The sequence below is a fragment of the Bradyrhizobium sp. CCBAU 65884 genome, assembly GCF_028128835.1.
GTDB classification, from domain to species: Bacteria; Pseudomonadota; Alphaproteobacteria; order Rhizobiales; family Xanthobacteraceae; genus Bradyrhizobium; species Bradyrhizobium ottawaense.
Map to the genome: position 1 here is coordinate 229,603 of NZ_LBJU01000133.1, position 57,671 is coordinate 287,273.

47 protein-coding genes (2 of these 47 only partly in view) are annotated in these 57,671 nt (G+C 65.5%); 19 read left to right on the forward strand and 28 right to left on the reverse strand.

What is annotated here, in order from left to right:
• Both XI03_RS37430 and XI03_RS37435 read left to right on the forward strand, forming a co-directional pair.
• Positions 1 to 624: the end of a DUF6056 family protein gene (locus tag XI03_RS37430; RefSeq protein WP_271594929.1), read on the forward strand. It extends 855 nt beyond the left edge of the window; 624 of the gene's 1,479 nt are visible here — the last part of the coding sequence; its start codon lies off the left edge, out of view; its stop codon occupies positions 622 to 624.
• 28 nt (positions 625 to 652) lie between these two features.
• Positions 653 to 1,615 carry a glycosyltransferase family 2 protein gene (locus XI03_RS37435; RefSeq protein ID WP_095425651.1) on the forward strand — a complete coding sequence of 321 codons (963 nt, stop codon included), beginning with the start codon at positions 653 to 655 and terminating at the stop codon, positions 1,613 to 1,615.
• Between the two features lie 13 nt (positions 1,616 to 1,628).
• Here the strand turns inward: XI03_RS37435 and XI03_RS37440 are convergent, their stop codons facing one another.
• Genes XI03_RS37440 through XI03_RS37450 form a run of 3 tightly spaced genes read right to left on the reverse strand, consistent with a single transcriptional unit; the run spans position 1,629 to position 4,262 of the window.
• The gene (locus XI03_RS37440; protein ID WP_271594930.1) at positions 1,629 to 2,552 is read right to left on the reverse strand and encodes a transketolase family protein; all 924 of its coding nucleotides are present in this window, start codon (positions 2,550 to 2,552) and stop codon (positions 1,629 to 1,631) included.
• Complete coding sequence (locus tag XI03_RS37445) at positions 2,549 to 3,367, reverse strand: transketolase (RefSeq protein ID WP_271594931.1); 819 nt, start codon at positions 3,365 to 3,367, stop codon at positions 2,549 to 2,551. Before XI03_RS37445 ends, XI03_RS37440 begins: the two co-directional genes overlap by 4 nt.
• Positions 3,345 to 4,262: an NAD-dependent epimerase/dehydratase family protein gene (locus XI03_RS37450; RefSeq protein ID WP_271594932.1), complete on the reverse strand. Its 918-nt coding sequence runs from the start codon at positions 4,260 to 4,262 to the stop codon at positions 3,345 to 3,347. Before XI03_RS37450 ends, XI03_RS37445 begins: the two co-directional genes overlap by 23 nt.
• Before the next feature lie 170 nt (positions 4,263 to 4,432).
• Between XI03_RS37450 and XI03_RS37455 the strand changes: the two genes are divergently transcribed.
• Positions 4,433 to 5,386, forward strand: a complete 954-nt coding sequence (locus tag XI03_RS37455) for a sulfotransferase family protein (protein WP_271594933.1) — start codon at positions 4,433 to 4,435, stop codon at positions 5,384 to 5,386.
• The gene (locus tag XI03_RS37460) at positions 5,376 to 6,266 is read left to right on the forward strand and encodes a phosphotransferase (RefSeq protein WP_271594934.1); all 891 of its coding nucleotides are present in this window, start codon (positions 5,376 to 5,378) and stop codon (positions 6,264 to 6,266) included. Before XI03_RS37455 ends, XI03_RS37460 begins: the two co-directional genes overlap by 11 nt.
• Here XI03_RS37460 and rfbG read toward each other — a convergent pair whose 3' ends face one another.
• Both rfbG and rfbF read right to left on the reverse strand, forming a co-directional pair.
• On the reverse strand, positions 6,267 to 7,331 hold the full coding sequence (gene rfbG, locus XI03_RS37465) for a CDP-glucose 4,6-dehydratase (protein ID WP_271594935.1): 1,065 nt from the start codon (positions 7,329 to 7,331) through the stop codon (positions 6,267 to 6,269). It lies immediately after the preceding gene.
• Positions 7,328 to 8,098 carry a glucose-1-phosphate cytidylyltransferase gene (rfbF, locus tag XI03_RS37470; protein WP_095425656.1) on the reverse strand — a complete coding sequence of 257 codons (771 nt, stop codon included), beginning with the start codon at positions 8,096 to 8,098 and terminating at the stop codon, positions 7,328 to 7,330. Before rfbF ends, rfbG begins: the two co-directional genes overlap by 4 nt.
• A 216-nt stretch (positions 8,099 to 8,314) precedes the next feature.
• Here rfbF and XI03_RS37475 point away from each other — a divergent pair, with 216 nt between their 5' ends.
• From XI03_RS37475 to XI03_RS37505, 7 genes are all read left to right on the forward strand, one after another.
• Positions 8,315 to 9,277 carry a UDP-glucuronic acid decarboxylase family protein gene (locus tag XI03_RS37475; RefSeq protein ID WP_095425657.1) on the forward strand — a complete coding sequence of 321 codons (963 nt, stop codon included), beginning with the start codon at positions 8,315 to 8,317 and terminating at the stop codon, positions 9,275 to 9,277.
• A 39-nt stretch (positions 9,278 to 9,316) separates the two neighbouring features.
• Entirely contained in the window at positions 9,317 to 10,621 is a 1,305-nt protein-coding gene (locus XI03_RS37480; RefSeq protein ID WP_271594936.1) for a hypothetical protein, read from the forward strand.
• Positions 10,622 to 10,625: 4 nt separating this feature from the next.
• The gene (locus XI03_RS37485) at positions 10,626 to 11,804 is read left to right on the forward strand and encodes a CgeB family protein (RefSeq protein WP_095425659.1); all 1,179 of its coding nucleotides are present in this window, start codon (positions 10,626 to 10,628) and stop codon (positions 11,802 to 11,804) included.
• Positions 11,805 to 11,931: 127 nt separating this feature from the next.
• Complete coding sequence (locus XI03_RS37490) at positions 11,932 to 12,378, forward strand: hypothetical protein (protein WP_095425660.1); 447 nt, start codon at positions 11,932 to 11,934, stop codon at positions 12,376 to 12,378.
• Entirely contained in the window at positions 12,375 to 13,496 is a 1,122-nt protein-coding gene (locus XI03_RS37495; protein WP_095425661.1) for a DegT/DnrJ/EryC1/StrS family aminotransferase, read from the forward strand. The genes XI03_RS37490 and XI03_RS37495 overlap by 4 nt, the downstream gene beginning before the upstream one ends.
• Positions 13,493 to 14,260 carry a class I SAM-dependent DNA methyltransferase gene (locus XI03_RS37500; protein WP_271594937.1) on the forward strand — a complete coding sequence of 256 codons (768 nt, stop codon included), beginning with the start codon at positions 13,493 to 13,495 and terminating at the stop codon, positions 14,258 to 14,260. The genes XI03_RS37495 and XI03_RS37500 overlap by 4 nt, the downstream gene beginning before the upstream one ends.
• Complete coding sequence (locus tag XI03_RS37505; protein WP_095425663.1) at positions 14,257 to 15,465, forward strand: glycosyltransferase family 4 protein; 1,209 nt, start codon at positions 14,257 to 14,259, stop codon at positions 15,463 to 15,465. Before XI03_RS37500 ends, XI03_RS37505 begins: the two co-directional genes overlap by 4 nt.
• A 10-nt stretch (positions 15,466 to 15,475) precedes the next feature.
• On the opposite strand, the gene XI03_RS37510 is transcribed toward XI03_RS37505, so the two are convergent.
• Together XI03_RS37510 and XI03_RS37515 are read right to left on the reverse strand one after the other, a co-directional pair.
• The gene (locus tag XI03_RS37510; RefSeq protein WP_271594938.1) at positions 15,476 to 17,056 is read right to left on the reverse strand and encodes a hypothetical protein; all 1,581 of its coding nucleotides are present in this window, start codon (positions 17,054 to 17,056) and stop codon (positions 15,476 to 15,478) included.
• 45 nt (positions 17,057 to 17,101) lie between these two features.
• Positions 17,102 to 17,782 carry a hypothetical protein gene (locus XI03_RS37515; RefSeq protein WP_097668475.1) on the reverse strand — a complete coding sequence of 227 codons (681 nt, stop codon included), beginning with the start codon at positions 17,780 to 17,782 and terminating at the stop codon, positions 17,102 to 17,104.
• 334 nt (positions 17,783 to 18,116) lie between these two features.
• On the opposite strand from XI03_RS37515, the gene XI03_RS37520 reads away from it, so the two are divergent.
• On the forward strand, positions 18,117 to 21,728 hold the full coding sequence (locus XI03_RS37520; protein ID WP_271594939.1) for an autotransporter domain-containing protein: 3,612 nt from the start codon (positions 18,117 to 18,119) through the stop codon (positions 21,726 to 21,728).
• Between the two features lie 35 nt (positions 21,729 to 21,763).
• Here the strand turns inward: XI03_RS37520 and gspM are convergent, their stop codons facing one another.
• From gspM to XI03_RS37565, 9 genes are read right to left on the reverse strand one after another with little or no spacing between them, the layout of a single operon-like run.
• Positions 21,764 to 22,345 (reverse strand): type II secretion system protein GspM, encoded by a 582-nt coding sequence (gene gspM, locus XI03_RS37525; protein ID WP_271594940.1) that lies wholly within the window; start codon positions 22,343 to 22,345, stop codon positions 21,764 to 21,766.
• A complete protein-coding gene (locus XI03_RS37530; protein WP_271594941.1) occupies positions 22,342 to 23,379 on the reverse strand; it encodes a PilN domain-containing protein in 1,038 nt (345 codons plus the stop codon). Before XI03_RS37530 ends, gspM begins: the two co-directional genes overlap by 4 nt.
• Position 23,380: 1 nt before the next feature.
• Positions 23,381 to 24,295, reverse strand: a complete 915-nt coding sequence (locus XI03_RS37535) for a general secretion pathway protein GspK (protein ID WP_271594942.1) — start codon at positions 24,293 to 24,295, stop codon at positions 23,381 to 23,383.
• Positions 24,292 to 25,011 carry a general secretion pathway protein GspJ gene (locus tag XI03_RS37540; RefSeq protein ID WP_095425669.1) on the reverse strand — a complete coding sequence of 240 codons (720 nt, stop codon included), beginning with the start codon at positions 25,009 to 25,011 and terminating at the stop codon, positions 24,292 to 24,294. Before XI03_RS37540 ends, XI03_RS37535 begins: the two co-directional genes overlap by 4 nt.
• Positions 25,008 to 25,403: a type IV pilus modification PilV family protein gene (locus XI03_RS37545; protein WP_095425670.1), complete on the reverse strand. Its 396-nt coding sequence runs from the start codon at positions 25,401 to 25,403 to the stop codon at positions 25,008 to 25,010. Before XI03_RS37545 ends, XI03_RS37540 begins: the two co-directional genes overlap by 4 nt.
• On the reverse strand, positions 25,381 to 25,875 hold the full coding sequence (locus XI03_RS37550; RefSeq protein WP_095425671.1) for a prepilin-type N-terminal cleavage/methylation domain-containing protein: 495 nt from the start codon (positions 25,873 to 25,875) through the stop codon (positions 25,381 to 25,383). Before XI03_RS37550 ends, XI03_RS37545 begins: the two co-directional genes overlap by 23 nt.
• Entirely contained in the window at positions 25,838 to 26,293 is a 456-nt protein-coding gene (gspG, locus tag XI03_RS37555; protein ID WP_095425741.1) for a type II secretion system major pseudopilin GspG, read from the reverse strand. Before gspG ends, XI03_RS37550 begins: the two co-directional genes overlap by 38 nt.
• Before the next feature lie 23 nt (positions 26,294 to 26,316).
• A complete protein-coding gene (locus XI03_RS37560; RefSeq protein WP_095425672.1) occupies positions 26,317 to 27,528 on the reverse strand; it encodes a type II secretion system F family protein in 1,212 nt (403 codons plus the stop codon).
• A 3-nt stretch (positions 27,529 to 27,531) separates the two neighbouring features.
• Positions 27,532 to 29,220: a GspE/PulE family protein gene (locus tag XI03_RS37565; RefSeq protein ID WP_370157221.1), complete on the reverse strand. Its 1,689-nt coding sequence runs from the start codon at positions 29,218 to 29,220 to the stop codon at positions 27,532 to 27,534.
• 138 nt (positions 29,221 to 29,358) lie between these two features.
• Between XI03_RS37565 and gspD the strand changes: the two genes are divergently transcribed.
• Both gspD and XI03_RS37575 read left to right on the forward strand, forming a co-directional pair.
• Complete coding sequence (gene gspD, locus XI03_RS37570) at positions 29,359 to 31,743, forward strand: type II secretion system secretin GspD (RefSeq protein ID WP_097668470.1); 2,385 nt, start codon at positions 29,359 to 29,361, stop codon at positions 31,741 to 31,743.
• A gap of 3 nt (positions 31,744 to 31,746) precedes the next feature.
• Entirely contained in the window at positions 31,747 to 32,337 is a 591-nt protein-coding gene (locus XI03_RS37575) for a prepilin peptidase (RefSeq protein WP_271594943.1), read from the forward strand.
• A 129-nt stretch (positions 32,338 to 32,466) separates the two neighbouring features.
• Here XI03_RS37575 and XI03_RS37580 read toward each other — a convergent pair whose 3' ends face one another.
• The 4 genes from XI03_RS37580 to XI03_RS37600 all read right to left on the reverse strand — a co-directional run bounded on the left by XI03_RS37580 (position 32,467) and on the right by XI03_RS37600 (position 38,923).
• On the reverse strand, positions 32,467 to 33,024 hold the full coding sequence (locus XI03_RS37580; protein WP_271594944.1) for a tetratricopeptide repeat protein: 558 nt from the start codon (positions 33,022 to 33,024) through the stop codon (positions 32,467 to 32,469).
• 212 nt (positions 33,025 to 33,236) lie between these two features.
• Positions 33,237 to 34,085: a right-handed parallel beta-helix repeat-containing protein gene (locus XI03_RS37585; protein ID WP_095425677.1), complete on the reverse strand. Its 849-nt coding sequence runs from the start codon at positions 34,083 to 34,085 to the stop codon at positions 33,237 to 33,239.
• A gap of 64 nt (positions 34,086 to 34,149) precedes the next feature.
• Positions 34,150 to 35,214, reverse strand: a complete 1,065-nt coding sequence (locus XI03_RS37590) for a right-handed parallel beta-helix repeat-containing protein (protein WP_271594945.1) — start codon at positions 35,212 to 35,214, stop codon at positions 34,150 to 34,152.
• A 274-nt stretch (positions 35,215 to 35,488) separates the two neighbouring features.
• The gene (locus tag XI03_RS37600; RefSeq protein ID WP_333936853.1) at positions 35,489 to 38,923 is read right to left on the reverse strand and encodes a M10 family metallopeptidase C-terminal domain-containing protein; all 3,435 of its coding nucleotides are present in this window, start codon (positions 38,921 to 38,923) and stop codon (positions 35,489 to 35,491) included.
• 198 nt (positions 38,924 to 39,121) lie between these two features.
• On the opposite strand from XI03_RS37600, the gene XI03_RS37605 reads away from it, so the two are divergent.
• Both XI03_RS37605 and XI03_RS37610 read left to right on the forward strand, forming a co-directional pair.
• Positions 39,122 to 39,424, forward strand: coding sequence for a hypothetical protein (locus XI03_RS37605; protein ID WP_095425680.1), 303 nt, complete (start codon positions 39,122 to 39,124; stop codon positions 39,422 to 39,424).
• 118 nt (positions 39,425 to 39,542) lie between these two features.
• Positions 39,543 to 40,736 (forward strand): CaiB/BaiF CoA transferase family protein, encoded by a 1,194-nt coding sequence (locus tag XI03_RS37610; RefSeq protein ID WP_179879895.1) that lies wholly within the window; start codon positions 39,543 to 39,545, stop codon positions 40,734 to 40,736.
• A gap of 78 nt (positions 40,737 to 40,814) precedes the next feature.
• Here the strand turns inward: XI03_RS37610 and XI03_RS37615 are convergent, their stop codons facing one another.
• From XI03_RS37615 to XI03_RS37645, 7 genes are all read right to left on the reverse strand, one after another.
• The gene (locus XI03_RS37615; protein WP_095425682.1) at positions 40,815 to 41,693 is read right to left on the reverse strand and encodes an outer membrane protein; all 879 of its coding nucleotides are present in this window, start codon (positions 41,691 to 41,693) and stop codon (positions 40,815 to 40,817) included.
• A 154-nt stretch (positions 41,694 to 41,847) separates the two neighbouring features.
• Positions 41,848 to 43,371: a tripartite tricarboxylate transporter permease gene (locus XI03_RS37620; RefSeq protein WP_271594946.1), complete on the reverse strand. Its 1,524-nt coding sequence runs from the start codon at positions 43,369 to 43,371 to the stop codon at positions 41,848 to 41,850.
• An 11-nt stretch (positions 43,372 to 43,382) separates the two neighbouring features.
• Positions 43,383 to 43,925: a tripartite tricarboxylate transporter TctB family protein gene (locus tag XI03_RS37625; protein WP_271594947.1), complete on the reverse strand. Its 543-nt coding sequence runs from the start codon at positions 43,923 to 43,925 to the stop codon at positions 43,383 to 43,385.
• 182 nt (positions 43,926 to 44,107) lie between these two features.
• Complete coding sequence (locus XI03_RS37630; protein WP_179879894.1) at positions 44,108 to 45,082, reverse strand: Bug family tripartite tricarboxylate transporter substrate binding protein; 975 nt, start codon at positions 45,080 to 45,082, stop codon at positions 44,108 to 44,110.
• 207 nt (positions 45,083 to 45,289) lie between these two features.
• Positions 45,290 to 49,195: a beta strand repeat-containing protein gene (locus tag XI03_RS37635; RefSeq protein ID WP_271594948.1), complete on the reverse strand. Its 3,906-nt coding sequence runs from the start codon at positions 49,193 to 49,195 to the stop codon at positions 45,290 to 45,292.
• A 585-nt stretch (positions 49,196 to 49,780) separates the two neighbouring features.
• Positions 49,781 to 50,578 carry an enoyl-CoA hydratase/isomerase family protein gene (locus XI03_RS37640; protein WP_271594949.1) on the reverse strand — a complete coding sequence of 266 codons (798 nt, stop codon included), beginning with the start codon at positions 50,576 to 50,578 and terminating at the stop codon, positions 49,781 to 49,783.
• Between the two features lie 47 nt (positions 50,579 to 50,625).
• Positions 50,626 to 51,825: a pyridoxal-phosphate-dependent aminotransferase family protein gene (locus XI03_RS37645; RefSeq protein ID WP_271594950.1), complete on the reverse strand. Its 1,200-nt coding sequence runs from the start codon at positions 51,823 to 51,825 to the stop codon at positions 50,626 to 50,628.
• A gap of 206 nt (positions 51,826 to 52,031) precedes the next feature.
• On the opposite strand from XI03_RS37645, the gene XI03_RS37650 reads away from it, so the two are divergent.
• Both XI03_RS37650 and XI03_RS37655 read left to right on the forward strand, forming a co-directional pair.
• Complete coding sequence (locus XI03_RS37650; RefSeq protein WP_271594951.1) at positions 52,032 to 55,040, forward strand: FAD-binding and (Fe-S)-binding domain-containing protein; 3,009 nt, start codon at positions 52,032 to 52,034, stop codon at positions 55,038 to 55,040.
• Positions 55,033 to 55,461 (forward strand): GlcG/HbpS family heme-binding protein, encoded by a 429-nt coding sequence (locus tag XI03_RS37655; protein ID WP_018319272.1) that lies wholly within the window; start codon positions 55,033 to 55,035, stop codon positions 55,459 to 55,461. The genes XI03_RS37650 and XI03_RS37655 overlap by 8 nt, the downstream gene beginning before the upstream one ends.
• A gap of 980 nt (positions 55,462 to 56,441) precedes the next feature.
• On the opposite strand, the gene XI03_RS37660 is transcribed toward XI03_RS37655, so the two are convergent.
• Positions 56,442 to 57,224 carry an enoyl-CoA hydratase/isomerase family protein gene (locus XI03_RS37660; RefSeq protein WP_095425689.1) on the reverse strand — a complete coding sequence of 261 codons (783 nt, stop codon included), beginning with the start codon at positions 57,222 to 57,224 and terminating at the stop codon, positions 56,442 to 56,444.
• 168 nt (positions 57,225 to 57,392) lie between these two features.
• On the opposite strand from XI03_RS37660, the gene XI03_RS37665 reads away from it, so the two are divergent.
• Positions 57,393 to 57,671, forward strand: partial view of a caspase family protein gene (locus XI03_RS37665; RefSeq protein WP_271594952.1) — the 5' end (the start) only. 1,113 nt of this gene lie beyond the right edge of the window; the window shows 279 of its 1,392 coding nt (coding positions 1-279); it begins with the start codon at positions 57,393 to 57,395; its stop codon lies off the right edge, out of view.

Here is a 57,671-nt window from a genome sequence, read left to right on the forward strand (position 1 = left end):
CGCTTCCTTCGAGAACCCGCCGTGGTGGTCTGGCTCGCCGCTGTCGGCCTCATTGCGTTGGCCGAGCCGCAAGCCACGCAACCAGCGCCGCGAAAGGGCAAGATGCTGGCTCTCGGCACGATCGCGATCTGCCTGGCATGCTGTTACTTCGAATATTTCGCTCATCGATATGCGACGGGGATGCGACTCATCGAGCGGGCGCAGAATCAGGCGCTCATCCTGCTGCTGTTCGGATCGACGCTGGGCGTCAGGCTGCTCGTCGGCGCCTACAGCCAGCAATTGCGCGAACGGCTTGCGGCGGGCGCGTTTCGTGGCCTGCTCGGTCCGGTCGGGTTGCCTGCGAGCCTGGCGTTGCTCACGATCGTCTCGCTCAGCCTGAGCTCGACGGCGTTTCAGCTGCGCGCCCAATGGCAGGGCCTGTATCCGTACTGGCAGGAGAGCGCCGATCGGCATGCCCTGTTGACCACGAGGCCCGAGCCGGTTGTCGTGGTTCCTCGGCACAAATGGACGCCATCCCTGCTGATGACCGCCGATGTGACGGCGGACGCCGACAGATTGCCGAACGACTGCATCGCCAGATACTACCACAAATCCGCCGTCTACGGCGCCGACACGCCGCGATGACCATTTGCCCTGCTTCAGAGATGCGAACGTGAAAACAATCAGCGTCATCACGCCCTGTTACAATGAAGAGCTCAACGTCAGGGATTGCTACGAGGCAATCCGGAAAATCTTCGACGGCGAGCTCCACGGCTACCAGCGCGAGCACATCTTCTGCGACAACGCCTCCGACGATCGCACCATGGAGATCCTCCGCGAGATCGCGGCACAGGACCCCGCGGTAAAGATCATCGTCAACGCACGCAACTTCGGACCGCTGCGCAACACGTTCAACGGCGTGATGGCCTCGCGCGGCGACGCTGTCCTGCTGTTCATGCCGGCGGACCTTCAGGATCCCCCGGAATTGCTTCCCGAGTTCGTCAAGCTGTGGGAAGCCGGCTACGAGATCGTCTATGGGATCCGCGCGGTGCGCGAGGAAAGCCGTCTGATGCGCGGGCTCCGCAACGCCTACTACCGCGTGCTGACCAGATTCTCCGAGCTCAAGGTGCCTCCGGGAGTCGGTGATTTCCAACTTGTCGACAGGCGCGTTGTCGAAGCCATGCGTCACGTCCGTGACGCCTATCCATTCATGCGAATGATGACGTTCGAATGCGGCGGCCGCATGGTCGGGGTGCCCTACACCTGGCGCGAGCGCAAGAAGGGGTTTTCGAAGAACCGCGCCGGCGCGCTGATCGACCAGGGCCTCAATGGGCTGGTGTCCTTCACCACGGCGCCGGTCCGGTTCGGGCTTCTCGCGGGCTTTCTGATCTCGGCCGTGAGCATCGCCTACGCGATCGTCAACTTCATCATCGGCCTGGTGCTTTATCAGAAGCTCGCCGAACCCGGCATCCTCACCCTGATCGTCGCCATGTTCTTCTTCGGCGGCGTACAGCTGTTCTTCATGGGCATGATTGGCGAGTACGTTCTCGCGATCTACGGACAGGTGCGCGAGAAGCCGGTGGTGTTCGAGCGCGAGCGCGTCAATTTCGATCCCTCGCCCCCGCCCGGCGCGTGAGGCGCAGGCGGCGTCAGCGCTTCGCCAGCGATTGCTCGACCCGCGCGACGATCGCCTGAGCCGAGAGGCCCGCTGCATCGAGCAGCGCCTCGCGCGATCCCGCCTGCGAGGTCTTGCCACCCTGCTCGGGAATACCCATGCCCGTAATCGGCGGCCGGACCGCGTCTCCGGCAAACGCGCCCGCCACCAGGCTGAACAGGCCGCCGCGCAGGATGTGCTCTTCCAGCGTCACGATGAGTGAGGCGTCGCGCACGGCGTCGCGGATCGCGGCCTCGTCGAGCGGCTTCAGGCAGGAGACGCTGACCACGCCGACGTCCCTGCCGCGCCCGGCGAGTTCGCCGGCGGCCTCCAGCGCACGGGAGGCGATCGGCCCGGACGCGAGGATGAGGACCTCCCGTCCCTCACGCAAAACCCTGGGCTTGCGCAGATCGGTTACGGCGGCGCCGAGATTCGGCTCCCCCTGACGGCTGAGCCGCAGATAAGAGGGCTTGCCGCTTCCTGCGATCAGACGCGTCGCAGCCCGCACCTCCATGGGATCGCAGGGCACGAACACCTCGATGCCCGGCAGCATCGACATGATCCCCGCATCCTCGAGCGCGTGGTGGGTGTAGCCCTGGCTGCCATAGGCATAGCCGGCACCCACCGCCACGACCTTGACGTCGGCACCGTGATAGCAGACGTCGTTGCGGAGCTGCTCGAGGCAGCGCAGCGTCGGGAAATTGCCGATCGAGTAGATGAAGACGGTCTTGCCCGATAGCGCGATTCCGGCGGCGATCCCCGCCATGTTCTGCTCGGCCACACCGACATTGAGATAACGATCGGGAAACTGCGCCGCGAACGGCTCCAGCACGGAGTAGCCGAGATCGCCGCAGAGCAGCCAGATATCGGGGTTTTCGCTTGCCGCCTGCGACAGGCTCTCGATGAACGTCGTTCTCATGCGCCGACCTCGGCCAGCGCTTGCGCGAGCAGCTCATCCGAAGGCGAGCGGTAGTGCCATTCGAGCTTGTTCTCCATGAAGCTCACGCCTTTGCCCTTCACGGTGTGGGCGATCACGACGGTCGGCCGGCCCGATGCCGCCGGCACGCCGCTCAGCGCACGCTCGAGCGCGGTGAGGTCGTGGCCGTCGATCTCCTCGACCTGCCAGCCGAACGCCTTCCATTTCTCGGCAAACGGATCCAGGTTCAACACCTCGGCGACCGAGCCGAAACTCTGGATCTTGTTGAAGTCGACGATGACGCAGAGATTCTCGAGCTTGTGATGGGGCGCGAACAGGATGCCCTCCCAGTTCGAGCCCTCGTCGCATTCGCCGTCGCTGAGCAAGCAGAACACGCGGCTGCCGGCGCCTGCATTTCTTGCGGCCAGCGCCATGCCGATCGCAATCGGCAGGCCATGGCCGAGCGAGCCGGTCGAAACCTCGACGCCGGGCACGGCGTGGCTGACATGCCCGGTGAAGATCGAACCGTCGCGGCAATAGGTGTCGAGCTCGGCCAGAGAAAAGAAACCGCATTCGGCAAGCGTTGCGTACATGATCGCCGTGGCGTGGCCCTTGCTGAGCACGAAGCGATCGCGGTTCGGGCTTTGCGGCTCGGCGGGATCGACGCGCAGGATCCGCGTGTAGAGCACCGCCAGGATATCCGCCATCGAGAGGCAGCCGCCGATATGGGAGGCCTTCGCGGCATGCACCATGCGCAACGCGTGCGCACGAATCCGTCGCGCGAATTCTTTCGGCTCAGGAAGATTTGGTCGCGTCATGCCACTCTACCGTCTCGCGTAGTCCCTGATCCAACGGCACTTCGGGCTTCCAGCCCAAGGCAAGCATGCGCGAAACGTCCGCAGCCAGGACCATAACCTGATCGGACCGATACGCCAACTCGCCGAAGCCGAGATCGGCGCCGGGGGCGACGAGATCGCGCAGCCGCGTCACCGTTTCGCGCAGCGGCGGCGCGTCCGCACTGCCGACGTTGAAGACGCCGCTCCCCGCTTCATGCGTAATCGCCAGCCGGAAAGCGCTCGCGGCGTCGCGCGCGTGCAGAAATCCCCAGCGCTGCTCGCAGGCCGTCAGCGCCATACGATGTCCCGAGCGCAAGTTCCGAATCATGCTCGGAATCAGCCAGTGATCGGCGTCCTTCGGGCCGTAGGTCGAGAAAATCCTGAGCCAGGCGGCACGCAGCCCGCGCTCCTCGCACAGGCGCATCGCCATCGATCCGGCCGCGAGCTTGGCCATGCCGTACAATGTCGTCGGCCGTGGCGCGTCGTCCTCCCGGATCGGACGATCATAGGGTCCGTACTCCGCCTGCGATCCGGCTCCGACGAAGATCCTGGCGCCGGCCTCGGCCGCGAGCTCGGCGAGGCCCACCGTGTCGGCCACGTTGACGGCCTGAACCGGGCTGTTGCGATCGCTGCCTGCGACGCCGCGCCAGGCCATGTGCACGACCGCGTCCGGCGCGAACGCCCCCAGCGCTCCGCGCAGCCCGTCCGGATGCTCCAGACTGCCCGGGATCACGTGCAGCCGGTCATGAAGCGGCCCGAGGCGCCAACAGGAACTTGCCGGCCGCAACAGGACGGCCACCTCGTGCCCCCGCGCCATGAGGTCCGCAACGAGATAGGAGCCCAGAAAACCGCTCGCACCGGTGGCAAAAACACGCATAAGCCCCGGGTAGATCAGCTACCCCGGCCCCGTCAATGTCCCGCTTCGGCAAGCCCCCTGCCCGGGCCACGTTCCCGGCACGGCCGAAAGGGCGATCCGAACTTGATTATCCGGCCCATGCGGCTAAACGGATGGCCAGATCGAGGTTCGACGACGTTAGGGATAGACGCATGAATGATTTCAGGCTGGCCATGGTTTCCGCAGGCTTCGAGCACGGCGGAAACGTCACCCACCGCCACTTCGACGGTCATCCCGACCTGCTCGTCTATCCCTTCGAATCCCAGCTCGGCAACCGCAACTTCAACGACTTCCTGGCCTCGGTCGAGCGCGTCCAGTACCGCTATCCCGAATTCCCGGAGGGGCTGACGGCCACCGAGCTCTATGAGCAGATGATCGACGAGGAGCTGAAGACCTTCCTGCGCAAGCGCAACGGCTCCAAGTTCCGCGATGCGGACTGCGTGATGGACGAGAAGAAGCGGGTCGCCGAGTTCGCCCGCATCGTCGGCGAGCCGCCGATCTTCCGCCGGCAAGTGGTCGAGGCCTACTTCCGGTCGACTTTCGCGGCGTGGGAGAACTATTACGTCAAGCCGCGGCCGGGCATGGTCCATGTCGGCTACTCGCCCGCCATCGGGATCGATGCCGATCGCATGGTGCGCGACTTTCCCAACGTCCGCATCCTGCACATCGTGCGCAATCCGTTCTCGGCCTACCGCGACACCAAGCGCCGCCCGTTCCCGCAGCCGCTGACCAAATACCTGATCACCTGGAACATCTATCACTCGACGGTCGAGATGTTCGCCAAAATGTATCCGGAGAACGTGCGGATCTTCCGTTACGAGGACCTCGTCGACGACAAGCGCAAGTTCATGACCGAGGCAGCCGGCTTCATCGGCGTGCCCTTCGCCGACTCCATGCTCTATCCGAGCTGGAACGGCGTCGAGATCAAGGACTCCATCGCACCCTGGGGAACCGTGCTCAAGAGCACGAAGGACTACAACCAGGCCGTGATCCAGGAGCTCTCGGACGAGGAGCGCAAACAGATCGCACAGGGCACCGCGGCACTCGCCCGTCATTTCGGCTACGACCGGATCGACTATCTGAGCCCGCTCTATCGTGCTGAGTAAGATCGCGTTCTTCGAAACCGACGACCGCCCCGACATCGCCGCCGATCGCGCGCGCCTCCTGCCCGCGCTGCTACAGCATCTGCAATCCTTCAGCCGCAACGTCACCGTTGCGGCGGCACCCGGCGGCACGCTCGGCGCCTGCTACGATGCGGATATCTCCGGCGAAAAGCGGTTTCTGAAGACGCATCTGCCGGGGGCGCGCGCACGCGCCAGCCTCGCCAAGGAAGCCGACATCCTCGAGCAGCTCTACGGCAACGCGATCGTGCTCGACCGTTTCGAGATTCCCCTCGCGGATGGAGCGGCGCGACTCTGCCTCATGATGCCCGCGCTGGTGCCGCAGGCCGCCCCGATGCCGCCCGCTGATGCCGCCGCAATGGCCTGCGCGTGCAGTGAGCGGCTCAAGGACTGGCAGCCGGACGGACTTGCCTCTTTCGATCACTATCTGGCGTCCGCCGCAGAGGCATTGAAGACGCTTTCGAGCCGCGGCCTGCTGGAGCGGGCCGGCGCGACCGAGGTGGGCAGGCTGATCGCGCTGCTCGGGGATCGTCTGGCGGATTTGCCCGAGGCGCTCTGTCACGGCGATTTCGGGCCGAAGAACATCATGCTCCAGGGCACCGCGCGGCGCGTCATCGACTGGGAAGATGCATTCCGCGGCATCGCCGGCTACGACTACCTGTATTGGCTGACCTTCATGGAGAACCGGCCGTTCCTGCAAGAGGCCGCCTTCGGCCGAACCGGCCTTTCGCCCGAGGTCGAGCGCGCCATCCTCGTGCTCGTCGTCCTGCTCAAATCCTATCTGGCGGTCTTGTCGGGCGAGTACCTGAAGCACGCGGTGTCGGCAGAGGACCGCATTACCGAGATCCTCGATCTGCCGGGCTGATCAGGCCTGCGCGGCGCCAGCGACCTGGTCGAGCTGATCGAGCGAGAAGCTGCGCAGGTCGCGGCCCTCGCGCAGCGCCTTGTACCATTCGACGGTCAGCCGAAGGCCCTGCGCCAGATCGAGCCGCGGCGTCCAGCCGAGTTCGCTCCGCGCCTTCGCGCAGTCGAGCCTGAGATAGGCGGCTTCGTGCGGATGCGGGCCGGAATCGGCCGTCCACCGCGCCCCGTCACTCCACAGCGCGATCAGATGATCGACCACGGTCCCGACCGGCACCTCGCTTGCGGTATCCGGTCCGAAATTCCAGCCCCCGACGAAACGCTCATCGCCCGCCAATCGCTCGACCAGCGAGAGATAGCCGAGCACCGGGTCGAGCGCGTGCTGCCAGGGCCGCACCGAATTGGGATTGCGGATGCGGAGCGCCTCGCCGGCCAGGAACGCCTGCATCGCATCGGGCACCAGACGGTCGCGCGCCCAGTCACCGCCGCCGAAGACGTTGCCGGCCCGCGCGGTGGCGACGCGCGCCGCCCCCTTCGCGTTGAAGAAACTGTGGCGATAGGAATGCGTCACGAGCTCGGCGCAGGCCTTGCTGTTGCTGTAGGGATCGTCGCCGCCGAGCCGGTCGCCCTCGCTGAAGGCGGTGCCCATGCCGTTGTTCTCGTAGCATTTGTCGCTGGTGACGTTCAGGATCACCTTCACCGAGCGCAGAGGCCGTGCCGCCTCCAGCACATGCACCGTGCCCATCACGTTGGTCGCAAAGGTCTCGACCGGCTCCTCGTAAGAGGGACGCACCAGCGCTTGCGCAGCCATGTGGATGACGATGTCGGGCTCGGCCTCCGCCATTGCGGAGCGCAAGGTAGAGAGATCGCGGATATCGGCAATGCGGTGCTTGATGTCGTCGGCGATGCGCGCCGTGACGAACAGCGCGGATTGGTGTGTCGGCGGCAGTGCATAGCCGTAGACGTCGGCTCCGAGGCGGCGCAGCAGCAGCGACGCCCAGGCGCCCTTGAAGCCGGTGTGGCCGGTGAGAAAGACCTTCTTGCCGCGCCAGAATGCCGGATCCGTCACCAGACCCTCCATTTGGCACGGTTGCCGGCCCACTCACCCTCGAGGAAGTTGCGGTCGCGCAGCGAGTCCATCGGATGCCAGAAGCCGTGATGCACATAGGCGCGCAGATCGTCGCCGCGCACCAGTTGCTCCATCGGCTCGCGCTCCCAAATCGTGTTGTCGCCTGCGATCAGCTCGCCGACCGACGGCGACAACAGAAAGAAACCGCCATTGATCCAGCCGCCGTCGTCATTGGGCTTTTCCTCGAAATTGACGACCCGGTCGCCCTCGACCGCGATCGCGCCGAACCGCTTGGCCGGCCGCACCACCGAAACGGTGGCACGCCGCCCGTGCGCCTTGTGGAAAGCGATCTCGGCGGCAAGGTCGATGTCCGCGACGCCGTCGCCATAGGTCAATGCGAAGAAGGGCTCGTCCGCGACATAGGGCAACACCCGCTTCAACCGGCCGCCGGTCTGGGTGTCCTCGCCGGTGTCGACGAGCGTGACCCGCCACGGCTCGGCCGTCTCGCGATGCACTTCCATCCGGTTCTCAGCGATGTGGAAGGTCACGTCGGACATGTGCAGGAAGTAATTCGCGAAATACTCCTTGATCATGAAGCCCTTGTAGCCAAGGCAGATCACGAAATCATGGAAGCCATAATGGCTGTAGATCTTCATGATGTGCCACAGGATCGGCCGCCCGCCGATCTCCACCATCGGCTTCGGCCGCGTGCTGGTCTCCTCCGCGATTCGGGTGCCCAGGCCTCCCGCAAGAATTACGACTTTCATTCACCTGCTCCGAACGGGAGGCACGCTCCCCGCGTAATCCAGACGGCTTCTATACGAAGTGGCCGAACCTGGAAAATCATCGGTCCCTAAAGCCCTCCTGAGGTCAAGGGGTATTATACTACCTTACGCAAGACTATTGGCGTTTCCGCCCGTAGCCGATACCACTCTGCCGGCCGCACCGGGAGGACCGTCCCGAGATCCAGCTGGAACCCGATCATGCCGTTTGAAAGCTACAAGAACAGCCGCATCCTCGTAACCGGGGGCGCCGGGTTCATCGGATCGCATCTGTGCGAGCGACTGCTCGATACGGGAGCCGAGGTGGTGTCCGTCGACAACTACTTCACTGGCAGCCGACGCAACATCGCCCATCTGATCGCAAATCCGCTGTTCGAGGCGGTCCGGCACGACGTCACCTTCCCGCTCTACATCGAGGTCGACGCGATCTTCAACCTGGCCTGCCCGGCCTCGCCGATCCACTACCAGCGCGATCCCGTGCAGACCACCAAGACCTCGGTGCACGGCGCCATCAACATGCTGGGGCTCGCCAAGCGACTCAAGGCGCGCATCTTCCAGGCCTCGACCAGCGAGGTCTATGGCGATCCGCTGATCCATCCGCAGACCGAAGATTACTGGGGCAATGTCAACCCGATCGGCGTCCGCTCCTGCTACGACGAGGGCAAACGTTGCGCCGAGACGCTGTTCTTCGACTATTGGCGTCAGCACAGCCTGCCGATCAAGGTCGCGCGCATCTTCAATACCTACGGTCCGCGCATGCAGCCGAATGACGGTCGCGTGGTGTCGTCCTTCATCGTCCAGGCGCTGCAGGGCGAGCCGATCACCGTGTTCGGCGACGGCGGGCAGACCCGCTCGTTCTGCTATGTCGACGACCTCGTCGAGGCCATCATGCGGTTGATGGTGACCGCGGAGGACATCACCGGCCCGATCAACCTCGGCAACAATTCCGAGTTCACGATCCGTGAACTCGCCGAGAAGGTCATCAAGCTCACGGGCTCGCGTTCCAAGCTGGTGTTCAAGCCGCTGCCGCAGGACGACCCGCGCCAGCGCCAGCCCGACCTTGCCAAGGCGAAGGCGGTACTGAACTGGGAGCCGAAGGTCGCGCTCGAGGACGGGCTGAAGGAGACGATCGCCTACTTCAAGCACTCGCTCGACATCGCCTGACCTGCTCGCAACGCCCATCGTCCGCAGCGAGCTTCCGCAATGAGCGCACCGGCCGGGATCATCAGCGATTTGCGCGCCCGGCTGGACTCGAAAGCCGCACTGACGAGATTGGTGCTGCTGCACAGCGCCGTCACCTGCCTGTCGCTGATCGAGGTCGCGACCTTTCAGCTCTCCATCGACTTCGACCCGAAGCGCCTCTGGATCGCGGTCATCGTTGCGGCCGGCTTTTCCGTCGTCTCGCTGCTGTTTGCCTCAGCCCGCTTCTGCTTCGGCTATTTCGTCGGGTTCTATTTCTACACGATGATCCTGGGCTTCCTGTGGATCGACGTCTTCTCCGACTACAATTACCCGCGATTGCTTGCCGGAGTTTCCGCGGCATTGGCGCTGCTGCTCTGCCTGATGCCCGTGCTGTTCATCCGGGCACCGCTGCGACAGTTCGTGCCAATGTCCAATGCCCGCTTCGAGCATTTGCTGACGCTTATCCTCCTGGTCTCCATCGTCACCATCGCCGTCGCTTCGACCTACAATTTCCGCCTGGTCTCGATCGCGAACATCTATGACTACCGTGACACGCTCGAATTCCCAGGATTGCTGCGATATCTCATCGGCTGGGTTTCCAGCACGCTGCTGCCGTTTGCATTCGCCAGCTACTGGCTGCTCGGCTATCGGTGGCGCGCAGGACTGGCGCTGGTCCTGCTCCTGCTATTCTATCCCATCACGCTGACGAAGTTCGCGTTCTTCACGCCAGCCTGGTTGATCGCGCTGGTGGTGCTGTCGCGGCTGCTGGAGGCGAGAGCATCGGTCATCGCCTCGATCTTCGTCCCGATGCTGATCGGGCTGCTCGTGATCTGGGTGACGGAGGCGAGCCTGAGGAGCATTCCCGGCAGGTATTTCGATATCGTCAACATCCGGATGATGGCGACGGCATCGGGCGCGCTCGAGCTCTACAACGATTTCTTCGCCAACCACCCGCTGACCTGGTTCTGCCAGATCTCCGTGCTCAAGCCGTTGATGCATTGTCCTTACGATGAGCCGCTCGCGGTGGTCATGCAGAACACCTACGATTTCGGCAATGTGAACGCCTCGCTGTTTGCGACGGAAGGCATTGCGTCCGTCGGCCCGTGGCTGGCACCGCTGACCGCGCTCGCAGCAGGTCTCGTGCTGGCGCTCGGCAACCGCGCCTCCGCGGGCCTGCCGCCCCGCTTCGTGCTGATGTCGTCGGGTGTGCTGCCGCACATCCTGCTCAACGTGCCGCTCTCCGTCGCCATGCTCACCCACGGCACCGCCATCCTGTTCCTGCTCTGGTACGTGATGCCCCGCACCCTGTTCGAAGAAAAGCCGTGACGCCGTGCGCATCCTGATCCTCAACGCCGACTATCCGCGCTTCCTCGCCTGGCTCTACCGGCGCACGCCAGGCCTGGAGAACGCGCCTTATGCGGCGCAGATGGCGGCGCGGAACGCCAGCCTGTTCGGCGTCGCCGATTTCTATTCGCGCAATTTCGGCGGCCTCGGGCACGCCGCCGCCGACATCCATGTCAATAATCCCTGGATGCGGGCGGCCTGGGCGCGAGAGCACGGGCTTGCCGTCACCGAGCCGCCGCCGCCCGGCACACCGGCCGCGCGCGATGCCGTTCCCGGCTGGCTGCAACGCGCGGTCGCCCCCTTCAAACCGGTGCTGCGGCCGCTCGCGCGCAAGGTCGGCCTCAGTCCGCGCCTTGATGCCGAAGCAGAAAAGATCCTGCTGGCGCAGATCGAGGACTTCAAGCCCGATCTCGTCCTCAACCAGGATCTGTTTCACGTCGACACGCGCCTGGCGCGCCGGATCAAAGGGATCGGCCGCCCCATCCTGGTCGGCCAGATCGGCATCTCGCCCTCACGCGGCGAGGACTGGTCGGTCTACGATCTCATGATCTCGCAGATGGCCGCGGTGGTGGACTTCTTCCGTGCCCACGGAGCGCGCGCCGAAGTGGTCCATCTCGCCTTCGAGCCCGGCATCCTCGACGTCCTGCCGCCGCCGCCCTCGCAGGAATTCGACGTCACCTTCGTCGGGGCCGTGTCAGCCGATCACCAGCTTCGCGTCGCGCAGCTCGAAGCGGTGGCGCGGCGCTACGATCTCAAACTGTTCGGCAGCGGTCTGCACTCCCTTCCCGCATCCTCGCCGCTGCACCGCTGCTACCAGGGCGAGGTGTGGGGCTCTGAGATGTACCAGGCACTGCGCGCCTCGCGCGTCACCCTCAATTCGCACATCGACATGGCCGGCCGCGAGGCCGGCAATGCCCGCCTGTTCGAAGCGACCGGCGTCGGCGCGTTCCTGCTCACCGACTTCAAGGACAATCTGCACAAATTGTTCGCTCCCGAGCGCGAGGTCGTTGCGTGGCGCAGCGTCGAGGACTGTCTCGCGTTGATCGATCGGTATCTCGCCGACGACACGGCGCGCCAGTCCATTGCCAAGGCGGGACAGGCCAGGACATTTGCCGCACACACTTTTCGCCGGCGTGTCGAAGAGATCCTAGGTTACATCAGCTGAATTCCGCATCGGCTGGCGGAGCAATCGTCATGATCCGTCCACCCTTGACGGTCCCGGCCAAAATGGCCAAAGTGCACAGCGGGACAGCTATCTCTCTCTAATCACAGCGATTTTTTCGAGGCCCACGATGGAACACGTCGAACAAGTTCGATTCGGCGACCAGCTCTACGCGATCATCGTGCGGGCCTCGTTCCGCGAGCCGGGCATCCACTTCTTTTCGACGCCGGAGCTGTCCCAGCAGCTCGCCTTCATGAGCCATCCGCAAGGCAAGACCATCGAGCCTCATCGCCACAACAAGGTGACGCGGGAGGTGCACTACACCCAGGAAGTCCTGCTGATCCAGAAGGGCAAGCTCCAGGTCGATTTCTACACGGTCGAGGAAAAATATCTCGAAAGCCGCGTGCTCGGTGCCGGCGACATCATCCTGCTCTGCAGCGGCGCTCATGGTTTCCACGTGCTCGAGCCGCTCGAGATGTTCGAGATCAAGCAAGGTCCCTATTCCGGCGAGAACGACAAGACCCGGTTTGCCGAAGCCTCCCCGTCCGAAATCCGGATCAAAGGCCCAAACCCGTGACCGCACCGTTCATTCCCGTCAACACGCCGCTGCTCGACGGCAACGAAGCCGATTATCTCGCCGAATGTATCCGGACCGGATGGATCTCCTCTGAGGGACCGTTCATCAAGCGCTTCGAGCAGGCAATGGCCAAGGCAGCGGGACGACGACACGGCATCGCCGTCACCAACGGCTCGGTCGCGCTCGATATCGCCGTCCACGCGCTTGGCCTCGATGAGGGGTCCGAAGTCATCATCCCGACCTTCACGATCATCAGCTGCGCCGCCGCCCTGGTGCGCGCCGGCCTCGTCCCGGTCGGGGTCGACTGCGATGCCGCGACCTGGAACATGACGGCCGAGGGTGTGGAAGCCGCGATCACGCCCCGCACGCGCGCGATCATGCTGGTCCACATCTACGGTCTACCGGTCGATCTCGATCCGATCCTGGCGCTGGCCCGCAAGCACGATCTGAAGGTGATCGAGGACGCCGCCGAGATGCACGGCCAGACCTATCGCGGCGCGCCCTGCGGCAGCTTCGGCGAAGTCTCGACCTTCAGCTTCTATCCGAACAAGCACGTCACGACCGGTGAAGGCGGCATGATCCTCACCGACGACGACGCGCTCGCCGATCGGCTGCAGGGCTACCGCAATCTCTGCTTCCAGCCGCAGCAACGCTTCGTCCACGAGGAGCTCGGCTGGAACGCGCGCATGACCAACCTCCAGGCTGCGCTTGGCGTCGCCCAGGTCGAGCGTCTGCCGCGCACGGTCGAGATCAAGCGCCGGATCGGCCGGCTCTATGACGAACATCTCGCAGGCCTCAACCGCATCCGCCGCCCCGTCGCCCGCACTGGCTATGCCGACAACATCTACTGGGTCTACGGCGTCGTGTTGAACGACGACGTGCCGTTCGACGCCAAGGAAGCGATGCGGCGCCTCGGCGAAAGGGGCATCGGGACCCGGCCGTTCTTCTGGTGCATGCATGAGCAGCCGGTGCTGCGCCGGATGGGCCTGATGCGCGACGAAAGCCATCCGAATGCGGAATACATCGCCCGGCGCGGTTTTTACCTGCCGAGCGGGCTTGCCCTGACCGACGACGAGATCGCGCGCTCGGCCGCGGCGCTGAAGGAGATCCTGGCGTGACGGTGTTCGCCGACTACGCGCCCTGGTATGATCTTCTCTATCAGGACAAGGATTACGCGGCCGAGACGGCATTCGTCGAAGCGCGCCTGCGCGACCACGGCGTTTCCTCGGGCAAGCTGCTCGATCTCGGCTGCGGCACCGGCCTGCACGCGCTCGCCTTCGCGCGCCAGGGGTGGAACGTTGCGGGCATCGATCTCAGCGACGAGATGATCGCGCGCGCCAAGACGCGCGCCGGGCAAGCCGGGCTGTCGATTCCGTTCCGGCAGGGTAATGCCTGCGAGACGGGTCCCGAACGCGATTTCGATGCAGTGGTGTCGCTGTTCCACGTCGCAAGCTATCAGACCAGCCGCGATGCGCTGACGGCCATGTTCCGCACGGCCCATGCGGCGCTGAAGCCGGGCGGCGTCTTCTTCTTCGACTATTGGTACGGCGGCGCGGTGCTGGCGCAGGGCGTCGAGACGCGCGTCAAGGTGATCGAGCAGAAGCCGCTGCGCCTCACCCGCATTGCGCAATCCGATCATGACGAACAGGCCGCGACCGTCACCGTGAACTACACCCTGTTCTGCGAGGACCTGGATCGCGCCACGATCAAGCGTGTCGATGAAGCGCACCACATGCGCTACTGGTTTCCGTTCGAGATCGACGCGGCGCTCGTGGCAAGCGGCTTCCAGGGCGCCGCTCACGCTGCATGGTTGACGCAGGACGCGCCGAACTCGAAGAGCTGGGCGGCCTATGCGATCGCCAGAAAGAGTGTTGCACCGTGAGACCGCTGCGGCTCGCCGTGATGCTGGAACAGGCGCTCGAGGTCGGCGGCGGCTTCCAGCAGCCGCTCAATGACCTGCTCTGGCTGCGCGACTGGGCGGCCAAGTCGGGCAACGAGATCGTGGTGTACTCGCCCTATCCGAAGACCCTGGACATCCTGAAGGAGTTCGGCGTCGCGGCGCGCCTGCTCAAGTTCGGCCCGCTCGACCATGTCTTCCTGTTCCTGAAATATTGCGGGCCGTTCGATCTCGTCCAGATCGCGCTGAAGCTGAAATCGCCGTTCGAGCGTGCGCTGATCCGCGACGGCATCGACGTCGTGCACTTCACCTCGACCTCGAAGCGGCACCTGCTGCTCTACGAACTGCCGTTCATCATCACGATCTTCGACGGCTGCCACCGCGACGCGCCGGAGTTTCCGGAAGTGAGGACGTTCGGCGAATTCGAGCGCCGCGAGATCCTGTTCGGCCTCGCCAGCACCAAGGCCGCGGTGGTGATCGTCAACGCGCCGGAGCTGGTCGACGATCTCTGCCGCCGCTATGCCATGGAAAAGGAGCGCGCGGTCTGTATCCCGTTCTCGCCGTCCACCTATGTCAGCCAATCCACGTCCGACGCCGCCGACGACGAGGCGGTGCTGTCACGATATCGCCTCGAGCCCGGCTATCTGTTCTATCCAGCGCAATTCTGGCCGCACAAGAACCACATGACACTGCTCGCGGCGCTCGCAAGCTTGCGCGAGCGGGGCATCACCGAACGGCTGGTGCTGTGCGGATCGGATCGCGGCGGCCGCGACAAGATCGATGCGGCGATCCGCACCTTTGGCCTGTCGGACCAGATCTCCATCATCGGCTTCGTCGAGTCCGCCGAGCTCGGCGCGCTGTATCGCGGCGCCGCGGCGCTGGTGATGCCGAGCTATTTCGGCCCGACCAATCTTCCACCGCTGGAAGCCTGGGCGGTCGGCACGCCCGTGATCTATCCCGAGGCCTTCAAGGCCCAGGCCGGCGACGCCGCGATCCTGTTCGACTATGACGACCCGCGCTCGCTCGCGGATGCGATCGTCAGCCTGCGCACCGACGGCACGCGCGAGCGGCTGCGCGCGGCCGGTCACCTCCGCCTTGCGCAGTTTGCCGAGGAGACCAACGCCGGCCACCAGCAATTCGCCCGCCATCTCGAACGATTGAAGCACCGTCTGGCATTGACCGCGCGTTGAATAGCAACAGCTAGGCAGGAATCAGCGCCCGCAACCGCTCGCGCAGAGTTGTGCTCAACAGCGGGCTTGCGAGCATGCCCACCACGGTCAGCCAGATCGCGCATTCGACGATGAAGTGCACGAGCCCGCTCCCCGGCACCAGTACGATGATCGCCTGCCCGATCAGCCAGCCTGCTCCCACGACAATAACGGCCATGAGCATCAGGAAGGCGATGTGCTTGAACGGATGATGCAGGGTCTGGCGCATGACGATCAGCGCGAGCAGTCCGAACTGGATGAGGATGTCGCTTGCGACCACCGCGAGCGCGGCACCAAGCGGCCCCAGATGCGGGATCAGGACGAAGGACAGCGCCAGGAAGACCACGAGCTGGAGGCCCTTGGTCCGGATCAGGAGATCGCCGCGATTGCTGTGATTGGCAAAGACCAGAGCCAGCAGCGATGGCGCGACGGCCGCCGAGCCGAGCAGCAGCGTCACCGTGAGCGGCGCGTCGTAGGGGATGCTGCCATGGGTCCACAACGCGAAGAAGTCCGGCCAGAACGGCAGCAGGCCCGCGACGATCAGGCACGCCAGGGCCGTCACGAACGCCGAGCCGTGGGCGTAGAGCCGGCGCAGCCGATCCTTGTCGCCGACCGCGTGGTCGTGGCCGAGCTCGGCGGCGAGCGGCAGCGTCACCTGGAGGCAGAGACCGCGCACCAGGCTCGCGATCACGCGCGTCAGGCCCCATTGCGCCACCGCGACGCGGTTCGTGACCAGCGCGGAGACGAGCAGCACGGGGACGTTGACGAGCGCAAGCTCGGTGATGTTGGCGACCGCGAAGGGCACCGCGCGGCCGAATTGCCCGAGGCTCCAGCGCAGCGATGGCGACACCAACGGCGGCTTGCCGGCGCGGCGCAGGAACGGAAACAGTCGCGGCGCGTCGAACGCAGCGAGCAGGATCGCGAACAGGAGCTGCATCGACACGAAGGCTATCGCGACCGCAAGCAGGCTGCCGAACAATGCGAGCGCCGCAAGCTGGGCGATCTGTCCAAGCAGCAGCGCGGCGTTTTGCAGCCAGACCGTCCGGCCGTAATGGCCGCGCACCCGATAGAGGCCGGAGACGAGGTTGGCGGGGACGGTCAGAAGCATGCCCAGCGTCATCACCAGCATTGCAGCATCGAATGTCGGCGCGGCCTGAAAGCCGAGCACCGCCGATGGCGGCGCGAGGACCACCGCCGCGCATAGCAGGACACCCAGCCCCGCCACGATGGCGAGATAGATCCGCAGCAGGGCCGAATAGAAATTCGCCGTGCGCCCGTCGCAATCGGCGCAAGCCTTGAACGCGAGAAAGCGGTTGATCGCGCGAAGCTGCAGTCCGGCATCCGCCACGACGACGAGGCTTCCCGCCGCATAGATCGCGAGCCAGGCCGCGAGCATGTCGCCGGTCCAGACATGCAGGAAGGCCGGGATGAGCAGGAGCTGCTGAGACAGCCCCAGCGCCATCTGGACCAGGTTGGCGGACCAGCCCTGCAAGAGGCGGCGGCCGCGACTGATGCCGGCAGGTCTGCTCGAGCCGTCGGCCGTGCCGGGCCCGTCAATTTGCTTGTCGGTCAAGCCGCGTCCTTCCCGTCAAGCAATCGGCCGCGCGCCCACGAGCGCTCAGAGCCCATCCGACTCGCCGTTCTTCGGCGTCGAGCGCGGCACGAAGGGGGAGAACGATGGATCGGCCGGGCCCGGCATCGTCAGCTTGCCCCCGGCATCTGCCGGCGGGCTCGCGGCAGCGGCAGGGTCCGGCCGCTGGAGCACCAGCACCTCGCTGCGCTCGCCCTGCTTGAACGTCACCTCGCGCGGCTGCACCGAGGTCAGCGACCAGCCTGCGAGCGATTCGCCCTGCCGCAGACGCACGACCTTCTGATCGGTGCGGTTGACGAGAATTGCGATCGCATCGCCCTCGCCCACCACGGCCCCGACCAGCGACAACGGCGGCGGCGCCTCGACTGGCTTGGGCAGCGGCGCGGGACTTTCCTCGACCGGCGATGCGGCGACCGCGCGCGGCGGCGGCCGGCGCATGGCCGAGAAGATCGGGCGTTCCTGGGTCGCGGTCAGCGCCGAGAGCGGCACCGACCACAGCGGATTGCCGCGAGGAATGGGCTTGCCTGGCGCCTGCTGCGCGGGCCGCGCGATCGGCTTCATCGTCCCGACATCGACACTTTCAGCTGGATTGCCCGCCGCGTCGTCCGACAGGACATCAACGCGCGATGAGGTGGCCGCCATGGTCCCGGCCATGCCCAGAACCATGCACAGCGCGGCCAATCCTGTCGGCCTCAGCCACCCGGACATCGACATTCCCCTGCGACCATCGGCCGCGCCACGCGACGGCGAGGCATCCGCGCCAAACTAGTTCCGATCTGCGGCGTCATCAACCCACACCGTCCGGCCCAACCCGACGCGCAGGTCCAAATCTGCCCCGCACCTGTTGCAATGCATGAATATGTTGCCCGATGGCCACGATGGCTGAAAATGCAAAGCGAAACAGGGAGGAAGCCGGCGCAAATGGATATCCGTTCATTGCAGGCCGTTGCGGCGCCATGAGATCATGGCATGGGCGCCGGGCCTCGGCACGCGCCCCGGTTGCATGTTTGCGATGATTTCTTTGCTGATTTGAGACGATCGGATGGCTGGACCGACAATGGCAGGTGGAAGGATTGGATACGGGCTGCGATCCGTCACGCGCCACTCGCTGGCCATACTCCTCGCCACCACGGCGCTCGGCGTCGTCGCCGCGCATGCCGTGGACGGCACGTGGACCGGCGGCTCCTCCGACTGGACGGATCCAACCAACTGGTCCTCCAATCCGAGCGTGCCCGACGAGACCGCAACCTTCACCAACACCGGAAGCACGGCGGTCGACAACAACAACGGTGTCGTCAGCATCGGCACGATTCAGTTCGCGAACACCTCGCAGGCTTATACATTCACGATCGGCAACCCGTTCATCGTCAACGCCACGGGCATCATCAACAACGATACGGTCAATACCCAGACCTTCCAGGTCACCTCCGGCAACAATCTGGTGTTCCAGAACAGCAGCACCGCGAGCGGCGGCGCCGGGGCCGTGACGATCACGAACGATGTCGGCGGCAACGTCAACTTCATCCAGGACAGCACGGCGGGAACGGCAAGCCTCGCCAACAGCGGCTTCGTCACGTTCGAGGATTCGGCCTCTGCCGGCAGCGCCCAGATCACCAACAACGCCACCGGTCAGATCGATTTCTTCACCAACGCCTCGGCCGGCACGGCGACGATCAACAACGGCGCAGGCGGGGTGCTGAACTTCCACAACACCACCACCGCCGCCACCTCCTCCATCATCAACGACGGAACGGTGAATTTCGACGGCTCCGCCACCGCAGGCAGCGCCACGATCACCACCAACAACGGCGCGACGACGAACTTCACCGGCACCTCTAGCGGCGGCAGCGCCAAGTTCATCACCAATGCCGGCGGCACGGTCGACATCTCAGGCCTGGCCAGCGGCGGAACGACGGCCGGCTCGATCGAAGGCGCCGGCAATTATGTTCTCGGCGCCAACACGCTCACCACCGGCAGCCTCAACACCTCGACCCAGGTCGACGGCATCATCTCCGGCACCGGCGGCCTGACCAAGGTCGGCACCGGCACGCTGACGCTGGCCGGCACCAACACCTATGCCGGCGCAACGACGATCTCGGCCGGAACGCTGGCGATCTCGGGCTTTGGCAGCATATCGTCATCCAGCGTCGTCACGGTGGACACGACGTTCGACATCTCGGCGTCCGCGGTTCCGTTCAACGCCATCACGACGCTCGCCGGCAGTTCCTCCGGCGTCGTCAACATGGGCAGCAACGGGCTCGTGATCACCAACGGCTCGACCGAGTTCGCGGGGGTGATCCAAGGCACGGGCGGGCTCGAGGTTTTCGGCGGAACCCAGACGCTCTCGGGCGTGAACAGCTATAGCAACGCCACCCAGATCGACGCGGGCGCGACGCTGGCGCTGAAGGGCAGCGGCTCGATCGCGAATTCGCTCTACGTTGGATTCGCCGGCGCAGGCGCAACGTTCGATATTTCCCAGACCACGTCCGGCGCGTCGGTGACCCGGCTCTTGTCGTTCGGTCCCAACGGCGTCGTTGCGCTGGGATCGAAGACGCTGACCGTCACGGTCGGCAATTCCTTCGGCGGCGTGATTCAGGACGGCGGCATCGGTGGCGGCACCGCCGGCAACCTCGCCATCGCGAGCGGAGCCCTGCAGCAGCTCTACGGCATCAACACCTATACAGGCACCACGACCATCGCGAGCGGCGGCGAACTGGATCTCATCAACGGCGGCGGCAGCGACGGCAGCATCGCGACCTCGAGCAATGTCATCGCCAACGGCGTCTTCGACATCTCGGCCTTGAGCACCGGCACCTCGATCAGGTCGCTGTCGGGCTCGGGCGCGGTCAATCTCGGCGCCAACACGCTGACGATCACCAATGGCAACAGCACCTTCGCCGGCGTCATCGACGATGGCGCCGCGGGTGGCGGCCTCACGCTCGCCGGCGGCACGCAGACGCTGACTGGCATCAACACCTATACCGGCGCCACCGCCGTGAACGGCGGCACGCTGGTGGTGGACGGCTCGATCCTGAATAGCCCGGTCACCGTCAACGCCGGCGGCACCCTCGCCGGCAGCGGCACGATCGCCGGCGTCGGGGTCAATGGCGGCACGCTGGCGCCCGGCAGCGCGGCGAGCCCGTTCGGCCCGATGACGATCAGCGGATCGCTGACCTTTACCGCCGCCTCGACCTATCTGGTGCAGGTCTCCTCGACCAACGCCAGCCTCACCCAGGTCACGGGCGCGACCGACCTTGGCGGCGCGACCGTGCGCGCGAACTTCACCTCGGGCACGGTCAAGAAGCAGTACACGATCCTGACCGCGGCCGGCACCCTGGTCGGCAGCACCTTCAATCCGACCGTTTTGTCGAACATGCCGACGCTCAACGCGACGCTGAGCTACGACGCCAGCACCGTGTTCCTCAACGTCAACGTCAATTTCGCGCAAGGCGGCGGGCTCAACGTCAACCAGCAGAACGTCGCGAACACGCTGACCAATTTCTTCAACACCACCGGCGGCATTCCCGCGGCCTTCGCTGCGCTGTCGCCGGCGGGGCTGACGACCGCCTCGGGTGAGCTCGGCACCGGCATCATCCAGTCCGCGATCAATGCCGACGGCCAATTCCTGAACCTGATGCTCGACCCGACCGTCGTCGGACGCAGCGGCGGCTTCGCCAAGGCGGGCAGCGTCGCCCAGTTTGCCGAGGCCGATAACGCAGCCTCCTATGCGTCGATGCGGCCGGCCACCGCGCGCAAGCGCGAGGCTTATGCGATGGCGACCAAGGCGCCGCTGCTGTCCTCGCAGCCGAGCAGCCGCTGGAGCGTCTGGACCGCGGGCTATGGCGGCTCGGCCGAGGTCGGCGGCAATGCCACGGTCGGCTCGCAGGATTTGACCGCGCGGGTCTGGGGCGGCGCGGCCGGCGCGGACTATCGGGTCTCGGTCGACACACTGGTCGGCTTCGCGCTCGGCGGCGGCGGGCTGAACTATTCGCTCGCCAATGCGATGGGCTCGGGCTCGGCCGATTTGTTCCAGGCCGGCGTCTATGGCCGGCACAATTTCGGACCGGCCTACATCTCGGCCGCACTCGCCTATGGCTGGCATGACGTCACCACCAACCGCACCGTAGCGCCGGGCGGCTTCGACCAGCTCCAGGGCCGCTTCAAGGCCGACACGTTCTCGGCCCGCTTCGAGGGCGGCTATCGCTTCACGACGCCGCTGATCGGCATCACGCCCTACGCTGCGGCACAGGTGACGAACTTCAACCTGCCGAACTATTCCGAAGTCAGCCTCAATGGCGGCGGGCTGTTCGCGCTGAATTACGCTTCGCAATCGCTGACCGACACCCGCTCCGAGCTCGGCCTGCGCACCGACAAATCGTATGCGATGCAAAACGGCGTGCTGACGCTGCGTGGCCGCGCCGCCTGGGCGCACGACTACAATCCGGACCGCGCCGTCACCGCTCTGTTCCAGACTTTGCCCGGCACCAGCTTCGTCGTGAACGGCGCCAGGGTCGATGCCGACTCCGCGCTCGTCAGCGCCAGCGCCGAGATGAAATGGTTGAGCGGCTTCTCGATCGCCGGCACCTTCGACGGCGAGTTCTCCGGCAACGTCACCAGCTATTCCGGCAAGGGCGTGTTCAAGTACAGTTGGTGACCCGGCGAGCCCGCCGGTGAGCTGACGATCCTGCCCTACTTCCCCGCCTGCCACTGGCCCGAGACGCCCAAAATCACCCTGACGCGACCGGCGCCGGCGTCGCTCAACGCCGTCGTCTGCGGCACCTGGACGTCGAGCTGATCGACGAACAGGAACGGCATGCCGGCCTCGAGATCGTACAGCAGCCTCTGGAGCGCCGGCTGCTCGAGCTCGCAGCTCACGACGAGGCCGACGAAGCCGTCCTTCGCTTGCGCGCCGGAGACGTCGACCTGCGAGGACTGAATCTGGCCGCCGACATTGCCGACCGCAGCGGCAACGCGCTGCAGCAGATTGGCGCCGGCGACCGTCACGGTCGGTCCCTCCAGGAACGGCGTGCCGGGATGCTCGGCCATTGCCGCCGCGGCGTTCTTGGTGCCGCCCTTGCGGCCGCGAAACTGGTCGAGCAGGTCGGAGGTCTGCACCAGCGCCTGGCGATGGGCGAGAATTTCGGCGATCGACAGCCCCGCCGTCAGCAACAGCGCGCCGGCAACCGCCACATAGAGCGTGACCGCGATCAGCGGCGAGCTCGCAAGCGCCCGCGCGACCGCATTGCCGCCGGTGACCTTTGCGCTGCTCATGGCACGTTCCTCGGCTCGATCTGCGCCTCGATGTGGAAGCGCTCACCGGGATCGGAGGAGTTGCGCGTGGTCGGGGCGTAAAAGGTCGCGCGGGTGAAATGCTGCGACTGCTCGATCAAGGGGATCAGCGAGGGCGCATCGCGGGTGATACCGCCGATCTGCAGCTTGTTGCCCGCCAGATGCAGCTCGGTGACATAGGTGTGGTCCGGCAACACCCGGCTCAGCGTTTCCAGCACGATCACGCTCGCCGGCGCCTCGTATTTGCGGCGTTCGAGCAACGCGAGCGGCGAGCGCTCGCCACCGTCGCTGCCGCGGAGCGCGGCGCGGCGCTGGGTGATCTGCCGTTCGAGCTCCCTCTCCTGCGCGCTGAGGCTGTCGGCCAGATAGCTTGCTGCGACCGATCCGGCCACCGCGGCGACGGCGGTGAGAGCCAGCACCACTTGCAGCGCCCGGCTCAGCCGCGCCGGATCGACCGCGCCGCGCGATCTCTGCTCGAACACCTTGATGCGTCCTCCCGCGGTCGCCTCCGTCGCGATCGCGATCGCCGACGGATGGAACGGGGAGACGGCCTCGACATAGCTCATCGCCAGCTTGCGCGGCGCGGCGGCGATCTCCGTGGTGATACTGTCGCTGCCATGCGGCGCCGGCGCGCGGCAGCCGAACACGGCTTCGCTCGCGTTCCACGGCGTCAGCCGGTCGATCTGCGCCCGCACGATACCGTCGAGGAAATCGGCCGCGCGCGCCGGCAGCTCCAGCGGACGAAACAGGAAGCGCGACGGCCGCAGCACGATCTCGACGCGGCTGCCACGGACGATCTGCGCGAGATTGGCGCCTGCAAACTTGCCATCCGCGAACGCGATCTCCTTCGGGGCGTTCTCCGCCTTCGCCGCCTCCAGCGCGAACGCGCCGGTCTCGCTTTCGACCAGCCGTACCACCCGCGGCGACACGGTCCGCTCCAGGGCGCGCACGAGCGTGCCGGCCACGGTGCCGGTCCAGGCATCGAGAATGGCGCGGAGGGAATCGAGCGAGCTCATCTCACAGAGGCTTTCCGGCGGAGCCGTCGACGGCGTTGTGCCACGACAATACACGATACGGCTCATCGCCGCTTTCGAGAAGCAGGATGACGATCTCGGCCGAGCTCCGCCGATGCGACGGCAGCTCGACCGCGACCGTCAGCCGGTACGCCTTCGAGCCCTCGACCGTCACATTGGTGCCGCCGGCAAGCCCGACCAGGGCTCGGGAATCGACGTTGGGGTCGGCGCGGTCGCGCAGCACCTGTTGCAGCATCCCAGGCGTCATGCCCGGCAGCGCCGCCACCACCTGCGGCGCGGCGTCGAGCACGTTCACCGCCCGCATGTTGCTGAACACGGTGACGAAGGGCAGCACGCGCTCCACGACCGCGGCCGGAATGCCGCGCACCAGCCAGAGCTCCTCGCTGTGCGGAAACGGCGCGTGGCGCGGCAGATAGGGCGCGCCGAGCGTACGATAGTAGGAATCCTCCGGATTGTCCTGGCCGGGCTCCGTCGACGAGCGCCAGGCGAGGATCCGGTCGGCATAGACGGGCGCATCCGTCGCGGACACACCGAGCGCCGTCATCAGGCCCGACAGCAGCGGCTTCGGCGCCATGTTGAGATCGACGCGCGCCGCCTCCGAGCGGAACGTCACGCTCACCCGTCCAGCACCGACGCGGGCATTGAAGGTGCCGCTGGTCGGACGCGTCGCCTCGTTCTGCGCCGTCAGGCGGTAGGCCGCAAGTTCGATCCCCGCGTTCACCAGCGCATCGGCCTGTACCCTGTCGGCACTGACGGCGACCGTGACCGCCGTGTTGGTGACATAGGTCAGGTAGATCAGCGCCAGCGCCGCCAGCGCCGCCAGCATCCAGAGCACGGCGACCACGATGAAGCCGCGGCTCTCGGCAAGCCTCGCCTGGTCGTGCCTTGAGCCGCTCACAACTGCTGCTCCTGTTTCTCCGCCTGCTGCGGCCGGGTACGCGCCGTGACGCAAGTCGCCGGATTCTTGGCCCGCGCGCATTCGGCCGGCGCCGTGATGTGCGGGACCACCGCGCCCGAGACCGCGAGCACCTGGCCGGTCGCGCTGTCGCGCACGGTGATACGGATACGGTCCGGCAGCTGCGCCTGCCCGCGCCAAATCGGCTGCCACTGACCGTCCGGTCCGGCATAGGCGAAGCTCACGCGGAACGGCGCCCGGATCAGCACGACCTGATCGACGAAGCGGATCTGCCCGTCGGTGGGCATCGGTTGGAACGGCGCGCGCTCGCGCACCAGCGCCAGTCCCTGCGCGTCGGCCTTTTCGATCAGGCGGACGAATTCGAGGCCCGGACGCGTGCTCGGACCGATTGCCGTGCGCAGGAAGGTGACCGACAATTCGGCGCCGTCGAACAGCGGCACCCTGGCATCGCCATTCAATGTAATTTGCTCCGCAACCGTGAGGTCGGCGACGATGCGGTCGAGACCGGTTGCGAGACGCTCGGCCCGCTGCACGCGGGCAATGCCGCGATTCCAGTTCGGCAGCCATTGCGCCGTCACGGTCGCCAGCGCCGCCAGGATGACAGTCATCAGCAGGGTTGCGAGCAACACTTCGAGCAGGGTGAAGCCGGCTTCGTCGGCAAGTGTGCGGCGCAGGCGCTTCATTGCCAGACGCTTCATTGCGAAGCCCTCGGCACCAGCTTCACCGTCGTGACCTGGATGGCGCTGCCGTCGGCGCGCTGGAGGCGCAGATTGACGGCCAATGGCATGAAGCGATCGCTGGCGGGATCGCCGCCTGGCACGTTCATCGGCGCAACGTCGACCCGCCAGCGGCTGCCGGCGAGATCGCCGCTGCGCCGGCCGGGCTTCAGCAGGGAGCGCGCCGGCAGGTCCGCAAGCAGGGTCTCGGCCGTGCCGGCGAGTGCCAGCCGCTGGTCGATCGCGCGCGTGCCCTTCGCCGTCGTGGCGATGACCGAGCCGATCGTCCCGAGCACGACCGCGATGATCGCGAGCGCGACCAGCGCCTCGATCAGGGTGAAGCCGGCGTTATCAGAGCAGCTTCTGCGGGACAATCTCGACGCCTCCGGTCAGCCAGTTGACGCGCACCTCATATCCCATGCCGGGCCGCGCCAGCGCGATCACCCCGCCGCACGACATGCCCGATGGAAAGAAATCGATCGACCGCCCCGCGGCCCGGTCGGCACAGCGCGAGGCCAGCATCGCCTGCACCACCACGTCGCCGGGCAAGCGGATGGTCCGCCCGGTGACGCCGGAACGAATCGCGCGCGCCTCCGCATCCACCTGGGTCGCCACCCTGGTTTGCCGGCGCAGCGCGGCGTTGCGGTCGGCTTTCAGCAGCGCCGCAGTCTCGACCGCATAACTCTCCAGCCTGGCCCGCGTCGTCGTACGCGGGACAGCCGGCAGGATGATCGCCGCGAGCAGGCCGATGATCGCGAGCACGCACAGGATCTCGATCAGCGCAAAGCCGCGCGTCTCGCCAATGCCCTCAGCGCGCGCCGCTGACAATGTCGGCCGCCGTTCCACTGCCGCCTTCCTGACCGTCCGACCCCAGCGATATGATCTCATAGGGCGCGCTCGCGCCCGGCGCGCGATAGACGTAGATGTGACCCCAGGGATCGCTCGGCACGACTCCGCCGCGCAAATAGGGCCCATTCCAACCCGCCTGGTTGGAGTTGCGGGTCAGTGCGGAGAGGCCTTCGTTCGACGTGGGATAGCGGCCGAGATCGAGAAAGTAGAGATCGAGCGCGCTGGAGAAGCTCTCGATCTGGATCTTGGCCGCCTTCGCCTTGGACTCGCTGAGATAGTTCAGCACCCGCGGGCCGACCAGCGCCATGATCATCCCGATGATGGTGATGACGACCAGCATCTCGACCAGGGTGAAGCCCGCCTCCCCGCGGGCCGCGCGCCGACGACCCCGCTTTGACGATCGATGTTTCGTCACCTCAAATCCCTCCAACTATCAATTCAACCGACAATCTGGCTCACCGACATCAGCGCCGTCATCACCGACGTGATCAGGCCGCCGACGACCAGCGAGATCGCGATGATTGCCGCCGGGCCCGCGATGCCGACGGCGCGGTCCAGCGTGCGCTGCAATTTGGCCTCATAGAATTCAGCGACGCGGCCCGACAGCATCGGCAATTGCCCGGTCTCGTCCCCGAGCCGGAGCATGCGCACCGCCATGGCGGGCAGCGCCTCCGTCTCGGCCAGCGCGTCGGACAGTTTCGAACCATGGCGAACGCGGTCAGCGGCATCGCTCCAGACCGCGGACGGGCCGGTCGTCGCCATCATGTCGACGAGGATGCGCAGCGTAATGGTGAGATTGACGCCGCTGCCGAGCAGCAGGCCGAGATTGCGGCAGAACAGCGCCGTCCGGTACGCGCTCATCACGTTGCGGATTGCCGGCAGCCGCGTGATCGCATTGGCGACGGCGCGGCGGACGCGCTCTTGCCGAAGCAGCAGCCACGCCACCCCGATAGTGACCGCAAGACCAGCCAACACCGCATCGGAATTGCCGCGCAGGAAGGTGGAGATGTTGAGGAAGACGCCGACGACGGGATCGATCTTGGCGCCGAAATCCTGCAACACGGATGCGAACTGCGGCAGCACGAAGGTGAGGAAGAACAACAGCACGCAGCCCGCCGCGCCCAGCACGAACAGGGGATAGCGGATTGCATCCGACAGCCGCCGCCGCAACGCCTCGCTGCGGGTACGCTCGCCGGCCAGCACCTCCAGCACCTGGTCCAGCGATCCCGAGGCCTCGCCGACCCGCACCAGCGCGACATACATTGGCGGAAACAGCCCCTCGTGCCGCGCCAGCGCTTCGGCAAAGCTCTCGCCCGCAACGACCCGCGAACGGATGTCGGCAACGACCGGGCGCAGGCGGCCGAAATCGGGATCGGTCGCGAGCAGCTCCAAGCCGTCGTTGATGCGGGCGCCGGCGCGCAACAGCAGCGCAAGGTCGCGGGTGAGGATGGTGACGTCTTCCGGCTTCGGCCTGTTGAAGAGGCTGGACACGCGGCCCGCCGAGCCGCCCTCCTCCGGCGTGACATTGTCGACCAGCACGAGACCGAGCCGCTCGATCCGCTGCGCGACGTCGCCCGGCGCAGGCGCGGCAATGGCGCCGGAGACCAGTTCGCCGTTGGCGTTGAGCGCGCGGTAGCGATAGTTCGGCATGCGTTAGCGCACCGTCGTGACGCGGAAGACCTCGGGCACGGTGGTGAGCCCCGCCCGGCATTTGGCCACCGCATCCTCCAGCATCGTCGTCATGCCGCCCCGCATCGCGGCGGCGTCGATCGAATGGGAGTCGGTCTGCGGGCCGATCAGCGCGCGCACCTCGTCGGACATTTCGAGGATCTCGAACACGCCGTTGCGGCCGCGATAGCCGGTGCCGCCGCAGCGTTCGCAGCCGCCGGCCGCGTGCACGACCTCGCCGCACTTGAAGCCGATCACCGCAAAGCGCGGGTCCTCGGCGAGATCCGCCTCGGTCAGCGCATGCGGGACCTTGCAGCGGTCGCACAGCACGCGCACCAGGCGCTGCGCCACCACCGCGCGCAGCGTCGACTTCAGCAGGAAGCCCTCGATGCCGAGATCGATCAGGCGCGGTACGGCGGCCGCGGCCGTCTCGGTGTGCAGCGTCGTCAAGACGAGATGGCCGGTGAGTGCCGCGTGAATCGCGATATGCGCGGTCTCGGCATCGCGGACTTCGCCGACCATGATCACGTCGGGGTCCTGGCGGACGAAGGCGCGCATGGCGGAGGCGAAGGTCAGTCCGATCGACGGCTTGACCTGGGACTGGTTGATGCCGGGAATCTCGTATTCGACCGGATCCTCGATGGTGAGGATCTTGCGCGTCGGCTCGTTCAGGATCGACAGCATGGTCGCGAGCGTCGTGGTCTTGCCGCTGCCGGTCGGTCCCGTGACCACGATCATGCCGTGCGGCATCGCGAGCAGCCGCGTCATCACGCTCTCGTCGCGCGCGGCGAGACCGAGCTTGCTCATCTCCAGCAGGCCGCGGTCGCGCGGCAAGAGGCGGATGACGGCGCTCTCGCCGTGCTGCGTCGGCATGGTCGCGACGCGGACGTCGATCTCGCTGCGCCCGACCCGCACGCGGGCCGCGCCGTCCTGCGGCAGGCGCCGCTCGGCGATGTTGAGGCTGGCGAGAATCTTGATGCGCGAGATCAGCGCCTGCGGCGGAATGCCGTGCGGCGACGGCAGCGCGCGCAACAGGCCGTCGACGCGCATGCGCACCGTGAGCCCGGCACGGAACGGCTCGACGTGGATGTCGCTGGCACGCAGATCCACCGCGCGTTCCAGGAGATCGTTGAGCGCGCGCACGACCGGAGCGCCGCTGGCGAGATCGCGCAGGCTCTCGATGTCGTCGTCTGACTGCTGCGCAACGTTCCTGCCGCTTCGATCGGCATTTGCATCGTCGGCATCGGCCCGTTGATCGAGCACCGTGGTGATGTCCTCGTATGAGGCGACGACGACATCGACCGGTGCTCCGAACACGATTTCGGCGGCGCGAATGGCCGCCGTGTCGGAGGGGTCGGCGACAGCCAGCCGGAAAACATCGTTGGGCGCACTGAAAGGAAAGATGGTGGATTCACGCAGGAAGCGGCGCGAGAAGCCGTCGAGGCAAGGCGTGGCCGCGAGCAGTTGCGGAAGGCTCAGCCGCGGCAGACCAAAATGGTCGGAGACTTCATCCGCGAATTCGGCCGCGGAAAGATCGGTGGCCTCCCACAATTCACGCAAGGGACGCGTGAGCGCGGGGGTGGCCGATTTGTCGACATGGGCATGCGCCCGCGGCGGCAATGAGTATTTTTCCAGGAGGTGCTGTCGGAAGCTATCTGCGGAGCGGTCGCGCATCGCATTCACAGCATTGACCTTGTTACCTGAATGCAACAACCTCGACGGGACATGGAGCGCCCTTTGCCCTTGACTTATTTATTAGCAAAAACATAATCGTGGCGCAAATTATTGCGCGTCCGAACCAAGGGGGATCGGATGCAATTTTCAATCACTTCCAGCGTTGGCAGGCGTATTTTGTTTAAGGTGGTCCAACCGCTTTTGCGCCTTCGCTCAGCGTTGTCTGGAACGCTCCTCCTGCTGTCGTCCGCCTTCGTGCTCGGCGCCTGCATCGTGACCGCCGACCAGTCGATCGAAGCCGATCCAAAGGACCCGCGCGCCCAGGACATCGCCGACAAGGTCCGCTCCCTCGATCTCCAGCCACGTCAACCTGCGGATGCGGGCGCCAGCGGCATTGCGCAGGCAAGATCCTCGAAGCCGGCGATCTATCTCAGCGATGGTGCAACGCCGCAAGGCGGCGCGCTGGCCGAGCGCGACGATGCCGGCGGCAGCGGTTACGACCTCAATTTCGAGAACGCGCCTGTTACCACCGTCGCAAAGGTCATTCTTGGTGATGTACTCAATGTCGGCTACACGATCGACCCGCGGGTACAGGGAACCGTGACCCTGGCCTCGGTGCGGCCGGTGCCCAAGGCGGATGCGCTCTACGTGCTGGAGAACGCGCTACGCATGTCCGGTGTCGCGCTGGTCCGTGACCGCGCCGGCTATCGCCTGCTGCCGGCGCCGGAGGCCGGTCCCGGCGGCGTCGACCGCTCGTTGAACGCCGCAGCCGGCCAGGGCGTCACCGTGGTGCCGCTGCGCTACGTCTCGGCGCAGAATATCTTCAAGCTGCTCGATGCCTTCGGCGTGAAGGCCCAGACCATGCGTCCCGACAGCGCCCGCAACACGCTGATCGTCAGCGGCAGCGGCACCGACCGGGCGACCGCGGTCGACACCATTCTCTCCTTCGACGCCGACTGGATGCGCGGGCAATCGGTCGGCATCTTCCCGGTGCGAAATTCCACGCCGGAGCCGCTGATCGCCGAGATCGAAAAGATCATGGATTCAGGCGAAGGCGGCCTGGGCCAGAACGTGGTGAAATTCCAGCCGATCGGCCGGCTCAACTCGATCCTGGTCGTCAGCCAGAAGCCCGAATACCTCAAGCGTGCGCAGACCTGGATCGCGCGGCTCGACCGCTCCGATACGGACGGCGTGAACCTGAAATCCTATCCGCTGCGCTACGGCAACTCCAAGGCCGTGGTGGCGCTGCTCAATGAGATCCTGTTCAGCCAGAGCGCGACCAGCAGCTCCTCGCTCGACAATTCCGCGGGCCAGATCTCGCCCGGCTCGGGCATCGCGACGTCCTCGTCCGGAACCAATCCGATCGCCTCGCTCAGCGCGCTTCCGACTGCCGCCTCAGGCGCAGCAACTCCGGTCACCGGCGCTCCCGGCTCGGCGCTGGCCGCGCGCCCCGCCCCCGCGGCGGCCGGCGTGCCCGGCCAGGACAACGGCTCCGGCTCGCTGCTCGGCACGGGCGCAAAACCCGTCAACAATGCCATCCTTCAGAACGTGCGGATCACGGCCGACGTCACCAACAACGCGGTGCTGGTCTATGCCAACGCGGAATCGCAACGCGTCGTCGAGCAGACGATCCGGCAAATCGACCGGCCGCAGCGCCAGATCGCCATCGAGGCGACGATCGCCGAAGTCACGCTGAACGACGCATTGAACTACGGCGTCCAGTTCTTCATCGCCAGCAAGCACGGCTCGGTCTCCAACGTCATCGGCGGCGTCAGCAACAGCGCCTCGGTCGGCAGCAACATCGAGCAGCAGACCGGCGCGGTCAACGCCGCCGCCGGCGCGCTGCTCGGCCGCGCGCTGCCCGGGTTCAACTTTCTGATCGGGGCGGAAAACTCCCCGCGCGTGGTGCTCGATGCGCTCCACAACGTCACCACCGTCAAGGTGCTGTCCAACCCGTCGCTGGTCGTGCTGGACAACCAGCCGGCGACCTTGCAGGTCGGCGACCAGGTGCCGTTCTCGACCGGCACCGCGACCGTGCTGACCGCGAACAACACCGTCGTCAACACCATCGACTACAAGAACACCGGCATCATCCTGCGCGTGCTCCCGCGCGCCAACGCCAACGGCAACGTCGTGCTCGACATCGAGCAGGAGATCTCGAGCGTCGCGGCCGGCAGCACAGGTTCGCTGACGCCGACGATCTCGCAGCGCCGGGTCAAGAGCTCGATCGCGGTGACGAGCGGCCAGACCGTGCTGCTCGCCGGCCTGATCAGCGAGACCGAGAACAGGCAACGCCAGGGTATTCCGATCCTCGATTCCATACCCGGCGTGGGCGATGCGTTCTCGCACCAGGGCACGACGCGCGCTCGCACCGAGCTGATCCTGTTCATCCGCCCGACCGTCATCAAGGACGGCGTCGATGCGCACGTCATTGCGGAGGAAATGCGCAGCAAGATGAACAGCCGCCTGGTCGGCACCAGCAATCCCGTGGTCACCGTGAACCCGCCCAAGGCGGCGCGCTAGGGCGTGACGGATCAGGCGGCGGAGGTCGCGACGGGCGCTGCGCTCGCCATCGCCCTGCTGCTCGGCGTGTTCGCAAGCCTCGTGACTGCGCCGGGCGCCGAAGGCCTGTACGGCGCGTTCCTGGCCGCCCTGATGCTTGCGATCGCGGCGAACGATGCGCGCCACTACCGCATTCCAAACGAGCTGACGGGCGCCGCCTTCGCGCTCGCGCTGCTCCGTGCTGGCGCGTTCGTGCCCGATCTCGGCGCGGAGGCGCTGCTCTGGCCGCTGACACGCGCCGCAGCCACAGGCCTGCCGCTGCTGCTGCTGATGGTGCTCTACCGCCGCTGGCGCGGCCGCGACGGGCTGGGGCTAGGCGACGTCAAGCTCGCCGCGGTCTGTGGCGCCTGGCTCGACCTTGCGACCGTGGTCGCGGTGATCGAGCTTGCGGCGTTGTTGGCGATCGGCACCTATGTCGTCGGTGCGGCCCTGCGACGGAAGCCGCTGCGCGCCACCGCCTTCCTGCCGTTCGGGCTGTTCCTGGCACCGGCGATCTGGATCGGCTGGCTGGGCGAGACCTGGTACACGAACTGGCTCGGCGGCTGGCCGGGCTGACGGCGGGGATCGGGATCAAACCGACCCTGCTCACATCAAAACGCGAAAACAACCCCATGCACAGTAGGCGGGGACAGCGTTTTCAAGGACTTACCTGACGGCGCGCGCTCTGCGGATTTTACCTGGCGCTCAGTGCTCGCGGCTCGGCGCCCATTCCAGCACCCGCAGACGGGCCTGGGCGATCTCTCCGCGCGTCATCTTGGTGGTGACGGCATCGCGGATCCTGGCTCGCGCCTCGCGCGCCGGCGGAGGTGCCGCGGCCGTGGACAGATTGAGCCATTTGGAGGCTTCGACGATGTCCTGCGGCACGCCCTGGCCGCGGTCGTAGAGCAGGCCCAGCGAATATTGAGCGCGGCTGTCGCCCTGCTCCGCCGCGCGCCGGTACCACATCGCGGCTTCCGTGTAGTTCTGCGGCACGCCGCGGCCGGTCTCGAACAGGAAACCGAGATAGGACTGGGCAGCCGCGTTGCCCCGCTCGGCGAGCGGAATAAAGATGCGGGATGCCGTGACATAGTCCTGACGATGGAAAGCGGAGACGCCCTGGCGGAACGATTGGGCATGGGCCGGGATTGCGAAGGCCAGCGTCAGCAGGATGGCGGCACAACCCCACCCCGCCCGTCGCCAAAAACCGCGCGCCTGCGGCGCCGCACGGAAAAACCTGGGATCCGGGCTGTCGAGGGTCTGCATCCCACCTGCTCTCCTTGCACGCAAAGCCAGACTAGTCCGTAGGTATCCCGAAATCCATAGTGCGTACCGGCCACAAAAAAGGCTTCGGGCGCCTGGCGCCCGAAGCTCGTCGATTGAACCCGATGCCAAACTGCGATGAGACCGGAGCGTCATCGCGCCTTGGTTCGTTGCTTGAGCATGGCCGTTTCGAAAAACGGCCACACGCTCATGCTCTAGTGATATCCGCCCGCGGTAGCCGGTGTCGTGTCCGGAGCGTTACCGTTGATCTGGTTATCCAGATAGGACAGCACGTTGCCGGTCGTGGCTGCGCCGAGATTGTTGACGATCACCGAACGGCCGATCCGGGCTCCCGCAGTGCCGCTGAGGGCAAAGCCCGTGCTCAGATTCTCCGAGATGTTGCTGTTGTTGACCTGGACGTTGGATGATCCCTGCACGTTCAGGCCGACGAAGTTGTTGTGAATAGCCGTGTTGTTGATCAGCACGCGGGTGCTGCCGCCATTGGTATTGATGCTGATCCCCGCGCCAGCAGCCGCTGTGCCATTGTGCGAGATCACGCTGTCCCGGATCATGAGCATCGAGTTGAAATTCACCGGATTGGAGAAGATGCCAGTTCCCGACGCGCCGTTGAAGTCCCTGATGAAGCAATGCTCGATGACGACCGAGGCCGCCTGGAGGATGTTGACGCCTTTGACGCCGGTGCCGGCACCTTCGATGTCGAGGCCGCGCAGCACGATGTGATCGGTCGCCGCAGCGTTGATGTTGACGCCGTTGGTGCCGGACCCAAGGATGCTGCCGACGACACCTTCGCAATAGATCGTCATCGCCTTGGTGATGGTCACCGTGCCGAAGCCTGCGGAATCGAGGCAGTTGATCTCGCCGCCCGCGGCGGTCTTCGAAATCGCGCCGGCGAAGGTCTTGCACGGCGCGGTGCGGCTGCACGGATTGACGTCATCGCCGACACCGGAAACCCACGTTCTGGTCGCCTGGGCATGAGCCGGCTGCGACACGGCGAACGGCAAAACCAATCCCGCCAAGAGAGCCCATAGAGCAATACGACGCATTTCAACCTCCCAAATTGAACTGAAGATTTCACGTTGCCAGAAGAGATTCACGAGCAGTTGCGGACTAGTGGTACCCGCCAGCAGTAGCCGGCGTCGTGTCCGGCGCGTTGCCGTTGATCTGGTTATCCAGATACGACAGCACATTGCCGGAGGTCGCCGCCCCCAGATTGTTGACGATCACCGAGCGGCCGATTCGCACTCCCGCACCACCGGTAAGGGCGACGCCCGTACCCAGATTCTCCGAGATGTTGGTGTTGTTGATCTGGACGTTGGCCGATCCCTGCACGCTCACGCCGACGAAGTTCTTGTGGATGGCCGTGTTGTTGATCAGGCTCCGCGAACTGCCGCCGTTCGTATTGATGCTGATCCCCGCGCCGTCGGCGGCGGTGCCGTTGTGCGAGATCACGCTGTCGCGGATCATCAGCATCGAATTGAAGTTCAACGGGTTGACGAAGACGCCGACCCCGCCCGCGCTGTTGAAGTTCCTGATGAAGCAATGCTCGATGACCACCGAGGCTGCCTGGAGGATGTTGACGCCCTTGATGCCGGTTCCGAATCCGTCGATGTCCAGGCCGCGCAGCACGACGTGATCGGTCGCGGCCGCGTTGATGATGACGCCGGAGCTACCCGCTGCGAGGATGCCGCCGACAACCCCTTCGCAATAGATCGAGATCGCCTTGGTGATGGTCACGACGCCGAACCCGCCGGAGTCGAGACAATTGATCTCGCCGCCCGCAGCCGTCTTCGAGATCGCCCCTGGAAAGGTCTTGCACGGGGCGGTGCGGCTGCAGGGGTTGGCGTCATCGCCCACGCCGGACACCCACGTTCTGGTGGCCTGGGCATGAGCCGGTTGCGACGCAATCACCGGCACGAACAATCCTGCAATCAGAGCCAAGAGTGCAATTCGACGCATTTCTCTTTCTCCCGATATTGAGCTGGAATCCCAGCTTGTTGGCCATGCACAAGTCTTCGCCGCAGCAGCCCGCGCGTCGCGCGGCCCTACGGCATCATTGTCGATATTTCGCTGAAACTTCCCCCCGCCGCTTTCGGCGCTCGCAGTACGGCCTTCGTGTTCAAATGATTGGATACGCAACGCTATTGGGAAAAACGGAAGCAGGCTTCTTGCCACTTCGCATCACGCAACTGTTGCGCGACGGACGGCGAGCTTTCTAGTGGTCGTGCCGGAACAGGCAAGGTTCAATTTGACGTGTACATTTTATGGGGAATCTTACGCCATGAATGCGCTTACGGCGTCGCCAACCACGTCCGGGGTAGCCGCTGGTGACGGTCAGCCCAGAAGCGATCGTGAACACGCGGTGCATCTCACACGAATAACGATGCGATCCGCCTGCCCTGACAGGATGGATCGCCCGCGCTGCGTCGATTCGACGCGAAGCGTGCCGTCAGCTCAGCAGGAAGCCATGTTCGTGCAGGTTGTGAAAAAACTCGGTCAGAATGTCGATCACAGCCGCGTCGTGGCTTCCCGCCGGTTGAGTCCACTGCTCTGCAGTCTGCGTACTGGCCGGCGCGGGCATGGCGTCCGGCAGCTCGGACGGGACGGCCGATGAGATTCCGCTCTCAGTGAAATTGAACGCAAAACCATCCCCTGAGGTACCGAGCCCCGCAGTCGCGGGCGGCGCTGCGCCGACGGCGCCGTCGCCATTGAGGTCCTGGTGAAGCGTCGGCTCCAGCGCCTTCAGCGAAGGATCATTCCCCAGCACCTCGGGCGCCGCCGCGAGCGTCGTGAGGAAGTTGCCGGTGCTGTCCGTGCTCCACACGGAGTAATGGGCGTTTGCCGAGTTCTTCCAGACCACGTCATAACCGCCGCCCGACACCTGCTCGGCGGCAGTGACCGACCAGGTGCCGAAATTCGCCGCGATCACCGTAGCCCCGGCGTATTTCAGGACGGGGCCGGTGCCGGTCGAGATGTCGGCCAAAAAATAGTTGCCACCTGACAGGATCGTTTTGGTCGATCCGAGCGCCTCGACCGTGACGCCGCCGAGGATGGGGACCCCGGTCGTGCCGTCGCCGTTGAGATCCTGATGGAGGGTCGGCTCCAGTGCCTGCAGGGACGCATCGGTCCCCAGCACTTCCGGGGCGGCGGCAAGGGTCGCCTGGAAGTTGCCGGTGCTGTCGGTGCTCCAGACGGAATAGTGCGCGTTCGCCGAATTCTTCCAGACGACGTCATAACCGCCTCCCGACACCTGCTCGGCGGCAATGACCGACCACGTGCCGAAATTCGCCGCGATCACCGTTGCCCCGGCATATTTCAGAGTGGGACCGGTGCCGGATGAGATGTCGGTCAAATAATAGTTGCCACCTGACAGGACCGTCTTGGTCGATCCGAGCGCCTCGACCGTGACGCCGCTGACGACGGGGACGCCGGTCGTGCCGTCGCCGTTGAGATCCTGATGGAGTGTCGGCTCCAGTGCCTGCAGGGACGCATCGGTCCCCAGCACTTCCGGGGCCGCGGCGAGGGTCGTCAGGAAGTTGCCGGGGGGGGGGGGGGGGGGGGGGGGGGGGGGGGGGGGGGGGGGGGGGGGGGGGGGGGGGGGGGGGGGGGGGGGGGGGGGGCTGCTGTCGGTGCTCCAGACGGAATAATGCGCATTCGCCGAATTCTTCCAGACGACGTCATAACCACCGCCCGCCACCTGCTCGGCGGCAATGACCGACCACGTGCCGAAATTCGCTGCGATCACCGTAGCCCCGGCGTATTTCAGGACGGGGCCGGTGCCAGATGAGATGTCGGTCAAATAATAGTTGCCACCTGACAGGACCGTCTTGGTCGATCCGAACGCCTCGACCGTGACGCCGCTGGCGACGGGGACGACGGGGACCCCGGTTGTGCCGTCGCCGTTGAGGTCCTGATGGAGCGTCGGCTCCAGTGCCTGCAGGGACGCATCGGTCCCCAGCACTTCGGGAGCGGCGGCAAGCGTCGTCTGGAAGTTGCCGGTGCTGTCGGTGCTCCAGACGGAATAGTGGGCATTCGCTGAATTCTTCCAGACGACGTCGTAACCGCCGCCCGCCACCTGCTCGGCGGCAATGACCGACCACGTGCCGAAATTGGCTGCGATCACCGTAGCCCCGGCATATTTCAGGGTGGGGCCGGTGCCGGTCGAGATGTCGGCCAGGTAATAGTTGCCACCCGACAGGACCGTTTTGGTCGATCCGAACGCCTCGACCGTGACGCCGCTGACCACGACGACGCCGGGGACCCCGGTCGTGCCGTCGCCGTTGAGATCCTGTTGCAGCGTCGGCTCAAGCGCCTGAAGCGACGCGTCGGTCCCCAGCACTTCCGGGGCTGCGGCGAGGGTCGTCAGGAAGTTGCCGGTGCTGTCCGTGCTCCAGACGGAATAGTGCGCGTTCGCCGAATTCTTCCAGACCACATCGTAGCCGCCGCCCGACACTTGCTCGGCGGCAATGACCGACCACGTGCCGTAATCGGCCACGTTGACCACGGCGCCCCCGAACTTCAGGACAGGCCCGCTGCCGGTGGAGATGTTGTTCAAGTAATAATTGCCATTCGTCAGAACCACGCTGGTCGATCCGAACGCCTCGACCGCGGTCGGCACGAGAGTGGAACTGGCGACCGCGACGCCCCCGAACTGGAAATACTCGACGCCGGTGACGGTGTCGGTGCCGTCGGGTGAGCCACTGCGCAAGTCGGTCAGAGTGAAGGTCTGTGTCGCTGCGTTGTATGAGACCGTGTAGTTGGCCCGGCTGCCCGAATACACCGCGGTGTCGGTGCCAGAGCCGCCGATGATGGTGTCGTTGCCCGCCCCGCCGGTGATCGTGTCGTTGCCGCCGCCGCCGTTCAGCGTGTTGGCGATGGCGTTGCCGACGATGGCGTCGTTGCCGGATCCGCCGATGGCGTTGTCGATGTAGGAGCGTGCGTCGCCGCCATAGAGATAGGCGTTGTAGACGTTGCCCGATGCGTAATGGCCGTTGCCCAGATACGCCAGCTGCACGGAGGAGAACACCGACGAGGCGCCGGGATTGAGATTGATGCTCAGGCTCGTCGTATAGTTCGACAGGTCGTAGGTATCGACGCCGCCGCCGTCCCAGACCGTCTCGTAGATGCGGTTGGCCGAGCCGCCGATGCCGCCGCCCGGCGCGAGCTGCCCGACACCGTTGATGAACTCCTGCCCCGTGGTCGGATTCCAGGTGTAGACGGTGCTGCCGCTCTGGGTCGTGTAGTCCGCGCCGTACATCGTCTGCAGCGCGAGGATATCGTTGGCCATATAGGTCTGCGAATATCCGTACGCTTCATTGGTGTAGCCGGACGTGGTCGAACCGCCGACATAGCTGCGATAGCTCATGACGGTGTATTCGCTGTCGTCATGCGCGCTCGGCACCGCGACGTTGGCCGGGCCGCCGGCCTCCTGGCTGTGCTTGAGGCCAAAGGCATGGCCGAGCTCGTGCAGCGCGGTGGTGAAGTAATAATTGCCGAGCTTAGCCAGCGAGAAATTGTATTGGGTGCCGAACCAGATGTCGCCGCCGGACGCGTAATTGCCGGGATAGTAGGCGTAGGCGGTCGGATTGGCCGCCGGCGACTGCGCGATCATGATGTCGGCGCCGTTCGTGCCCGCATACTGGACGTCGGCGTTGGTGTAACTGAGGATCAGCCCGATCGCGTAGTTGATGGCCGCCTGGATCTGGGTGGGCGCCGAGGCAAAGCCCGAAGTGGTCGGCTCGCTGCTGCCGCCGTAATAAGGATTGGGGTAGTCGCTGGATGCGTCAGGAAAACTGTAGGTGATCGTGCCGGTCCATTTGTAGCCGGACAGCAGGCCGTCGATCTCGGCGTTGTTGGTGGCACTGACATTAACAGCGGTAGCCAATGGACTCTCCAGAGCAACGCGTCGCGTGCGATTCGGGACGAAAGCACATGATTCTAGCGTGAGAGTTAAACGTTTGGTTTAAATTGGGCAGCTCCGCCTGCCCCTCTTCCATAAGACTGTGTTAGCCATCAGATCCCGTAGTCATACGGGGCGCAACAACAGCCTCGGTTCCTGCGGCACCATAATTTGCAGGGTTTCATGAAACGACGTTCAATCATGGCCGGTCTGTTTGGCGCCTTGATGGCGCTTGCGGGACAGGGTCATCAAACCTTCGGAGGACTGCCTGTCATGGTGGACAAGGCCAAGGCGGACGACAGCGGCAAGGCGGCGCGTGCGCCCTCCATGCCGATGGCCCGCGATCCCGCCGTTGCGGTGGCAGAGGAATACGAAGCCGCCCGCCGCAAGGGAACGCGGGAGGCGCTCGAGCTCTTCATTGCGCGCCACGGCGATGATCCCCTGGCCGAGCAGGCACGCACGGAGTTGAAGCGCCTGTCGCGCTGATCGCTCGGGCACCGCATCAGGCATGGCATTTCGGTAGGCGGCATCGGCGCCGGGCCGGCTTGTCGCATGGTCTTTCGGCACTATGGTAGGCCCGCAATCTGTCCCGGAGCCTCTCAAAATGCCCTTTCCGCATGCCTCGGAAGCCCTGTCGCGCTTTACCGTGCTCGATCTGACCCGCGTCCGCTCCGGGCCCACCTGCGTGCGGCAGCTGGCGGACTGGGGTGCCAATGTCGTCAAGATCGACGCGCTGACCGAGGACGCCGGCGGCGAGCAGCCGGGCGGCCCCCGCCGGGGTTCCGACTTCCAGAATTTGCACCGCAACAAGAGAGCCATGACGCTGAACCTGAAGGACGAGCGCGGGCTCGCATTGTTCAAGCGCCTCGCCGCCAAGGCCGACGTCGTGGTCGAGAATTTCCGGCCCGACGTGAAGAAGAAGCTCGGCATCGACTATGAGAGCCTTGCCGCAATCAACCCGCGCATCGTCTATGGCAGCATCTCCGGCTTCGGCCAGGACGGCCCCTATCACAAGCGGCCCGGCTTCGATCAGATCGCGCAAGGCATGGGCGGGCTGATGTCGATCACCGGGGCGCCGGGCGAAGGCCCGATGCGGGTCGGCATTCCCGTTGCCGACCTGACGGCCGGGCTGTTCTGCGCCATGGGCATCCTTACCGCGCTGCTCGAGCGCGAGGTCTCGGGCAAGGGCCAGTGGGTGCAGACCTCGTTGCTCCAGGCCCAGATCTTCATGCTCGACTTCCAGGCCGCGCGCTGGCTGATGGAGAAGGAGGTCGCCAGGCAGGCCGGCAACAACCACCCGACCAGCATTCCGACCGGCGTGTTCAAGACCTCGGACGGCTACATCAACATCGCCACCACGGGCGGGCGGATCTGGGAGCGCTGCGCCCAGGCGATCGGCGCACCGGAACTCTATGCCCATCCGGACTATGCGACGGCCCCTGCCCGCTCCAAGAATCGCGACGCGCTCAACGCCGAGATCGAGAAGCGCACCGTGACGAAGTCGACCGAGACCTGGGTCAGCGAGCTCAACGAGGCCGGCGTGCCCTGCGGACCGATCTACGCGATCGACCAGATGTTCGAGGACGCCCAGGTCAAGCATCTCGGCATCGCCCAGGACGTGCCGAACGACGAGGACCGCCACATCCGCCTGGTCGGCCAGCCCGTGACGCTGTCACGTACGCCGAGCAGGATGGTGGCGCGGCCGCCGGAATTCGGCGAGCAGACCGACGAGGTCCTGAAGGAATTCGGCCTCAGCGCGGACGAGATCAGCAAGCTCAGGGACGCCAAGGTGGTGTGAGTCCCTCGCCTGACGTCGCCAAACGACAAAGCCCGGCGCGAGCCGGGCTTTGCTTCTTGTTGGACGCCTCTGTTGATCTTAGTACCTGGCGACGACCGGGCTGTCGAACTGGTAGTTGATGCCGGCGCGCAGGATGTGGTCGGTGAAGTGCGACGAGACATTGGCGCTGATCGGCAATGCCGGCGACAGCGTGAACGGACCGGACGAGAAGCGCCCGAGATCCATGTAGAGATATTCGAGCTTGGCACTCCAGTTCCGGGTGATCTTGCCTTCGACGCCCACGCCGGCAGTCCAGCCCACGCGCGTCGTGGAGGTCGAGCCGACCGACGAGATCGGACCGAAGGGCGCGACGGTGCTGAAGCTCGACATCGTGCCCGTGGTCTTGATCTCACCGAAGGCCAGACCGCCGGTGCCGTAGAACAGCACCTTCGGGGTCGCCAGGATACCGACGCGACCACGAACCGTGCCGAACCACTGGAGCTTCTGGTCGACCGACAGAGTCGTGCCGGCCAGACCGCCGGGCGGAAGGAACGTAAAGGTCGGAAGACAGGGACCGGCGCCCGGCGCGATCGGGGCACCCACGCAGCTATAGCCGGCGCCACCCTTCTCTCCCGACCATTGCAGATCGCCTTCGACGCCGAACACCCAATTGTCCCGCTGCCAGTTGTAGCCGGCCTGGCCACCCGCGATGCCGCCGTTCATGTCGAACGCCGCGCTGGTGATGGAGCCTGCCGGAGGCGCGATCGGCGTGCCGGTCGGAGTGTTGAAATAGGAGACATCGGTGCGCGAACGGCCCCAGCTGTAACCGCCATTGGCGCCGACGTACCAGCCGGTCCAGCTCCAGACCGGATCGACGATAGGCGCCTTCACATAGGGCCTTGCTGCGATATCGGCAGCCAGCGCGCCCGTCGCGAACAGCGACATCGCCGCTGCCATTCCCATCACGATCCGCTTCATGGAGAACCCCCTCCGCACGATTTTGTGATCAAAACATACGCCACCGCCTGCCCAAAGGCTGTGCCATGCCGGCAACATCCAGAAACAATCGCAGCGTGTGGCGGCCCGGACCACAACGACATGCCCTCCCTTTATGTAATTGAATCCAGATGATTTATGCTTGTCGCGATGTCGCCCTGGTCCGCTGCGTCCATCCGACGCGGGAAAGCATGCCGTCGATCACCGGCCAGAACAGCAGGACGATCGCCAGCGTCGTGATCGAGCCGACCAGGCCGTTCGACCAGAACACCTTGAGGTCGCCGCCGGAGCCGATCATCGACAGACGAAAGGCGTCCTCGGCGCGATTGCCGAGCACGAGCGCGAGGGTGAACGGCGCCAGCGGAATGCCGATCTTCTTGAAGACGTAGCCGACGATGCCGAAGCCGAGCATCAGCCAGATGTCGAACATCGCATTCTGGATCGCGTAGGCGCCGATCGCGCAGGACACCACGATCATCGGCGCCACCGCGGCAAACGGCACGCGCAGGATCGAGGCGAAGATCGGCACCGTCGTCAGCACCAGCACGAGGCCGACGACATTGCCGAGATACATCGATGCGATCAGGCCCCAGACGAAGTCCTTGTGCTCGACGAACAGCAGCGGCCCCGGATTGAGCCCCCACACCATCAGGCCGCCGAGCAGGATCGCCGCGGTCCCCGAGCCGGGAATGCCGAGCGCCAGCATCGGCAGCAGCGCCGAGGTGCCTGACGCATGCGCCGCCGTCTCAGGCGCGAACACGCCCTCGATGCGGCCCTTGCCGAAACTTTCGGGATCCTTGGCGAAGCGCTTGGCGAGGTTATAGCCCATGAAGGAGGCCGCGATCGCGCCGCCCGGGGTGATGCCGAGCCAGCAGCCGATGAAGGAGGAGCGCAGCAGCGTCGCCCAGTATTTCGGCAGGTCCTTCCAGACGCCGAGCACGACGCGGAGCGAAATGCTCGCCGCATGTCCCCGCAGCGCCAGCCGCTCCTCCATCGTCAGCAGGATCTCGCTGATACCGAACAGGCCGATCACGGCCACCAGGAAGTTGATGCCGCGGAGCAGCTCCGGCGAGCCGAAGGTCATGCGGAGATTGCCCGACACGGTATCCATGCCGATGCCGGCGAGCAGCAGCCCCAGCGACATCGAGATGACGGTCTTGTGCTTGGCCTCGCGCCCCAATCCGACGAACGAGCAGAATGTCAGCAGATAAACCGCGAAAAACTCGGGCGGGCCGAACTTCAGCGCAAAGGACGAGATCATCGGCGCGAGGAACGTGATCAGCAGCACAGCGACCAGCGAGCCGATGAAGGAGGAGGTGAACGCCGCGGTCAGCGCCTCCGCGGCCCTGCCCTGCTGCGCCATCGGATAGCCGTCGAAAGTGGTCGCGACCGACCAGGCTTCGCCGGGGATGTTGAACAGGATCGAGGTGATCGCGCCGCCGAACAGCGCGCCCCAATAGATGCAGGACAGCATCACGATCGCCGAGGTCGGATCCATCGTGAAGGTGAGCGGCAGCAGGATCGCGACGCCGTTCGGGCCGCCGAGGCCCGGCAGCACGCCGACGAAGATGCCGAGCACCAGCCCGACCATCATCAGGACGAGCGTCTTCCACGTCAGCAGGACGGCAAAGCCGTGAAGCAGGAGACCGAACGCTTCCATCGCGGGACCGCCTAGCGGCCGAAGGCCGCTTCGAGCGGCCCTTTCGGCATGATGACGTCGAAGGCGACATCGAATGTGACGAACATGATCGCCGTGAACACAACAGCGGTGAGCAGCGACTTCCACAGCGCGATCTTGCCGACGAGGCGCATGAAGCCCGAGATCAGCAGGAAGCTCGCGACATAGAGGCCGAGGAACTGCATCACGAGGCAGAACAGCAGCGTCGGCACGAACACCGCCATGACGCGGCGGGCCTGCGCGCGCGTGACGAAGGTTCCGGACGCCGCACGCCGCGCCAGCAGCGCCACGATCAGGCCGTAGAGGCTGCCGCCGCCGAGGATGACCGAGAGATAGAACGGAAAATAACCGGGTTCGGGCCCGGTCGAATCCCAGGACGCGCCGGTGCGCCAATTGTCGTAGCCGAGCGTGACGGCCAGCGCGAGCAGCAGCAGGCAGACGACGATCTCGACCGTGCCGGACGAGACGACGGAAGGCGAGTCGTCTTCGGGCGCGGTCGGATCGTCGACGACGATTTCGAGATCGGTTTGGGACATGGGCTAACAACAAATACTGCGGCTGATCCCCTCTCCCCGCTTGCGGGGAGAGGGTCAGGGTGAGGGGGAGTCTCCACGGGGACGGTGAAAGCTGGACTCGCGGAGAGTCCCCCTCACCCGGATCGCATCTTCCGATGCGATCCGACCTCTCCCCGCGAGCGGGGCGAGGTGAAGAGGAAGGGTTACTTCGCGACGAATCCAGCTTCGGTCATCAGCGACTTGTTGATGGCATCATCCTCCTCGAGGAACTGCACCATGTCCTTGCCGGTGAGGAAGATCGGCTTCAGCGCCTGCTTCTCCATGTAGTCCTTGTACTCGGCGGTCTGCGTCACCTTGTGGAACAGATCGACGTAGAACGCCTGCTGTTCAGCCGTCACCTTGCCGGGCAGGAACATCGCGCGCAGCATCAGATATTGCACGTCGACCCCCTCCTCCTTGCAGGTGGGGATGTCAGCCCAGGACTGCGTGTCCGTCACCTTGCTGGTGTAGGAGATGCGCTCCTTGTCGAACACGCAGAGCGGGCGCACCTGGCCGGCGCGCCAGACCTCGAGATTTTCGGATGGGTTGTTGACGTTGGCTTCGGTGTGGTTGCCGACCAGCTGGGTCGCGGCCTCGCCGCCGGACTTGTAGGGCAGATAGGAGAATTTTGCGCCGGTCTTCTGCTCGAGGAAGACGGTCAGCACGTGATCCTCGCGCTTGGAGCCGGTGCCGCCCATTTTGAACGGCGCGCTCGCCGCCTTCGCGGCCGCGACGAATTCCTTCACCGTCTTGGGGCCCGCGCTGTTGTCCCAGAGCACGAACTGGTCGAGCGCGACCACCGAAACCGGGGTCAGCTCACGCCAGTTGAACGGGATCTTGGCCGACAGCGGCAGCATGTAGATCAGCGAATAGGCGATCAGCACCTTGTTCGGATCGCCCTCGCTGGACTTCATGTACATCAGCGCTTCCGCACCCGAGGCGCCGCCCTTGAGCGAGACCACGATCGGCTGCTTCATCAGATTGTTCTTCTGGATCGCGGCCTGCATCATCCGCGCCATCTGGTCGGAGGCGCCGCCCGCGCCCGCCGCCACCACGATCTCGACGGGCTTTGCCGGCTCCCAGCCGGCAACAGCCGGCGTGCCGCAAAGCGCGACTGTCAGCGCAATCGCGGCCTTCATTCCATGTCCCACGGGCGTCTTCCCTATGTTCTTGTTCGGATTGGAAATTCAGAGATGAATTCAACGACCATTGTGCTGGCGAATCCGGCCAAGTTCAAGCCGTCCGACGTCATCCCCGTTATGACTTTGGAATGAGATGACGCAACGCAAAAAAGCGGGCTCCTTGCGGAGCCCGCGCCTTGGGGCTTCAAACCCGGATGCAGTAGCCTACACGACCAATATGTCGTGCTGATTGAGCAGCACGCCGTTCTGGACGCTGACAACGGCGACCGCCGCGCCCTGGGTGCCATCAGCGCTGTAATAGAGCGTCTGGTTGCCGGTGTCGAAATGGAATTGGGAGAAGCCCGAGAACACATCGTCGCCGGAGGTCTCGAACGTCACGTCCATCCCTGCCGTCAGCCCGCCACCGAAGCTGCTCGCGGAGACGGCGATGCGGTCGTGCTCGGTGGTGTTGTTGAAGTCGCCGATCGTGCTCGGACCGGATGGTTGGAGGAAGGCGAAGGTATCGTTGCCGCCGCCGCCGGTCATCGCATGGCCGCTGGCCGTGGCGATCAGGACGTCGTTGCCGCCGCCCCCGCTCATGGTCTCGCTCCCGTTGGCCGCGATCAGGATGTCGTCGCCGCCGGTGCCGGTCAGCGCGCTCGCGCCGGCCGTGTTGTTGATGATCGTTGCCGTGGTCGCATTGGACGAGGTCGTTCCGTCGGAGGTGGTGTAGCTGAACGAGCCGCCAAGCGTCCCGTCGTCGGTGAAGAAGGCATCTCCGAACGCGACAGCACCACCACCGGAGCTCGTCGTGATACCGCCAAGCGAAAGATGGTCGATGGTGTCGGGATCGGTGTCGTTCAAGGCCAGGGCCCAGCCGGGGATCTGGACCGTCGCATTGGCGCCGACATCGGTGATCACGGTCTCGCTGGCCGCCGTCGGCGCATCATTGGTGCCGTTGATGGTGACGGTGACATCCTGCGTGGTCGAGCCGCCATTGTTGTCGGCGATCGTCACCAGATAGTCCTGGGTCAGCGTCTGCCCCTGCGCCAGGAACTGGATGTCGGCATTGTCGACCGTGAAGTGCCAGGCGAGCGAACCGGCGCCGCCGGCCTCGCTGATCGGATCGAGCGAGAACGTGCCGACATAACCGCTGCCGTTCGGCACGAAGCTCGCGCCGTGCGTATCCCCCGTCTCGGCGTCGGAGAACGACAGCGAGCCCGCCGTGGATTCGGTGGCCGGCCCCGTCGCCGGGCTGACGCTGACGGAATCGAGGATCATGCCGGTGTCATTGTCCTCATAGGAAAACTGCAGCAGCGTGGATGACAGCACGCCGTCGCCGAGCACATCGAAGGAATAATGGTTGACGCCGGCCGGCACGTTGCCGAGCGACAGGATCGTGGCGCCGTCCCACGATACCGTGAACGGCGCACTGACGCTCTCGGGATCGCCGATGACGTCGAAGCTGACGAAATAGTGCTGGCCGGGCGTGGTCGCGACGTTCTGCGACAGCGTTTCCGGATTGCTCGTCGGCAACAGCTCGACCGAGTAATGGCCGAAGCTGCCGCCGAGCTCGAGCTGCGCGACGTGGATGTGGCCGCCGCCACTCACCGTCCAATTGGCCAGATTGCCGGTCTCGAAATCGCCGTTGAGGATCACCGGCGGGCCGGCGTCCTCGGTGACCGCTCCGCTGAGATTGGCCGCGGTAACTAGCGGGTTGTCGTTGGCGCCGGCGATATCGAAGGTGATCGTGGTCGAGGCCTGGTGGCCCTGGCCGTCGGCGACCGTGAAGGTGAACTGGTCGGTGACGTTGTCGCCGGCGAGCAGCGCGTCGACCGACGCATCCGCGACGTAGCCGTAGGAGCCATCGGCGTTGAGCACCAGCGTTCCATGCGCACCGGCGACCGAATGGCCGACATTGGCGGCGCTGCCGTTGACCTCGGTAATGGTCCGCGGCGTGCTCTGGTCGACCGGCTGGGTGATGTCGAAGATGGCACCGCTTGCGATTCCCGTACCGGCATCCGGGCCCGCCGTATCGGACGCCGCGATCGTCAGCGGCGTCAGGACCAGCGGATCAGCCGCACCGTCGATGGTGACGGTGACGGTCTGGACCGAATTGGTAAAGCCGTCCCAGACATTGACGTCGTATTGCACGGTCAGCGTCTCGCCGACGCTCAGGAAGTCGAGATCGGCGTCGGGAATGCTGAAAGTCCAGTCGATGCTGCCGATTCCCGTGCCCGTGGAATCATGCAGCACCGTTGCGAGCGCCGATTGAAGGTCGACCAGCGTCTGCGCCGGGGCGGCAAAACTGTTGGCCGACCACACCGCCGAATTCAGCACGACGCTGACGGAATGGGCGTCCGACAGATCGACGTCATTGAAGCTCAGCGTTCCCGTCGGCACCGGACTGGTGGTGTCGGGCGACTGCGATCCGGTCACGCCAGGCTGCTCGGACAGCGACGCGGATCCCGGTCCGCTGGTGATCACCGGCGCGTCGTTGGCGCCGGTGATCACGACGGAGACGGTCTGCGTCGAACTGGTCGAGCCGTCCGCGACCTTGATGTTGTAGGTCACCGTCAGCGTCTCGTTGAACGCGAGATAGTCGAGATCGTTGTCGGCAATCGCAAAGTTCCAGTCGATGCTGCCGGTGCCGGTGCCCGTGGAATCGTGCAATGTCGTCGTCAGCGCCGCTGCGAGATCCGCCTGCGTCGCGGCGGGCGGCGTCGGCCCCGAGGTCGAGTCCAGCGTGACTGTCACCGTGTGCGTATCGCTGGTGTCCTGGTCGGTGAAGGCGAGCGTGCCCGCCGGGATTGTCGGCGTCGTGTCCAGCACCGGGGAGCCCGTCGTGGCGTCCTGTTCGGCAACGGTGGAGGATTCCGGACCGCTCGTGATCACCACGGGCTGGTTGACCCCGAGGACGGTGATGGTGACGTCCTGGGTCGTGGAGCCGCCGTGACCGTCGTCGACCGTGACGTGATAGACAAGCTTGAGCGTCTCGCCGCCGTTGAGGAAATTGGCGGAGGAATTGGGAAACGCGAAATTCCAGTCGACCTCGCCGATCAGATGGCCGGTCGAATCCTGAAGTGCGGTGCCGAATGCGGCCAGCAGCTGCGCATTGGTCAGCGGGATCGCTCCGCCGCCCGAACGGGTTGCGGTGACCGTCGTCGAGACCGTGTGCGCGTCGGCAAGATCGATGTCGGTGAAGAGCAGGCTGTCATGGGCGGTGAGATTGCCGCCGGGGTCGACATTCTGATTCTCGACGAGCGCGGCCGATTCCGGGCACGACAGGAAAAATGGCTTGTCGTTGGTGCCGACCACCGTCACGGTGACGGTCTGCGTCGAGATCCCGCCGGCATGGTCGTCGAGCTGCACCGTGTAGGTGATATCGAGATGCTGGCCCGCCGCAAGATAGTCGAAGGCGAGGTCGGGCGCGGAGAAGGTGGTGTTGATGGTGCCGGTCGCCGAGCCCGACGCCTTGACGACGTTGTCGACGCGATAGAACGACATCAGCTCGGCGTTGCCGAACGGGCCCGGCAACAGGCCCGCGGTGGCGCCGGAGGCGGAGACGCCGATCACTGTCGCGGTGTGCCCGGTGTTGGCGAGGTCGTCATCGGTGAAGTTGAGTGCGACGTGAACCGTGTCGGGCGAGAGCGACAGCGTCTGGTTGGTCTGCTCGGTGACTGTCGCCGCCGTGGTCATGTTGATTACCGGCTTGTCGTCGGTGCCGGTGATGGTGATCTTGACGGTCTGAATCGCGAAGCCGCCGTGGTTGTCGAGGATCTTGACGTCATAGGTCAGGACCAGCGTCTGGTTCTTGGCCAGGAAGTCGAAATCCTGGTCCTGGTCGCTGAAACTCCATTTGAGCTGCCCCGAGCCGTTTGAATCGCTCAGGATCTGCGATTGCATCGCGGTCTGGAAATGCGCAAGCGAGGCCGCCGGAACGATCGTTCCGCCCGAGACCACCGCGGAATGCAGCGTCGCCGACGTCGTATGGGTGTCGGTCCTGTCGCTGTCCCTGAAGCTCATCGTCCCGGACAGAGTGTGCAGCGTGGTTGAATCGTTGAGGTTGGCAAATTCGGTGAAGCTGCCCGTCGCGGATGACGAGGTGAAAACCGGCGTGTGGTTGGTCATGGAAAATTCCCTGCCTGGTTGCCATGGAGGCGCCGCCGCACGAGGGCGCGGCGACGTGACTGATCGGTCCGAGAAATCAGACGAGACTCAACGGTCTTGCATCAAAGCGTTGGCTTAGGGTCTTGATCTAGGAGCTTGATTCAGGAGCTTGGGCTTGTTCGCGAGGCCGTCCCGGGATGGTCGGCAGCAATGAAATTGGCGCGGCTCGCGTCGTGGAAATTACGTCGCTATGTCTTCAGTTCAATTTCAGTTCAATGACGTCCGGTTGCAGGACGGTCGGTCAGAACGCTTCGCAAAATTCACGTCAATCGATTCAATCGGACTTGAAATCACTTGCTGGCCGGCCTGTCGGCTCGAGGAATACGAGAAGGCATCATGCAACCTCTGCGATCTTATGCCCGAGCTCGTCGCGCCGTCAACGTGGACGCGTAACCGCAGGCGCGTGCAATTGCGGCTCCGGAGGGCGGAACCGCTTGAAAGATTTGTGACATTGCAATTGCGCGGGGCCGCTGACCATGAGGGGTCAGCAATCGCTTCCACCGGTCGCGCCGCACCCAGCATGGCGCAGCCGGCCGAGGACGCGGGCTATCTGCCCTTCCAGTTCGGCGTGCGCTTGTTGAGGAAGGCATCCATGCCTTCGCGGAAATCTTCGCTCATATAGGCTTTCAGGATCAAGTCCTCGCCCTCTTCGCGCGACAGCGTGCGGCGGATGCGGCGCACCGCTTCCTTGGTCGCCTCCAGCGTGAGCGGCGCGTGGCTGGCGACCAGCTTTGCGGTCTCGTCGGCGCGGCGCTGCAGCGTCTCGACGTCGGGCACGACCTCGTTGAGCAGGCCAAGCGCCAGCGCCTCCGGCGCCTCGACGAGGCGCGCCCTAAAGATCAGATCCTTGGTGCGGGCGGGTCCGACCAGCGCGACGACACGGCTGATGTTCGACATCGACAGGCAGTTGCCGAGCGTGCGCGCGATCGGAAAGCCCATCCGCGTCGTCTCGGTGCCGATGCGCAGGTCGCAACAGGCCGCGATGCCGGCGCCGCCGCCGGTGCAGGCGCCGGCGATGGCCGCGATCACGGGCACGCGGCACTGCTCGAGCGTGCCGAGCACGCGGTCGATGCGGGCCTCGTAGTCGAGTGCGTCCTGCGCGGTCTTGAACGTACGGAACTGGGAAATGTCGGTGCCGGAGGCGAACGCCTTGTCGCCGGCGCCGGTCAGGATCAGCGCCTTGATCGAGCGGTCAGCGTTGATCTCCTGGCAGATCTCCGCCATGCGATCATACATGGCGAAGGTCATTGCGTTGCGCGCCTGCGGGCGGTTGAAGGTGATCCGCGCGATGCCGTCCGTGACGGAGTAGAGCAGGTCTTCGTTGGCAGTCGTCGGTGCGTTCATCGCGCGCTCTCTTCTTTTGGTTAGGTCGGTTCAGGCCAGTTGAGCCTTTAAGCCACCTGGGCCTTGGACATCGGCACCGCGTCGCGTCCCTTCAGGACGTCCATGGCCGCCAACACGCCGCCGCTCCGGTGCGGGATCTTTGCCAGATCCAGGCCCATCTCGACGCCGGCGAGCGTGCCCATCAGCATCAGATCGTTGAAATGGCCGATATGGCCGATGCGGAACACCTTGCCCTTGACCTTGTTCAGGCCGGTGCCGAGCGACATGTCGAAGTTCTCCAGCACAACCTTGCGGAAGGCGTCGGCGTCGTGGCCATCAGGCACGCGCACGCCGGTCAGCGCCGGCGAGTGCGCAGCCGGGTCGGCGCACTGCGTCTCCAGGCCCCAGACCTTGATCGCAGCACGCGTCGCCGCGCTGTGGCGCTTGTGGCGGGTCCAGACGTTCTCCAGCCCCTCCTCTTCCAGCATCTTGACCGCTTCGCGCAGGCCGTAGAGCAGGTTGGTGGCGGGCGTATAGGGGAAGGTGCCGAGCTTGTTGAAGTTGATGACTTCCTGCCAGTCCCAATAGGAGCGCATGCCGGGGTTGGCCTTCGCAACGGCGAGCGCCTTCTCCGAGACGGCGTTGAAGCCGAGGCCGGGCGGCAGCATCAGGCCCTTCTGCGAGCCCGCGACCGAAACGTCGATACCCCAGGCGTCGTGCTCATATTCCATCGAGCCGAGGCCGGAGATGGTGTCGACCATCAGCAGCGCCGGATGCTTGACGCGGTCGAGCAGCTTGCGCACCTCCAGCGGCGGCGTCACGCAGCCGGTCGAGGTCTCGTTGTGCACGACGCAGACGGCCTTGATCGCGTGCTGCTTGTCGGCGACAAGGCGCTTCTCGATCTCGGCGAGGTCGGCGCCGTGGCGCCAGTCGCTCGGGATGAAGTCGACGTCGAACTTGAACTTGTCGGCGATGCCGCGCCACAGCACGGCGAACTGGCCGGTCTCGCACATCAGGAGCTTGTCGCCGGGCGCGAACACGTTGACCATCGCCGCTTCCCAGGCGCCGGTGCCGGACGAGGGGAAGATGATCACGGGCTGCTTGGTGCGGAACACCCGCTGCATCGAGGCGAGAACCGCAAAACCGAGCTCGGCGAACTCCGGACCGCGATGGTCCAGGGTCGGCATGTCCATCGCCCGCAGCACCCGGTCGGGCACGTTGGTCGGTCCTGGAATCTGTAAGAAATGCCTTCCAGTGTGCACGGTCATCGGCGTCCTTCCCGGTCTTTGAAGCTTGTCTCGGCTTTGGCGTCGGTCGGCCCGAATTCAGGGCTCCCGCGAGCCGCTCGCATATCACTATTCGCCGGGCTTGTCCCTCGCCCGGCGAGGTCCGTCAATGCACAAGAAGCAGGGCTCGCTTGCCAAGGGCCGTGACGGGAGGCAAGACGGTGCCGGCGAACAGGCGAAAGCGGACCATGGCGGCGGAAGTGGCTGGAAAATCACCGGAATCGGCTGAAAAGGGCGGCCTGGCGGCACGCCTGGCCCGGGAAATCAAAGGCGACGTCCTGTTCGACCGCTTCAGCCGTGGCCGCTACGCCACCGACGCCTCGTTCTACCAGATCGTGCCGGCCGGCGTGGTCGTGCCCAAGACCATGGACGAGGCCCTGCTGGCCCTGGCGATCGCCCGCGATGAGGGGCGCAAGGTCACCCCGCGCGGCGGCGGCACCTCGCAATGCGGCCAGACCGTCAATGACGGGATCGTGGTCGATCTGTCGAAACACCTGAACCGCATCCTCTCGCTCGACGTCGAAGGCCGCACCTGCGTGGTCGAGCCCGGCATCGTCCTCGACGATCTCAACCGGCAGCTCAGAAAGCACGGTCTCTGGTTCCCGGTGGACGTCTCCACGGCCTCGCGCGCCACCATCGGCGGCATGGCCGGCAACAATTCCTGCGGCGGGCGCTCACTCCGCTACGGCACGATGCGCGACAACACGCTGTCGATGGAGGCCGCGCTTGCCGACGGCACGCTCGGCCGTTACGGCGAGGTCTCGCGCGATCTCTCCGATCTCGACGCCGGCAACAGCGCCCGCGCCCTGTTCCGCGACATGCTCGATCTCGGCACGCGCGAGGCCGACGAGATCGCGGCAAGGTTTCCGAAAGTGCAGCGCCGCGTCGGCGGCTACAATCTCGATGCGCTGGTGCCGCGCAATGCGCGCAACAACATGGCGCACCTCCTGGTCGGCTCCGAGGGCACACTGGCCTTCACCACCAAGGTCGAGCTGAAGCTGTGGCCCGTGATCCGCAACAAGGCGCTGGGCGTTTGTCATTTCGGCAGCTTCTACGAGGCGATGGATGCGGCCCAGCATCTCGTCAAGCTGAAGCCGATCGCGGTCGAGCTGGTCGACCGCACCATGCTCGCGCTCGGCCGCGACATCGCGATGTTCCGCCCCATCATCTCCGCCGCGATCAAGGGCGATCCGGACGCCGTGCTGGTCGTCGAGTTCGCCGAAGAAGACCAGGCGGACAACCTCGTGCGCCTGAAGCGGCTCGGTGAGCTCATGGGCGATCTCGGCTTCGGCTGGACCAACGACAAACGCAAATGGGGCGGCGTGGTCGAGATCACCGAACCCGCGCTGCAGAGCGGCATCGCGGATTTCCGCGCTGCCGGCCTCAACGTCATGATGTCGATGAAGCAGGAGGGCAAGCCGGTCTCCTTCGTCGAGGACTGCGCCGTGCCGCTGCCGCACCTCGCCGACTACACCGCACGGCTGAACGAGGTGTTCGCCAAGCACGGCACCAGCGGCACGATGTATGCGCACGCCTCCGAGGGCTGCCTGCACGTGCGCCCGGTGTTGAATTTGAAGCTGGAGAAGGACGTCAAGGCGATGCGCGCCATCGCCGAGGAGGCCTTCGCGCTGGTGCGCGAGTACAAGGGCTCGCATTCCGGCGAGCATGGCGACGGCCTGGTGCGCTCCGAATTCCACGAGACGATGTTCGGCGAGCGTCTCGTCGCCGACTTCCGCGAGGTCAAGCAGCGCTTCGATCCCGATGGCGTGCTCAATCCCGGCAAGATCGTCGATGCGCCCAGAATGGACGACCGCTCGCTGTTCCGCTTCAAGCCCGACTATCGGGTCGGCGTGCTGAAGACCAAGCTCGACTGGTCGGCTTATCCCGGCGCCGGCGGCGGCTTCCAGGGCGCGGTCGAGATGTGCAACAACAACGGCGCCTGCCGCAAGCTCGAGGGCGGCGTGATGTGCCCGTCCTACCGCGCCACGCGCAACGAGAAGGACGTCACGCGCGGCCGCGCCAACAGCTTGCGGCTCGCGATCTCCGGCCAGCTCGGCCCGGATGCGTTGTCCTCCGACGAGATGATGGAAACGCTCAAACTCTGCGTCTCCTGCAAGGCCTGCCGCCACGAATGCCCGACCGGCGTCGACATGGCCAAGATGAAGATCGAGGTGCTGGCCGCGCGCGCCGCCTCGCACGGCCTGACATTGCGCGACCGCCTGGTCGGCTATCTGCCGCGCTATGCCGGCCTCGCCGCGCGCTTCGCGCCGCTAGCCAATTTGCGCAACCGCAGCTCGCTGCTCCGAAAGCTGTTCGAGCGCTTCGCCGGCATCAGCGCACGCCGCGCCCTGCCCGCCTTCCGCAGCGACGTGTTTGCGCCGGCGGCTGACGTGGTCGGGCCCGTTGATGGCCGCGAGGTCGTGCTGTTCGCCGACACCTTCAATCGCATCTATGAGCGCGAGAACCTCGATGCCGCCCTGCGCGTGCTCGCGGCCGGCGGTTATCGCGTTCACCTGCCGAAGCCCACCAGCGGCAGCCGTCCGCTCTGCTGCGGCCGCACCTTCCTGTCCGCAGGCCTCGTCGATGAAGCCAGGGGCGAGCTCGATCGGCTGGTCGCTGCCTTTGCGCCCTTTGCCGCGCGCGGCGTGCCGATCGTCGGCCTCGAGCCGAGCTGCCTGTTGACGCTGCGCGACGAGCTCGCCTCGCTGCGCAAGGACAACGACGCCAAGGCGGTCGGCGCGCACGCGCTGACCTTCGAGGAATTTCTGGTGCGCGAGGCCGAGGCCGGCCGGCTGCAACTGCCGCTCGGCACCATCGCTCACAAGGCCGTGGTGCACGGCCATTGCCATCAAAAATCCTTCGGCGCCTTCAAGCCGGTCGAGCAGGTGCTGCGGCTCGTCCCGGGCCTTGCGGTCGAGACCATCGAATCGAGCTGCTGCGGCATGGCCGGCGCGTTCGGTTATGGCGCGGACACCTATGATGCCTCGATCGAGATGGCCGAGCTGTCGCTGCTGCCCGCCGTGCGGCGCGCAGACCCGACGACTCTCGTCGTCGCCGACGGCACCTCCTGCCGCCACCAGATCCATGACGGCACCCGGCGCGAGGCGCTTCACGTCGCGCGCGTGCTAGCGATGAGCCTCGATCGTACTGAGACCAATTCCACCTCAACTGCTGCAAAGGAAACCAGCCATGGCTGACCTCACGCTCGACACCGCCCGCAAGATCCTCGATGCCGCCTTCGCGAAGGCCGGCGAACTCAAGCTGAAGCCGCTGGTCGTCACCATCCTCGACGCGCGCGGCGTGCTCAAGCTCGCCGCGGCGCAGGACGGCACCAGCCTGATGCGCGGCGAGATCGCGCATGGCAAGGCCTATGGCGCGCTCGCCATGGGCATGGGCTCGCGGGCGCTGTTCCAGCGCGCCCAGGAGCAGGCCTTTTTCATCGACGCCGTGAACACCATCGCCAAGGGCGCGCTGGTGCCGGTCCCCGGCGGCGTCCTGATCATGGATGGCGCGACGCTGCTCGGCGCCGTCGGCGTCTCCGGCGACACCTCCGACAATGACGAGGCCTGCGCGGTGGCGGGCATCCAGGCGGCCGGGCTGAAGCCCAACGCGGGGTAAGGTCTCGTAGGGTGGGTTAGCCCTGTGGGCGCGCAAAGCGCGGCCGCAGGGCGTAACCCACCTCTTCCGCTTCTGCGGGACAGACAGTGGTGGATTACGCTGACGCTAATCCGCCCTACGACACCTACAAGCCCTTGCGCCACCCGACGGGCGAAACACCCATCGCTCGGTCAACCGTCACATCCCAAAATATTCGCCTTTACAGAATTTCGGATTTATCGCATTGTCGCCCCATCCTGATCCCGTGACAAGGGGCGGTCGTACGTCGTCACGAACCGCGGATCGGGCTGCGGTGGACGCTGGGCAGCGCCGTCGCGGATGTGAGACGCAGGGCGGGGCGATGGATTGAGCCGAACCCTGTGAGCGTCACGCAAGCCGCGTTGTACGAACGGCGCTCGATGCCTGCCAGGCCCTTGGGCGAAGACGCCCGGGGTGAAGCGGGAAGCCTGCGTACGGCAAAACCGTGTGGTCCTGGCCGTCGTTGCTACGGTCAAGCCCCGCGAATGCGGCGTCGCTTCGACCGAGGCGCGTCCGTGACTTTCGCGGAAGTGACGGAGGCAAGACAGAACTCGTCTCCGGGGAGAGCACGCATAAGCCGTCAAACCACTGCGCAGGGAAGGCCGGACGTTGGGCTGCCCTGTATTTCTCCTGTGCCTTGCGTGTGCATCATTCTTGCACGGGAGTCTTGCGGGTGCCAGCCGGCGCCCGGCCTTCCCTGCGCCCTTTCCTCGGACAGCGCGTGAAGCGAAAGCAAACCCCGGGCGAAATGCGCCGCGGGAAGGCGAAGGCGTGTCTGCTGTTTGAGATGTGAAGTTGGTTGAGCACACCCTCGTGCCCCGGACGCAGCGCAGCGCCCCTTCGGCGGTGCGCTGCAGAGCCGGGGCCCATCTCGCCGCCTACTTTGCCGCCTCCTGGGTCCCGGCTCTGCGCCGCAACGCCAAGAGCGTTGCAGCGCGTCCGGGACACGAGAGCGAGCCCCCTCACCGTCCCGTCCAGACCGGCTTCCGCTTCTCGCTGAACGCCTTCAACCCTTCCTTGGCGTCCTCGGTCATCGAGAGCAGCGCGATCTGGCTTTCGGTGTAGGCGATGCTCTCGTCGAACGACATCGAGGCGATGGCGCGCATGGCGTATTTGCCGCGGCGGATCGCGGTCGGGGATTTGTCGACGATGCGGCCGATCAGCCAGTCGACCTTGGCATCGAGCTCGGCGGTGGGCACGACGTAGTTGAGCAGACCCGCGGCTTGCGCCGTCTTGGCATCGAACGGCTCGCCGGTGAGCGCCCATTCGTTGACGAGGCGCGGCGGCGCAATGTTCTGCAACAGGCTCAGCACCTGCATCGGGAACACGCCGACCTTCACCTCCGGCAGGCCGAAGACGACGTGATCGGCCGCGACCGCCATGTCGGTCATGCAGAGCAGGCCCATGCCGCCGGCCATGCAGACGCCGCCGACCCGCGCAATCGCCGGTTTGGTGGCGTTCTGTGACAAACGTAACAGATCGGCATAGTCGACATTTGGTTTGGAATGATCCATCGCGAAAGCCGCGCCGGAATTCTGCAGATCGGCGCCCGCGCAGAACGCCTTGTCGCCCGCGCCCGTCAGCACGATGACGCGGACGTCCTTGTCGTCGTGCGCGTCGCGATAGCCTTTGGTGATGCCGGCGATGACCTCGCCGTTCAGCGCGTTACGTTTCTCCGGCCGGTTGATGGTGATCCAGAACGCCTGCCCGCGCTTCTCTGTGATGATTGCTGTGGTGTCGGTCATGCTACGCTCGCTTCCTTGCCATCCGTTTTGCAGCCATTTGCGGCAGGACGGGCGGCGCGCGCAAGGGCAATCTGCAACGCCGTGTCACCATAGCGTGTGGGCGCAAATTCGCTTGGCGATTGAATTGCGGGTGACGGCCGCTATCCTGACTGGAGATTTTGATCACCGATGAGCCATTTCATGCGCGCCGCGATGATGTCATTGCTGACAGGCTTGCTCGTGCTGGGCGCAGCGCCCGCAAGCCACGCGGCCGATGCCGCGAAACTGGCGCTGGTGATCGGCAATGCAAGATACCCCGACAACGAGTTCGTGCTGAACGAGGTCGCCAACGACACCCAGGACGTCACTGAAGAATTGAAGCGCGACGGCTTCGTCGTCGACCGGCAGAACAATCTCACGGCCGACGCCATGCGGCAGGTGCTGGATCGGTTCTATGCCCGCATCGAA

Bases quoted from the DNA above. Each gene is read 5' to 3' on its own strand.
- XI03_RS37440 (WP_271594930.1), bottom strand. From the start codon at position 2,552: ATGAGAACGACGTTCATCGAGAGCCTGTCGCAGGCGGCAAGCGAAAAC.
- XI03_RS37445 (WP_271594931.1), bottom strand. From the start codon at position 3,367: ATGACGCGACCAAATCTTCCTGAGCCGAAAGAATTCGCGCGACGGATT.
- XI03_RS37450 (WP_271594932.1), bottom strand. From the start codon at position 4,262: ATGCGTGTTTTTGCCACCGGTGCGAGCGGTTTTCTGGGCTCCTATCTC.
- XI03_RS37455 (WP_271594933.1), top strand. From the start codon at position 4,433: ATGAATGATTTCAGGCTGGCCATGGTTTCCGCAGGCTTCGAGCACGGC.
- rfbF (WP_095425656.1), bottom strand. From the start codon at position 8,098: ATGAAAGTCGTAATTCTTGCGGGAGGCCTGGGCACCCGAATCGCGGAG.
- XI03_RS37475 (WP_095425657.1), top strand. From the start codon at position 8,315: ATGCCGTTTGAAAGCTACAAGAACAGCCGCATCCTCGTAACCGGGGGC.
- XI03_RS37480 (WP_271594936.1), top strand. From the start codon at position 9,317: ATGAGCGCACCGGCCGGGATCATCAGCGATTTGCGCGCCCGGCTGGAC.
- XI03_RS37490 (WP_095425660.1), top strand. From the start codon at position 11,932: ATGGAACACGTCGAACAAGTTCGATTCGGCGACCAGCTCTACGCGATC.
- XI03_RS37515 (WP_097668475.1), bottom strand. From the start codon at position 17,782: ATGTCCGGGTGGCTGAGGCCGACAGGATTGGCCGCGCTGTGCATGGTT.
- XI03_RS37520 (WP_271594939.1), top strand. From the start codon at position 18,117: ATGGCTGGACCGACAATGGCAGGTGGAAGGATTGGATACGGGCTGCGA.
- gspM (WP_271594940.1), bottom strand. From the start codon at position 22,345: ATGAGCAGCGCAAAGGTCACCGGCGGCAATGCGGTCGCGCGGGCGCTT.
- XI03_RS37530 (WP_271594941.1), bottom strand. From the start codon at position 23,379: ATGAGCTCGCTCGATTCCCTCCGCGCCATTCTCGATGCCTGGACCGGC.
- XI03_RS37540 (WP_095425669.1), bottom strand. From the start codon at position 25,011: ATGAAGCGTCTGGCAATGAAGCGCCTGCGCCGCACACTTGCCGACGAA.
- XI03_RS37560 (WP_095425672.1), bottom strand. From the start codon at position 27,528: ATGCCGAACTATCGCTACCGCGCGCTCAACGCCAACGGCGAACTGGTC.
- XI03_RS37565 (WP_370157221.1), bottom strand. From the start codon at position 29,220: ATGCGCGACCGCTCCGCAGATAGCTTCCGACAGCACCTCCTGGAAAAA.
- gspD (WP_097668470.1), top strand. From the start codon at position 29,359: ATGCAATTTTCAATCACTTCCAGCGTTGGCAGGCGTATTTTGTTTAAG.
- XI03_RS37580 (WP_271594944.1), bottom strand. From the start codon at position 33,024: ATGCAGACCCTCGACAGCCCGGATCCCAGGTTTTTCCGTGCGGCGCCG.
- XI03_RS37585 (WP_095425677.1), bottom strand. From the start codon at position 34,085: ATGCGTCGTATTGCTCTATGGGCTCTCTTGGCGGGATTGGTTTTGCCG.
- XI03_RS37605 (WP_095425680.1), top strand. From the start codon at position 39,122: ATGAAACGACGTTCAATCATGGCCGGTCTGTTTGGCGCCTTGATGGCG.
- XI03_RS37610 (WP_179879895.1), top strand. From the start codon at position 39,543: ATGCCCTTTCCGCATGCCTCGGAAGCCCTGTCGCGCTTTACCGTGCTC.
- XI03_RS37615 (WP_095425682.1), bottom strand. From the start codon at position 41,693: ATGAAGCGGATCGTGATGGGAATGGCAGCGGCGATGTCGCTGTTCGCG.
- XI03_RS37620 (WP_271594946.1), bottom strand. From the start codon at position 43,371: ATGGAAGCGTTCGGTCTCCTGCTTCACGGCTTTGCCGTCCTGCTGACG.
- XI03_RS37625 (WP_271594947.1), bottom strand. From the start codon at position 43,925: ATGTCCCAAACCGATCTCGAAATCGTCGTCGACGATCCGACCGCGCCC.
- XI03_RS37630 (WP_179879894.1), bottom strand. From the start codon at position 45,082: ATGAAGGCCGCGATTGCGCTGACAGTCGCGCTTTGCGGCACGCCGGCT.
- XI03_RS37635 (WP_271594948.1), bottom strand. From the start codon at position 49,195: ATGACCAACCACACGCCGGTTTTCACCTCGTCATCCGCGACGGGCAGC.
- XI03_RS37640 (WP_271594949.1), bottom strand. From the start codon at position 50,578: ATGAACGCACCGACGACTGCCAACGAAGACCTGCTCTACTCCGTCACG.
- XI03_RS37645 (WP_271594950.1), bottom strand. From the start codon at position 51,825: ATGACCGTGCACACTGGAAGGCATTTCTTACAGATTCCAGGACCGACC.
- XI03_RS37650 (WP_271594951.1), top strand. From the start codon at position 52,032: ATGGCGGCGGAAGTGGCTGGAAAATCACCGGAATCGGCTGAAAAGGGC.
- XI03_RS37655 (WP_018319272.1), top strand. From the start codon at position 55,033: ATGGCTGACCTCACGCTCGACACCGCCCGCAAGATCCTCGATGCCGCC.
- XI03_RS37660 (WP_095425689.1), bottom strand. From the start codon at position 57,224: ATGACCGACACCACAGCAATCATCACAGAGAAGCGCGGGCAGGCGTTC.